At 58.9% G+C, this 55713-nt stretch carries 60 protein-coding genes, 2 tRNA genes, 2 other RNA genes and 1 pseudogene (2 of these 65 cut by a window edge); 24 read left to right on the top strand and 41 right to left on the bottom strand.

Translation table 11 applies throughout. The features are described from left to right. The 7 genes and pseudogenes from ACJ8J5_RS11150 to ACJ8J5_RS11120 all read left to right on the top strand — a co-directional run. Positions 1–95, top strand: the 3' end of a protein-coding gene (locus ACJ8J5_RS11150; protein WP_126178866.1) for a phage tail assembly protein. The gene continues 196 nt to the left of window position 1, outside the view; 95 of the gene's 291 nt are visible here — the last part of the coding sequence; its start codon lies beyond the left edge, outside the window; it ends in the stop codon at positions 93–95. A gap of 14 nt (positions 96–109) precedes the next feature. Then, positions 110–229 (top strand): GpE family phage tail protein, encoded by a 120-nt coding sequence (locus tag ACJ8J5_RS11145; RefSeq protein WP_071844561.1) that lies wholly within the window; start codon positions 110–112, stop codon positions 227–229. Then, positions 222–2075: pseudogene (locus ACJ8J5_RS11140) on the top strand (phage tail tape measure protein); the annotation flags it as partial. The gene ACJ8J5_RS11145 and the pseudogene ACJ8J5_RS11140, both read left to right, overlap by 8 nt. Before the next feature lie 686 nt (positions 2076–2761). Then, a complete protein-coding gene (locus ACJ8J5_RS11135) occupies positions 2762–3226 on the top strand; it encodes a phage tail protein (RefSeq protein ID WP_046373895.1) in 465 nt (154 codons plus the stop codon). Next, positions 3223–4320 carry a phage late control D family protein gene (locus tag ACJ8J5_RS11130; protein ID WP_414104620.1) on the top strand — a complete coding sequence of 366 codons (1098 nt, stop codon included), beginning with the start codon at positions 3223–3225 and terminating at the stop codon, positions 4318–4320. Before ACJ8J5_RS11135 ends, ACJ8J5_RS11130 begins: the two co-directional genes overlap by 4 nt. A gap of 73 nt (positions 4321–4393) precedes the next feature. Continuing rightward, positions 4394–4612 carry an ogr/Delta-like zinc finger family protein gene (locus tag ACJ8J5_RS11125; protein ID WP_071844562.1) on the top strand — a complete coding sequence of 73 codons (219 nt, stop codon included), beginning with the start codon at positions 4394–4396 and terminating at the stop codon, positions 4610–4612. Between the two features lie 119 nt (positions 4613–4731). Beyond that, positions 4732–5811 (top strand): phage integrase, encoded by a 1080-nt coding sequence (locus ACJ8J5_RS11120; RefSeq protein ID WP_414104619.1) that lies wholly within the window; start codon positions 4732–4734, stop codon positions 5809–5811. A 292-nt stretch (positions 5812–6103) separates the two neighbouring features. Here ACJ8J5_RS11120 and ACJ8J5_RS11115 read toward each other — a convergent pair whose 3' ends face one another. The 4 genes from ACJ8J5_RS11115 to ftnA all read right to left on the bottom strand — a co-directional run bounded on the left by ACJ8J5_RS11115 (position 6104) and on the right by ftnA (position 8625). After that, complete coding sequence (locus tag ACJ8J5_RS11115) at positions 6104–6445, bottom strand: YebY family protein (protein WP_025302452.1); 342 nt, start codon at positions 6443–6445, stop codon at positions 6104–6106. A 69-nt stretch (positions 6446–6514) separates the two neighbouring features. After that, positions 6515–7396, bottom strand: a complete 882-nt coding sequence (gene copD / locus ACJ8J5_RS11110; protein WP_141969492.1) for a copper homeostasis membrane protein CopD — start codon at positions 7394–7396, stop codon at positions 6515–6517. A 2-nt stretch (positions 7397–7398) separates the two neighbouring features. Beyond that, on the bottom strand, positions 7399–7782 hold the full coding sequence (gene yobA / locus ACJ8J5_RS11105; protein WP_025302450.1) for a CopC domain-containing protein YobA: 384 nt from the start codon (positions 7780–7782) through the stop codon (positions 7399–7401). A gap of 324 nt (positions 7783–8106) precedes the next feature. Then, on the bottom strand, positions 8107–8625 hold the full coding sequence (ftnA, locus tag ACJ8J5_RS11100) for a non-heme ferritin (protein ID WP_025302449.1): 519 nt from the start codon (positions 8623–8625) through the stop codon (positions 8107–8109). 344 nt (positions 8626–8969) lie between these two features. Between ftnA and ACJ8J5_RS11095 the strand changes: the two genes are divergently transcribed. Next, the gene (locus ACJ8J5_RS11095; RefSeq protein ID WP_043141621.1) at positions 8970–9200 is read left to right on the top strand and encodes a DNA polymerase III subunit theta; all 231 of its coding nucleotides are present in this window, start codon (positions 8970–8972) and stop codon (positions 9198–9200) included. A 30-nt stretch (positions 9201–9230) separates the two neighbouring features. Here the strand turns inward: ACJ8J5_RS11095 and pip are convergent, their stop codons facing one another. After that, positions 9231–10184 (bottom strand): prolyl aminopeptidase, encoded by a 954-nt coding sequence (gene pip / locus ACJ8J5_RS11090; RefSeq protein WP_141997776.1) that lies wholly within the window; start codon positions 10182–10184, stop codon positions 9231–9233. 156 nt (positions 10185–10340) lie between these two features. Continuing rightward, complete coding sequence (locus ACJ8J5_RS11085) at positions 10341–10736, bottom strand: RidA family protein (protein ID WP_025302446.1); 396 nt, start codon at positions 10734–10736, stop codon at positions 10341–10343. 148 nt (positions 10737–10884) lie between these two features. On the opposite strand from ACJ8J5_RS11085, the gene ACJ8J5_RS11080 reads away from it, so the two are divergent. After that, positions 10885–11781, top strand: coding sequence for a LysR family transcriptional regulator (locus tag ACJ8J5_RS11080; protein ID WP_043141627.1), 897 nt, complete (start codon positions 10885–10887; stop codon positions 11779–11781). 4 nt (positions 11782–11785) lie between these two features. Here ACJ8J5_RS11080 and dksA read toward each other — a convergent pair whose 3' ends face one another. Next, positions 11786–12211, bottom strand: a complete 426-nt coding sequence (gene dksA, locus ACJ8J5_RS11075; protein ID WP_414104618.1) for an RNA polymerase-binding protein DksA — start codon at positions 12209–12211, stop codon at positions 11786–11788. A gap of 369 nt (positions 12212–12580) precedes the next feature. On the opposite strand from dksA, the gene ACJ8J5_RS11070 reads away from it, so the two are divergent. Continuing rightward, positions 12581–13327, top strand: coding sequence for a carbon-nitrogen hydrolase family protein (locus ACJ8J5_RS11070; RefSeq protein WP_060432880.1), 747 nt, complete (start codon positions 12581–12583; stop codon positions 13325–13327). 26 nt (positions 13328–13353) lie between these two features. Beyond that, a complete protein-coding gene (exoX, locus tag ACJ8J5_RS11065; protein ID WP_060433866.1) occupies positions 13354–14022 on the top strand; it encodes an exodeoxyribonuclease X in 669 nt (222 codons plus the stop codon). 35 nt (positions 14023–14057) lie between these two features. Here the strand turns inward: exoX and ACJ8J5_RS11060 are convergent, their stop codons facing one another. From ACJ8J5_RS11060 to ACJ8J5_RS11035, 6 genes are all read right to left on the bottom strand, one after another. After that, entirely contained in the window at positions 14058–16091 is a 2034-nt protein-coding gene (locus ACJ8J5_RS11060; RefSeq protein ID WP_060432879.1) for a S9 family peptidase, read from the bottom strand. A 68-nt stretch (positions 16092–16159) separates the two neighbouring features. Continuing rightward, the gene (locus ACJ8J5_RS11055; protein WP_025302440.1) at positions 16160–16813 is read right to left on the bottom strand and encodes a tellurite resistance TerB family protein; all 654 of its coding nucleotides are present in this window, start codon (positions 16811–16813) and stop codon (positions 16160–16162) included. 157 nt (positions 16814–16970) lie between these two features. Continuing rightward, positions 16971–17549 carry a TorD/DmsD family molecular chaperone gene (locus ACJ8J5_RS11050; RefSeq protein WP_060432878.1) on the bottom strand — a complete coding sequence of 193 codons (579 nt, stop codon included), beginning with the start codon at positions 17547–17549 and terminating at the stop codon, positions 16971–16973. Positions 17550–17591: 42 nt separating this feature from the next. After that, the gene (locus ACJ8J5_RS11045) at positions 17592–18329 is read right to left on the bottom strand and encodes a phosphatase (protein ID WP_414104617.1); all 738 of its coding nucleotides are present in this window, start codon (positions 18327–18329) and stop codon (positions 17592–17594) included. 90 nt (positions 18330–18419) lie between these two features. Beyond that, the gene (gene ghrA / locus ACJ8J5_RS11040) at positions 18420–19361 is read right to left on the bottom strand and encodes a glyoxylate/hydroxypyruvate reductase GhrA (protein ID WP_043141640.1); all 942 of its coding nucleotides are present in this window, start codon (positions 19359–19361) and stop codon (positions 18420–18422) included. A gap of 126 nt (positions 19362–19487) precedes the next feature. Continuing rightward, complete coding sequence (locus ACJ8J5_RS11035) at positions 19488–20954, bottom strand: peptide MFS transporter (RefSeq protein WP_414104648.1); 1467 nt, start codon at positions 20952–20954, stop codon at positions 19488–19490. A 447-nt stretch (positions 20955–21401) separates the two neighbouring features. Here ACJ8J5_RS11035 and ACJ8J5_RS11030 point away from each other — a divergent pair. The 5 genes from ACJ8J5_RS11030 (at position 21402) to ACJ8J5_RS11010 (ending at position 23230) form a co-directional block, all read left to right on the top strand. Next, positions 21402–21491 (top strand) — tRNA-Ser (locus ACJ8J5_RS11030). A 473-nt stretch (positions 21492–21964) separates the two neighbouring features. After that, positions 21965–22054 (top strand) — tRNA-Ser (locus ACJ8J5_RS11025). A gap of 47 nt (positions 22055–22101) precedes the next feature. Then, positions 22102–22221, top strand: a non-coding RNA gene (locus ACJ8J5_RS11020) — RtT sRNA. Positions 22222–22267: 46 nt separating this feature from the next. Then, a non-coding RNA gene (locus ACJ8J5_RS11015) (RtT sRNA) lies at positions 22268–22388 on the top strand. 146 nt (positions 22389–22534) lie between these two features. Then, entirely contained in the window at positions 22535–23230 is a 696-nt protein-coding gene (locus tag ACJ8J5_RS11010; RefSeq protein WP_414104616.1) for a hypothetical protein, read from the top strand. Between the two features lie 70 nt (positions 23231–23300). Here the strand turns inward: ACJ8J5_RS11010 and ACJ8J5_RS11005 are convergent, their stop codons facing one another. Beyond that, positions 23301–23657, bottom strand: a complete 357-nt coding sequence (locus ACJ8J5_RS11005; protein ID WP_025302436.1) for a helix-turn-helix domain-containing protein — start codon at positions 23655–23657, stop codon at positions 23301–23303. 299 nt (positions 23658–23956) lie between these two features. Between ACJ8J5_RS11005 and sdeA the strand changes: the two genes are divergently transcribed. Both sdeA and sdeB read left to right on the top strand, forming a co-directional pair. Continuing rightward, positions 23957–25144, top strand: coding sequence for a multidrug efflux RND transporter periplasmic adaptor subunit SdeA (sdeA, locus tag ACJ8J5_RS11000; RefSeq protein ID WP_043141656.1), 1188 nt, complete (start codon positions 23957–23959; stop codon positions 25142–25144). A gap of 24 nt (positions 25145–25168) precedes the next feature. Continuing rightward, complete coding sequence (sdeB, locus tag ACJ8J5_RS10995) at positions 25169–28312, top strand: multidrug efflux RND transporter permease subunit SdeB (protein WP_025302434.1); 3144 nt, start codon at positions 25169–25171, stop codon at positions 28310–28312. A 65-nt stretch (positions 28313–28377) separates the two neighbouring features. On the opposite strand, the gene ACJ8J5_RS10990 is transcribed toward sdeB, so the two are convergent. The 9 genes from ACJ8J5_RS10990 to hinT form a co-directional block, all read right to left on the bottom strand. Beyond that, a complete protein-coding gene (locus tag ACJ8J5_RS10990) occupies positions 28378–28857 on the bottom strand; it encodes an RrF2 family transcriptional regulator (RefSeq protein ID WP_025302433.1) in 480 nt (159 codons plus the stop codon). Between the two features lie 265 nt (positions 28858–29122). Continuing rightward, positions 29123–29659 carry a glycine zipper 2TM domain-containing protein gene (locus tag ACJ8J5_RS10985; RefSeq protein ID WP_185742304.1) on the bottom strand — a complete coding sequence of 179 codons (537 nt, stop codon included), beginning with the start codon at positions 29657–29659 and terminating at the stop codon, positions 29123–29125. A 355-nt stretch (positions 29660–30014) separates the two neighbouring features. Next, a complete protein-coding gene (locus ACJ8J5_RS10980; RefSeq protein ID WP_004928794.1) occupies positions 30015–31319 on the bottom strand; it encodes an NAD(P)/FAD-dependent oxidoreductase in 1305 nt (434 codons plus the stop codon). Between the two features lie 333 nt (positions 31320–31652). Then, positions 31653–32195, bottom strand: a complete 543-nt coding sequence (gene ycfP, locus ACJ8J5_RS10975) for an alpha/beta hydrolase YcfP (RefSeq protein ID WP_015377468.1) — start codon at positions 32193–32195, stop codon at positions 31653–31655. 79 nt (positions 32196–32274) lie between these two features. After that, complete coding sequence (gene nagZ / locus ACJ8J5_RS10970) at positions 32275–33294, bottom strand: beta-N-acetylhexosaminidase (RefSeq protein ID WP_043141667.1); 1020 nt, start codon at positions 33292–33294, stop codon at positions 32275–32277. Positions 33295–33332: 38 nt separating this feature from the next. After that, positions 33333–34199: a thiamine kinase gene (gene thiK / locus ACJ8J5_RS10965; protein ID WP_060432874.1), complete on the bottom strand. Its 867-nt coding sequence runs from the start codon at positions 34197–34199 to the stop codon at positions 33333–33335. Further along, complete coding sequence (gene lpoB / locus ACJ8J5_RS10960) at positions 34180–34770, bottom strand: penicillin-binding protein activator LpoB (RefSeq protein WP_025302429.1); 591 nt, start codon at positions 34768–34770, stop codon at positions 34180–34182. Before lpoB ends, thiK begins: the two co-directional genes overlap by 20 nt. Positions 34771–34796: 26 nt before the next feature. Next, complete coding sequence (locus ACJ8J5_RS10955; protein ID WP_025302428.1) at positions 34797–35186, bottom strand: YcfL family protein; 390 nt, start codon at positions 35184–35186, stop codon at positions 34797–34799. Between the two features lie 11 nt (positions 35187–35197). Beyond that, positions 35198–35548 carry a purine nucleoside phosphoramidase gene (gene hinT, locus ACJ8J5_RS10950; RefSeq protein WP_004928776.1) on the bottom strand — a complete coding sequence of 117 codons (351 nt, stop codon included), beginning with the start codon at positions 35546–35548 and terminating at the stop codon, positions 35198–35200. Between the two features lie 221 nt (positions 35549–35769). Between hinT and ACJ8J5_RS10945 the strand changes: the two genes are divergently transcribed. Further along, the gene (locus ACJ8J5_RS10945; RefSeq protein WP_025302427.1) at positions 35770–36675 is read left to right on the top strand and encodes a transporter substrate-binding domain-containing protein; all 906 of its coding nucleotides are present in this window, start codon (positions 35770–35772) and stop codon (positions 36673–36675) included. Here the strand turns inward: ACJ8J5_RS10945 and ACJ8J5_RS10940 are convergent. After that, entirely contained in the window at positions 36672–37049 is a 378-nt protein-coding gene (locus tag ACJ8J5_RS10940) for a winged helix-turn-helix transcriptional regulator (RefSeq protein WP_072271517.1), read from the bottom strand. The genes ACJ8J5_RS10945 and ACJ8J5_RS10940 overlap by 4 nt on opposite strands. 99 nt (positions 37050–37148) lie before the next feature. Between ACJ8J5_RS10940 and ACJ8J5_RS10935 the strand changes: the two genes are divergently transcribed. After that, complete coding sequence (locus ACJ8J5_RS10935; RefSeq protein ID WP_043141680.1) at positions 37149–37898, top strand: SDR family oxidoreductase; 750 nt, start codon at positions 37149–37151, stop codon at positions 37896–37898. A gap of 51 nt (positions 37899–37949) precedes the next feature. Here the strand turns inward: ACJ8J5_RS10935 and ACJ8J5_RS10930 are convergent, their stop codons facing one another. Continuing rightward, entirely contained in the window at positions 37950–38468 is a 519-nt protein-coding gene (locus ACJ8J5_RS10930) for a YybH family protein (protein WP_060447386.1), read from the bottom strand. A gap of 158 nt (positions 38469–38626) precedes the next feature. On the opposite strand from ACJ8J5_RS10930, the gene ACJ8J5_RS10925 reads away from it, so the two are divergent. Continuing rightward, positions 38627–39532 (top strand): LysR family transcriptional regulator, encoded by a 906-nt coding sequence (locus tag ACJ8J5_RS10925; protein WP_141969527.1) that lies wholly within the window; start codon positions 38627–38629, stop codon positions 39530–39532. Positions 39533–39541: 9 nt separating this feature from the next. On the opposite strand, the gene ACJ8J5_RS10920 is transcribed toward ACJ8J5_RS10925, so the two are convergent. Beyond that, positions 39542–40846, bottom strand: coding sequence for an Nramp family divalent metal transporter (locus ACJ8J5_RS10920; protein WP_060447390.1), 1305 nt, complete (start codon positions 40844–40846; stop codon positions 39542–39544). A 230-nt stretch (positions 40847–41076) separates the two neighbouring features. On the opposite strand from ACJ8J5_RS10920, the gene mntR reads away from it, so the two are divergent. Beyond that, complete coding sequence (mntR, locus tag ACJ8J5_RS10915; protein ID WP_025302421.1) at positions 41077–41547, top strand: manganese-binding transcriptional regulator MntR; 471 nt, start codon at positions 41077–41079, stop codon at positions 41545–41547. Between the two features lie 14 nt (positions 41548–41561). After that, the gene (locus ACJ8J5_RS10910; RefSeq protein ID WP_442520477.1) at positions 41562–41927 is read left to right on the top strand and encodes a DUF4180 domain-containing protein; all 366 of its coding nucleotides are present in this window, start codon (positions 41562–41564) and stop codon (positions 41925–41927) included. Positions 41928–41983: 56 nt separating this feature from the next. Here ACJ8J5_RS10910 and ptsG read toward each other — a convergent pair whose 3' ends face one another. The 14 genes from ptsG to yceD all read right to left on the bottom strand — a co-directional run bounded on the left by ptsG (position 41984) and on the right by yceD (position 54294). Then, positions 41984–43417, bottom strand: coding sequence for a PTS glucose transporter subunit IIBC (ptsG, locus tag ACJ8J5_RS10905; protein WP_049205136.1), 1434 nt, complete (start codon positions 43415–43417; stop codon positions 41984–41986). Between the two features lie 343 nt (positions 43418–43760). Then, on the bottom strand, positions 43761–44537 hold the full coding sequence (locus ACJ8J5_RS10900) for a metal-dependent hydrolase (RefSeq protein WP_148123318.1): 777 nt from the start codon (positions 44535–44537) through the stop codon (positions 43761–43763). Between the two features lie 19 nt (positions 44538–44556). Next, a complete protein-coding gene (holB, locus tag ACJ8J5_RS10895; protein WP_025302416.1) occupies positions 44557–45564 on the bottom strand; it encodes a DNA polymerase III subunit delta' in 1008 nt (335 codons plus the stop codon). Beyond that, positions 45564–46202, bottom strand: coding sequence for a dTMP kinase (tmk, locus tag ACJ8J5_RS10890; protein ID WP_025302415.1), 639 nt, complete (start codon positions 46200–46202; stop codon positions 45564–45566). Before tmk ends, holB begins: the two co-directional genes overlap by 1 nt. After that, positions 46192–47217 carry an endolytic transglycosylase MltG gene (gene mltG, locus ACJ8J5_RS10885; RefSeq protein WP_414104615.1) on the bottom strand — a complete coding sequence of 342 codons (1026 nt, stop codon included), beginning with the start codon at positions 47215–47217 and terminating at the stop codon, positions 46192–46194. Before mltG ends, tmk begins: the two co-directional genes overlap by 11 nt. Positions 47218–47230: 13 nt before the next feature. Next, positions 47231–48028: an aminodeoxychorismate lyase gene (gene pabC, locus ACJ8J5_RS10880; RefSeq protein ID WP_025302413.1), complete on the bottom strand. Its 798-nt coding sequence runs from the start codon at positions 48026–48028 to the stop codon at positions 47231–47233. A 145-nt stretch (positions 48029–48173) separates the two neighbouring features. Then, the gene (gene fabF, locus ACJ8J5_RS10875) at positions 48174–49415 is read right to left on the bottom strand and encodes a beta-ketoacyl-ACP synthase II (protein ID WP_025302412.1); all 1242 of its coding nucleotides are present in this window, start codon (positions 49413–49415) and stop codon (positions 48174–48176) included. A gap of 82 nt (positions 49416–49497) precedes the next feature. Further along, positions 49498–49734 (bottom strand): acyl carrier protein, encoded by a 237-nt coding sequence (gene acpP, locus ACJ8J5_RS10870; protein ID WP_004719003.1) that lies wholly within the window; start codon positions 49732–49734, stop codon positions 49498–49500. Positions 49735–49888: 154 nt separating this feature from the next. Next, positions 49889–50623 (bottom strand): 3-oxoacyl-ACP reductase FabG, encoded by a 735-nt coding sequence (gene fabG / locus ACJ8J5_RS10865; RefSeq protein ID WP_016928193.1) that lies wholly within the window; start codon positions 50621–50623, stop codon positions 49889–49891. 11 nt (positions 50624–50634) lie between these two features. After that, on the bottom strand, positions 50635–51564 hold the full coding sequence (gene fabD / locus ACJ8J5_RS10860; protein WP_015377451.1) for an ACP S-malonyltransferase: 930 nt from the start codon (positions 51562–51564) through the stop codon (positions 50635–50637). Between the two features lie 18 nt (positions 51565–51582). Next, entirely contained in the window at positions 51583–52536 is a 954-nt protein-coding gene (locus ACJ8J5_RS10855; protein ID WP_043141705.1) for a beta-ketoacyl-ACP synthase III, read from the bottom strand. 6 nt (positions 52537–52542) lie between these two features. After that, the gene (gene plsX, locus ACJ8J5_RS10850; protein WP_025302410.1) at positions 52543–53577 is read right to left on the bottom strand and encodes a phosphate acyltransferase PlsX; all 1035 of its coding nucleotides are present in this window, start codon (positions 53575–53577) and stop codon (positions 52543–52545) included. A gap of 11 nt (positions 53578–53588) precedes the next feature. After that, on the bottom strand, positions 53589–53756 hold the full coding sequence (gene rpmF, locus ACJ8J5_RS10845; protein ID WP_004927778.1) for a 50S ribosomal protein L32: 168 nt from the start codon (positions 53754–53756) through the stop codon (positions 53589–53591). A 16-nt stretch (positions 53757–53772) separates the two neighbouring features. Then, complete coding sequence (gene yceD, locus ACJ8J5_RS10840; protein ID WP_004927780.1) at positions 53773–54294, bottom strand: 23S rRNA accumulation protein YceD; 522 nt, start codon at positions 54292–54294, stop codon at positions 53773–53775. 141 nt (positions 54295–54435) lie between these two features. On the opposite strand from yceD, the gene ACJ8J5_RS10835 reads away from it, so the two are divergent. After that, on the top strand, positions 54436–55017 hold the full coding sequence (locus tag ACJ8J5_RS10835; protein WP_062826731.1) for a Maf family protein: 582 nt from the start codon (positions 54436–54438) through the stop codon (positions 55015–55017). Positions 55018–55023: 6 nt separating this feature from the next. On the opposite strand, the gene rluC is transcribed toward ACJ8J5_RS10835, so the two are convergent. After that, on the bottom strand, positions 55024–55713 hold the 3' portion of the coding sequence (gene rluC / locus ACJ8J5_RS10830) for a 23S rRNA pseudouridine(955/2504/2580) synthase RluC (RefSeq protein WP_025302408.1). The gene runs 270 nt beyond the window's last position; 690 of the gene's 960 nt are visible here — the last part of the coding sequence; the start codon falls outside the window, past its right edge; its stop codon occupies positions 55024–55026.

Raw genomic sequence — 55713 nt, 5'->3', positions numbered from 1 at the left:
TAAGCGAAATGGATCCGGCTGACTTTACACAGTTGGCCGGCGGCATCGTCAGTTTTTTGTTGCCGAAATCGGCGCTGGAATCCCGGCCGGTTTAACCGTTGAAGACCTGATGGCGGATATCGCCGCCATCTTCCACTGGCCGCCGTCGGAAATGTACCCGTTCACCTTAACCGAACTTTGGGACTGGCGGCACCGGGCACTGATTCGAAGCGGAGAAAGTGATGAGTGACCGCAATCTAAGACTGCAGGTTATCCTGAACGCGGTGGACAAAATCACCCGCCCCTTTAAGACTATGCAGGCCAGCAATAAAGCGCTGGCCGCTGCCGTCAAAAACTCCCGTGATGAACTGAAGCGACTGAGCGCCGCCGGCGACCAAGTGAACACCTTCAATTCGCTGCAAGCATCCATTAAGAAAACAGCCGACGAACTGGCCGGCGCCAGACTGAAAGCCCAGATGATGACGCGCGAAATGGGCGCGCTTGAAAACCCCACCAAAAAGCAGACCAAAGCCCTGGAGGATCAGTGGCGCGCGGTAGACCGGCTGGAGCAAAGGCAAAAAAGCGAAGTCGCGCAGATGGGCCGAGTGCGATCCGAGCTTTACCGCATGGGGATATCTGCCACCGATGGCGCCGGCGCCACCAACAGAATCACCAACGAAACCGCCCGCTATAACCGGATGCTGCAGGAGCAGGAGCGCCAGCTGAGACGTGCTGGCGAGCAACAGCGCAGAATGAACGCCGCAAAAGCGCAATATGACAAAACCAGAGAGCTGAGAAACAACATCGCGGGAACCGGAGCCGCAACCGTTGCATCAGGTGTAGCCATGGGTGCTCCTGTTTTAGCTGCCGTGAAAAGCTATAGCTCTATTGAAGACGCGATGAAAGGCGTGGCTAAACAGGTTAACCCCCTATTGGATGATAACGGTAAGCGCACAGCCAAATACCACGAAATGCAGCAAGCAATAAAGGCGGCATCAGAGCAACTCCCAATGGAAAACGGTGCTGCAGATTTCGCCGCATTAGTGGAGGGCGGTGCTCGAATGGGGGTATCGAGCGATAAGGATCCATGGCAAAAACAGAAAGCTGATTTACTTTCTTTCGCCGCAACATCTGCCAAGGCTGCAAAGGCGTTCGAATTACCCGCCGATCAACTTGCCGATGATTTGGGGAAAATAGCATTCCTCTATCATGTACCAACTCAAAGGATCGAAGAACTCGGCGACGCCCTGAACTACCTGGACGACAACGCACAATCAAAAGGCGCTGACATTATTAACGTCCTGCAGCGCATGGGCGATGTTGCCGATAAGTTGAATTATAAACAAGCCGCTGCACTGGCTTCGACGTTCCTGTCCTTGGGGACACAACCAGAAGTGGCGGCATCAGCCAGTAAGGCAATGGTGCGTGAGTTGGGCATTGCTTCAATGCAAGGCAAGCGCTTCATTCAGGGAATGAGCCTATTAGGGCTAAATGCCAAGGACTTGGAAAAAGGCATAGCGACGAATGCAATAGGCACAATTAGAGATGTCCTATCACGCATCAAGAAACTGCCGGCCTCGCAGCACTTAAGCGCAATGACAATGCTTTTTGGCAAAGAGTTTGGCGACGACGCTGCCAAGCTGGCAAATAACATCGGCGAATTAGATCGCCAGTTGGCGTTGGTCGAGGGTGGCCAGGCCAAGGGGTCTATGCAGAGGGAATCGAATATCGATAAAGATTCTTTGTCATCCCAATTTCTTCTGCTAAAGACCACCGCAAAAAACATGTTTAGTGATCTGGGCGAGCCTTTGCGTGAACCACTGATGGACGTGAACGACTGGTTTAAACGTGGAATTGGATGGGCTCGGAAATTTATTGAAACCCACCCAAAGCTGGCTGCAGAGTTCGTTAAGACGGCGGCGGTTGTTACGCTGGTTACAGTTGCACTTGGTGGGATGATGATTGGAGTTGCAGCAATCCTTGGGCCATTCGCCCTGCTGCGGTTTTCTCTGACAATGTTGGGGATTAAGGGGCCATCGGTGATGGGTATGTTGGCCAAGTCTATAAAAGGTGTGGGTACTGCCATTATCTGGGTAGGTCGAATGATGTTAGCAAACCCTATCCTTGCTGTGGCTGCAGCCATCGCCGCCGCAGCGCTCTATATCTGGATGAATTGGGGCACCCTAGGGCCGAAAATAAAAAGACTTTGGGACAGCATCAGTGCATATACCAGTGAGAAATGGCAAGCCATCAAGGATTACATTTCGGGCGTTTGGACCAGCATAAGCACCAAAGCCAGCGAGACTTGGGAAGAAATAAAACGGGCGGCCAGCAGCGCAGCTGAAAAAATTGGTATTGGCCTGAAGCGAGGATTGGACGTCATTACCGCCCCACTGCGCGCCGTCATGGATGGCTTTAAATGGCTGCTTGAAAAGCTGGACCTGTTGCCGCAAAAAAACGAGGCATTAGCCCAAACGAATGAGCTGCTAAAAAATAACCCCATCGCCCAGAAATATGGTTCTGTGGGCGAGCCCGCCCCAACGGGCTACACGGCCAATGATATGGCCATTCGTTTTACTGGCTCCAGCATGAAACCCGTTAAGGCACCAAGCGGCGGTAACTTCTACTACCAACCCAAGATCGATCTCAGTGTTGACGCCAGGAATAACCAGAACGGCAAAGCTGTAGCGACAGATGCGGTGAAAGCGCTCCGGGAGCACATGCAAAAAGACGCGGCCAAGGCGCGCAGTAATTTTTCTGATCGAGATCTGGGGTGGGAATTATGATGATGGCACTAGGGTTATACGTCTTTATGCTTGAAACTGTTCCCTATCAGGAGCTGCAGCATCAAATGGCCTGGCGCTACCCGACCAACAACCGCGTTGGGAAACGGCCGTCAGCGCAATATGTGGGCCCAGAAAACGACACCATTACACTAAGTGGTGTGCTGCTGCCGGAGATCACCGGCGGCCGCCTGTCATTGCTAGCCCTACAAACAATCGCCGATCTCGGCAAGGCGTGGTCTTTGCTGGATGGCAGTGGGACCATTTACGGGATGTTTGTCATTGAAGGGCTAGATCTTAACAAGTCCGTCTTCTTCAAGGATGGCGGCGCCAGGCGCATTGAGTTCACGCTTAAGTTAAAGCGCGTAGATGATGACCTGGGCACCATGCTCGGCGACCTGCAGGAGCAACTGAGCATAATGAAAGATCAGGCGGCAACAGCTATTGGAGGGCTTCTTTCATGAACACTCCAGACTGGTTAAGCGGCCGGAATAGCACGCCCGCGTTCAAGATCACTCTTAATGGCAAGGATATAACCACAAGACTGGAAAGCCGGCTGATATCCCTCACGTTGACAGACAACCGCGGATTCGAGGCGGATCAGCTGGATATCGAACTTGACGATGCCGATGGCGCTGTTGATCTGCCTTCGCGCGGTGTCCAATTGGAGCTGCAATTGGGCTGGAAAGGCGAACCAATGATCAATAAAGGCGCCTTCACCATTGACGAGATTGGCCATTCCGGCGCGCCTGACAAGGTGACACTGCGCGGCAGAAGCGCCGACTTCAGGAACACGCTTAATATCAAGCGTGAAAAGTCATATTCAAAAACCACCATCGGCGAGATCGTTAAACAATTTGCAGCCCGCCATAAACTGGAGCAGGCTATCAGTCCGCAAATGGCTGCCATGACTATCGACCACATCGATCAAACGAATGAATCAGATGGCAGCTTCCTGATGCGCCTAGCGCGCCGCGTAGGTGCAATTGCTGCAGTAAAGTATGGGAAGTTGCTGTTCATAAAACAGGGCCAGGGCGTCAACGCCAGCGGAAAGCCATTGCCAGTAATGACGATTGTGCGTGCCGACGGTGATGAACATCAATTCACGTTAGCTGACCGAGAGGCATACACAGGGGTTTCAGCAAGTTGGCTCGACACCAAAGCGGCAAAACCGCAAACGGTAAAGGTAAAAAGGAAGCGCAAGCGCAAGACGGCCGCCGCTAAAGCGCCAGCTCAGGATAAACAGGGGGAATACCTGGTAGGCACCGACGATAACGTTTATGTGCTGAGCCGGACCTACGCAAATGCGTCCAACGCTCGCCGGGCGGCAAAGGCAAACTGGGAACGAATACAGCGCGGTGCGGCACAATTCTCAATTACGCTGGCCAGGGGCCGGGCTGAACTTTACCCGGAAGTACCGGTATCAGTGAGGGGTTTCAAGCGTCAGATCGACGCTGCAGACTGGACGATAACCACGGTAACGCACACAGTGGCAGATGGTGGGTTTACCACGGCGCTGGAGCTTGAAGTGAAGATAACCGATCTCGACATAGAGTGATTTGCAAGTTTAATATTTGCTTTTTCAAGCATCGTGCTATTGTATGTATATCGATACAGTAGAGGCTAATACCATGATGCGATGCCCCTTGTGTGGCCATGCGGCGCACACCCGCAGTAGTAACGAAGTGACAGCAACGACAAAAGAGCGTTACAACCAATGCACAAACGTGAATTGCAGTCATGTCTTTATCACGATGGAAACGTTTGTGCGCTCCATTGTTAAGCCCGGCCAGGTTGACCCTGCGCCCCCTCACCCATCAAAGTCTGGCCAAACCGCCCTGCACTTCTAACCGTAAACCCGCCGCCGGCGGGTTTTTTGATCCATGTTTGAACCAGCCGCACACAAACATTGAATACTGTTATTATATACAGTATTCAATGTCTAATTTGGTTCACTGGATCTACGAATATGACCGTAAGAAAATTGAGCACCGGCAAGTGGCTGTGCGAGTTCTATCACAACGGGAGGGGCGGCAAGCGTACCCGTAAGCAATTCGCCACCAAGGGGGAGGCGCTCGCCTTCGAGAGCTATCAGCTCGACCAGGCAAAGGCCAAACCTTGGCTGGGCGATAAGGAAGACAAGCGAAAACTTAGCGAGTTGATTGATCTGTGGTACAGGCTGCATGGCTGCTCGCTAAATGACAAAAAAGGCCGGCTTGGCAAATTGGTCATTATCTGTAACGGCATGGGTGATCCGGTAGCGTCGGAGATTACCCCACGGGATTGGGCCCATTATCGCGATCAGCGGCTGCGCGGAGAAATCGATAACGGCTATAGCACCAGTCTTGAAACAAGGAAGGTCAGCACGGGAACGGTTAACTGTGAACAAGCTTTTTTGCGGGCTGTATTCAACGAATTAAAAAGATTGGGGGAATGGTCTTTGCCGAACCCCCTGGAAAATATCAGGGAGTTCGATCAGCCAGAAAAGGAAATGGCATGGCTGAACAATGAGAAAATAAAAGCACTGATAAACGCCTGCCATACTCATGGCAACCCAGAGTTAACACTCATCGTAAAGATATGCCTATCAACTGGCGCCAGATGGAATGAGGCCGCAAAACTAAGGCCATCGCAGATATCAAAATATAAAATCACGTATACCAACACCAAAGGGAAGAAAAACAGGACAGTCCCCATCTCGAAAGAATTATATGACGAGCTCACAATACTGGATGAAAAGGAGTTTGATCCTTGCTACAAGCAATTTTATCGAGTTCTGAGACTGGCGAATATCACCTTGCCAGAAGGACAAATGACGCATGTGCTCCGCCATACCTTTGCTAGCCACTTCATGATGGGTGGGGGGAATATCATAGTCTTGCAGCGCATCCTTGGGCACTCAGATATCAGGGTAACGATGCGCTACGCCCATTTCGCGCCAGACCATTTAGAGGAGGCAATAGCGCTCAACCCACTGACACAGACGTCCAAGGAAAGTGGCGGCAAAGTGGCGACAGAGGAAGAAAAAGGGTGCAATACGGTAGAATAGGAGGCGTGATAAGTGGTTGTTTTGCTTGTAAGTTACTGTTTTAAAATGATAAACAAAAAAAGACCGAATACGATTCCTATATTCGGTCTAGGGAAATGGCTCTTGGGAGAGAGCCGTGCGCTAAAAGTTGGCATTTAATGCAGGGCTTGTTCAGCCGTGCACTTTAAGAGTAGCCTACCGCGCCAGTTTTGCCAGCCGCCCGGCGGCCGCGTGATAGTTTCGTGACGAAATAACTATGCGGCAAATGCGCATCAATCCGCGCACGTTGGGCAAGGCGTTGGCAAACAAGCGGTTAGTCAGCGCACAGCTTCTCGGCGCGTTCAATGAACGGCGCCAGGCTCATTTTTTTCCCTGGTTCGGCAGGGTCGTCCAGCAGGAGCACCTCCAGCGGCTGCGCACGCTGATGGCCCTTCTTCACCTGCTGCTCCGCTGCATCGTTGAGCGGGTATTGCATCAAGGTGCTGTTGTTGAGCACGAACAGCGCGCCGCCGCTGCGGCACTGCAGCGTCACCTCTTCCTTGGTGAACGCCCACTGTTTGCCGTACTCCAGTTTAGTGATGTTCACCAGTTTGTCTGCCGCCAGCGCGCCGGTCGCGGTTGCCAGCAGCGTAATGCCGAGTAATACCGATTTCATGTGTTGGCCTTAAGGTTGCTATTCGCGTCGATTTTCCCGCAGCTTGCCGGCCTGCGGCAAGCTGAAATGTCAAACCGGCGCATAGGTTGCAAATAAACTGACCAGCAGCAGCACCGCCATCCCCAGCCCGACTTCGAGCCAGCAGGCTAGCACCACGCCGCGCTGCGCCAGCGCCGGCACGCGGCTCATTGCCGGCACGATGGCGTAGCGATTGGCCAGCGCCACCATCACCATCAGCGCCACCAGCGCGGTTTTGATCAGCAGCAGGCGCTGATAAGGCGAGCCGAGGTTGAGCGGCCAACCGCCGAGAATGATCAGGCTGTTGACGATGCCGGTGACGATCACCGCCGCCACCGCCAGATGCCCCCAGCGCGAGAAACGGATCAGCGTGGTGATGGCGTCGCTGCGCCACTGCGGCGGCTGCAGGTAGCGCAGGCAAACCAGCAGCGGCGCCAGGCTGCCGAACCAGTAGCCGGCGGCCAGCAGGTGCACCGCATGGTTGGCGCGGTGCAGCGCGCCCAGCGTACCTTCGTGCATCGCCGCGTGGCCGATAAACGCCAGGCTCACCAGCAGCAGTGCCGAACACAGCGCCAACGCCTGCGCGCGCGGCCTTTCCGGCAGCAGCAGGCTCAGGATCGCCAGCAGCGACAGGCCCAAATGCCAACGCCACACTTCGCCGAAGGTGGTGCCGAGTACCGCCCACCAGACCTCCAGCCGCCAAGCGTCTTGCCAACCGTCGCCCATTTGCCCGGCCTGAATGGCCAGTAGCGCCACGGCGGAAAGCCCGGCAATCCAGGTGCCGGCAAGCAGCAGCGGTCGCACATCGCGGGAGAGGATCGGGGAGAGGCGCTGCGGTGACAATAAGGCGGTGAACAGACTGATGCCGAACATCAGCATCACCGCCGCAAAGTGCACCAAGCGACACAGAACGAACAGGGTCGCCAGACTCACGATCAGTTTACGGTGAAGCTGTACTGGCCTTTGGTTTTATGCCCGTCGACCGACACCACATGCCAGCTGACGTTGTATTTGCCCGCGCTCAGCTCGCCGTCGATCGGCACGTTGACCTGGGTGTTATTGTTCGGATCGAGCTGCAGCTTGCCGGTTTTCACCACGGCGTTGTCCGGGCCGGTGATTTTCACGCCGCTGAAGTTCGGCTCGATGCCTTCGGAGAAGCTGAGAGTCAGCGCCTTCGGCGCCGGGCTGACGCTGGCGTCGGCCTTCGGCGTTTCCACTTTCAGGTGAGCGTGCGCCAAGGCTTGCTGTGAAGAAAGGCCAACGAACAGGACGAAAACGGTGGAAAGCAGGCGACAGGAGGAACGAATTTTACCGATCACAGTGGTATCCCTTAACAGTAAAAGAGGGTCATAAGGGTTAAGGCCACAGCCAAGGCGATGTATCAGCGGCCCCAACCCACCGCAAGTGATTGCGCCACGGGTAAACAGAAAAACGGGTTATATCGGCTAACCCGCTGTTTTGACTCTACCATCCCTGTAGCGTATCGCGGTAAATCATAACGACCACGCTGCGGCAAGTCGAGCGCATCACTGGCATTTTGCGATCCGGCAGCACGTATCGCCGCATAACCGCGATAAACGCAGGGTAAAAAAAACCGCGCGTCAGGCTCGCCCGCGCGCGGTTTTTCGATGTTCTGGTGCAGATTAAGCCTGGCCGTTGCCGCCCTGGCCCATCGCGCCCATTTTCTTCAGATCTTTGTCGATGAAGAACAAGCCTTTGCCGCTGGTGCCCACCAGCGCCAGCTTATCCAGCACGGATTTGAACAGTTTCTCTTCTTCATGCTGCTCCGCCACGTACCACTGCAGGAAGTTGAAGGTGGAGTAATCGTGTGCGGTCATGGCGGCGTGCGCCAGTTCGTTGATCTGACGGGTGATCAGCTGTTCGTGTTCGTAGGTCTGCTGGAACACGTCCGCCAGCGATTCGAACGCCACCGGCGGCGCGGCGATGCTGCCCAGCAGCGGTAGAGAACCGGTGTCGCTCAGGTAGTCGAACAGGCGTTGCATATGCTGCATCTCTTCCTGAGAGTGCTCTTTAAGAAATGCGGCGGCGCCTTCAAAGCCTTTATCGCTGCACCATGCGCTCATCTGCAGGTACAGGTTGGCGGAGTAGAACTCCAGATTCAGTTGCTCATTCAGCTTTTGAGTCATTTCTTGCGTCAGCATAATGATTCCTTTTATTTTGCAGGTCATGAATTTAATTTCCGCGCATTATGCCCTGCTGCCGTAAAAATAAAAACACCTTATTTACACTCAAATCAAATTAATTATAAAAACCATAAATATCAATAAATTAAAATATCACCAATACATTGAGAATTAACATGATAATTATTTTCATCTTTTATTTTAATCATAAAGCGAATCATTCTTATTTAAAAGAATAAATAGATTGCATTACTGCTGGATAAATATCGCCCGCGACGGCGGCGCAACGGGCTTGCCAAGCGCCGCCGGGTGGATTACCTTCTGCGCAGATTCAATGCGGCAAAGTAAGTAAGGAGCATAGCGTGGGTTACAATCTGGCCGAGTTGTCCAAAGAAGAGATGGACAGGGTGAACGTGGATCTCGCCGCCTCAGGCGTGGCGTACAAAGAGCGCTACAACATGCCGGTGATCCCGGAAGTGGTAGAGCGCGAGCAGCCGGAGCCGCTGCGCGACTATTTTCGCGAGCGCGTGGCGCACTACCGCGCGGAATCCCACCGATTTTCGCGCCTGCCGTACGAGCCGAAGGTCAAATAACAAAACCCGCCATTACGGCGGGTTTTTGCGTCACTTGCCGGCGAACCGGTCGGTGGCTATCATCAGCTGGTGCAAAATACCCGGCTCATCATACGAATGCCCCGCCCCTTCCACGATATGCAGCTCCGCCTCCGGCCAGGCCTTGGCCAGATCCCAGGCGTTCTGCACCTGGCAGGCCATGTCATAGCGGCCGTGGACAATCACCGCCGGAATATGGCGGATCAGCGGCACGTTACGCAGCAGCTGGTCGTCGCTCTCCAGGAAGCCCAGATGCGTGAAGTAGTGGTTTTCAATACGGGCGAACGCCAGCGCGAAATCATCCTCGCCAAACGAAGCAGATTCACGGCTCGGCAACAGCGTGACCGTCTCCCCTTCCCACACGCTCCACAGCTTGGCCGCTTCAAGCTGCACCTGCGGATCGGCCGAGGTCAGCCGCTGCCGGTAGGCGGCGATCACGTCTTTACGTTCTTCATCCGACAGAATGGACAGCACGCGCTCCCATTTGTCCGGGAAGAAGCGCGAAGCGCCGTCCTGGTAATACCAATGCAGCTCCTGCTTGCGCAGGGTGAAGATGCCGCGCAGCACCATTTCACTGACGTGCTCCGGGTGGGTCTGTGCATAGGCGAGCGCCAGCGTAGACCCCCAGGAGCCGCCGAACACCAGCCACTGCTCGACGCCGGCCATTTCGCGCAACCGCTCGATATCGGCCACCAAGTGCCAGGTGGTATTGTTGTCCAGGCTGGCGTGCGGGCGGGAACGGCCGCAACCGCGCTGATCGAACAGCAGCACCTTGTAGCGTTCGGGATCGAACAGTTGACGATGATGCGGGGAGATACCGCCACCCGGTCCACCGTGAATGAAGACCGCCGGTTTACCGTTCGGGTTACCGCTCAGCTCCCAGTAGATCCGGTGGCCATCCCCAGTGTCCAGCCAACCGCTGTCGTATGCCGCTAACGGCGGGTACAAACCTCGTAATTGTTCCATGGCGCTTTCCGTCTCTCTGTGAGTCATGCTTTCATCAAAGCGGAAGCCGCCCGGCAGGTCAACGGTAAAACCCGAAAACTCGAACGCGCGCCGAGAACTCGGCGCGCGTTTGCTCAAAATCACATCGACCTGCCTGCAAAACGCCCACAGGCCCGATCAGTTAAGGTGCGCGATCGCACTGATCTCCACCAATTGCTCGGGCGAAGCCAGCCCGGTGACGCCGATCAGCGAACCGGCGGGCCGGTGATCGCCGACATAGCGCTTGAACAACGCAACGCACGGTTCAAAGTGCGCCAGTACATCGGTCAGGTAGATCTCCACATACGCCAGGTTCGAACGTTCGGCACCGAATCCCGCCAATACCCGATCCAGATTGTCCAACGTCTGTTGGGTTTGCCGTTCGATATCGCCCGCGCCGATAAACTCCCCCTGCATATCATGGGAAAACTGCCCCGAGATGTAGAGGGTATCCTTGACGCGATAGCCTTGGGACACGCCATTCTCCTCTTCCCAAATGACCCCGTGGTGGTAGTGCGTGATGCCATTTTTCATGCTGTTTCTCCAACCGTTTATCGTTTCCATGACGACTATAATCGTTTGATTGGCGAATGGATGTCGTCACTGAAACGACGTTGACGATGCATTTAATATATTGAATATGTTGAATTTATTGTCTTTTCACCGGTTCTCAGAGGGCAGCATGCTACGGGCGAATCTCAATGACATTCAGGTTTTCATGGCCGTCGTCGACGCCGGCAGTTTTGTCGCCGGCGGACAGACGATGGGGCTATCGCGTTCGGCGGCGGGCAAGGCCATCGCGCGTCTGGAGCAGCGGCTGAGCGTGCGGCTGTTGCATCGCACCACGCGTTCGCTTGGCCTGACCGACGAGGGACGAGAGTTTTATCGACGTGGCCTGCAGATCCTCGCTTCGGTCGACGATGCCGAGGCCAGCGTGGCCGGCGACAAGGGCACCGCACGCGGAGTGCTGCGGTTGACCGCCCCTTCCGCCTTCGGCAGACGGATCCTGTTACCGCTGGTGCCGAAATTTCTCGTCGCCTGGCCTGAGGTGCAGGTGGAGATCAGTTTTTCCGATCGCCTGGCGGATGTCGTGGAAGAAGGATTTGATTTGGCAGTACGGATCGGCGTCACGGCGCCGGATACCCGGTTGGTATCCAGAACCCTCGCCAGGTATCGCGCCCTGCTGTGCGCCTCCCCCGCCTACCTCGCCGCCCGTGGCGAACCGCATACCGTCGAGTCGCTCGCCGGGCACGAGGCTCTGCTGTTCAGCAGCCGCAACCAAAAACAGCCCTGGCGGCTGCGTGACGAGCGCGGCGAATGGGTCAAGGCCCCAGTTCGCGGCCGCCTGCGGCTGGACAGCGGAGAAGCGCTGCACGATGCGGCCTTGGCCGGGTTGGGCATCGCGTATCTGCCGGAGTTTATGATTGCGGAGGATTTGGCCGCCGGTCGTCTGCAGCAGGTGCTGCGCGCCGTGGAGGGTGAAGAAGTCAGGATTGTGGCGCTCTATCCGAATAAGCGCCTGCTGGAACCCCGCGTCAGGCGCTTTCTCGATCTCTTGGTGGATACGCTCGGCGGCTGAAACCTTACCCGCCTTTACGCATATGCGGCTCGCGCATCTCCTGCGCGGTTTTCGCCTCGATGCTCAGTTCCGCCGTCGGGCGCAACATCAGGCGTGCCAAGCCGATGGGTTCGCCGGTTTCCCGGCAGTAGCCGTATTCGCCGTTCTGCAACCGCACCAGCGCCGCATCGATTTTCGGCAGCAGGCGGCTTTCGCGATCCAACTGGCGGAACAACAGGCGCAGCTCTTCTTCGCGCGCCGCCTTGTCGGCTTCATCGCCCGTCGCTTCGCCGCTGTCGATCGCCTTCTTCAGCTCATCGATGTGCAGCAGCAGTTTTTGCCGCTCATCCTGCAGCAGCTGGCGGAAAAAAGCCCGTTGAACCGAGTTCATGTAATCAGAATCCGGCATGGCCAGCAGTTGCTGCGCATCCGGTAATGTCATCACTGTCATTGCGTTCTCCGAACCCTAAAAGTGTAATATTATAACATAATAATTATTTTAAGCACCCGGTCATCCAAAAACAAAATTTCACGTGCAAACAGCCAGTTACACACTACTGGCACTTTGTCGCTTGCATCCTGTCGGCTTTAGGCGGTTAATGGCTGAGCAAGCCACCCAATCATAGGTAACGAGAGGCCATCATGAGTAAGGGAATGGATAGCAAAAAGAATGCGAAGAAGAAGCCGTTGAAAACCCCAGCCGAGAAACGTGCGGAGAAACGCGCCAAAAAAGCGCATCCGTCTGGTGAGTAAGCGTCCTTCCATCCGTCATTAAACCCGCCAAGGCGGGTTTTTTATTGCCTCACAGGAGAGATGGCCGATGTCCTGCCTCACCCTTGCCGCCGCCCAATACCCCGCCGCTGCGGCCGATATCACCTGCAACCTTGAACGTCACCTTGAATTTATCGCGCGGGCAGCAGATCAGCAGGTGCAACTGTTGGTGTTTCCCGAACTGTCGCTGAGCGGCTATGAATTAGCCAATGCTGCCGAACTGGCGCTGACGCTGGACGATCCGCGTCTGCAACCGCTCAGTGCGGCGGCGCAATCGCGGCAGATGACGATCATCGTCGGCGCGCCCTTGCGCAGCGGCCAGGCGCTGCATATCGCCGCCTTGATCTTTCACCCCAACGGCGCGGTGGCCGCCTATACCAAGCAACATCTGCACGGCGCGGAACAACAACGGTTCTTGCCCGGTAATGGCGGCACGCTGCTGGAAATACATCGGCAACGCATCGCACTGGCTATCTGCGCCGACACCTCGCAACCCGGCCACGCAAGCGCCGCCGCGCTGGCGGGTGCGCAGATTTATGCCGCCGGCGTGCTGGTATCTGAAGCCGGTTACGCGAAAGACAGCGCCACGCTGGCAGGCTATGCCCGGCGTTATGGCATGGTCACGCTGATGGCCAACCATGCGGCGCCGACCGGTGGCTGGATCCCGGCAGGCCGCAGCGCCATCTGGGATAAAACGGGAGCGCTTCTGGTTGCCGCGCCGGATGACGCCCCTGGTCTTATCATCGCCGACAAGACCCGCGACGGTTGGCACGGCCGCCTGTGCCGGTTAAGCTGAAGCCTGACGGCAACGCGGAGGAAAACATGACGTTACGCGTAATAGATACCGAGACCTGCGGGCTGGACGGCGGCGTGGTGGAAGTGGCCTCCCTCGATCTGCTCGACGGCCAATTGACCAACCCGATGAGCGATCTGGTCAGCCCAGATCGCCCCATCAGCCTCGACGCGATGGCGATTCATCACATCACCGAACAGATGGTGGAAGGCAAACCGCGCATTGCGATGGCGATCGGCCGCTATCAGGGCAGCCCCTACTATGTGGCGCACAACGCCGCCTTTGATCGCGGGGTGTTGCCGGAGATGAACGGCGCCTGGATCTGCACCCTCAAGCTGGCGCGCACGCTGTATCCGGACATCAAGTACGGCAACCAGTATCTGCGCTACGCGCTGAATCTGGACGTGCAGCTGCCGGCAGACGCCACGCTGTACCCGCACCGCGCGCTATATGACTGCTACGTCACCGCCGCGCTGCTGCAACGCATCATCAAGGATTCGGGCTGGACGCCGGAGCAAATGGTGCAGATCACCGAACAGCCGGTGCTGCTGAAGAAGTTCAAGTTCGGCAAGTATCGCGGGCAGGAGATTGATCGCATCGCCCAGGAAGATCCTGGCTATCTGCGCTGGATGCTGAAATCCATCGACGATCTGAGCCCGGACATGAAGCACACGCTGAAATACTATCTGATCGGCTAACACGGCGGGCGGCGCAGGCCGCCCGCCGAATGCCGTTACTCCGCCAGCGCCAGAATGAAGGCGTACTCCAGTGCAATATCCTCATAGGCCTTGAAACGGCCGGATTTTCCGCCGTGGCCGGCATCCATGTCGGTATACAGCAGTAGCTGCCGATCGTCGGTTTTCAGCTCGCGCAGCTTGGCCACCCACTTGGCCGGCTCCCAATACTGCACCTGCGAATCGTGCAGGCCAGTGGTCACCAGCAGATGCGGGTATGCCTGCGCTTTCACCTGATCGTACGGGCTGTACTGTTTGATGTAGTCGTAATAGGCCTGCTCGTTCGGGTTGCCCCACTCGTCGTATTCGCCGGTGGTCAGTGGGATGGACTCATCCAGCATGGTGGTCACCACATCGACGAACGGCACCTGCGCCACCACGCCGTGGAACAACTGCGGCGCCTGGTTGATCACCGCGCCCATCAGCAGACCGCCGGCGCTGCCGCCCATCGCGAACACCCGCTTACCGTCGCCGTACCCCTGTGCGATCAGCGTTTCGGTCACGTCGATAAAATCGTTGAAGGTGTTCTGCTTGTTGAACAGTTTACCGTCTTCATACCACAGCTGCCCCAGCTCACCGCCGCCGCGAATGTGCGCCAGCGCGAACACGACACCGCGATCCAGCAGGCTCAGGCGGCTGGCGCTGAACGCTGGATCCATACTGCTGCCGTAAGATCCGTAGCCATACACCATCAGCGGGTTGGTGCCGCGCTGGAAGCTGTCCTGGCGATACACCAGCGAGACCGGCACTTCGACGCCGTCGCGCGCCTTCACCCACACCCGCTCGCTGCGGTAGTTTTCTGGCGTGAAGTTCTTCACTTCCTGCTGTTTGAGCATCGTCCGCTCGCCGCTGTCCATGTTCAGCTCGTACAGCGTGGTCGGGGTGGTCATCGACGAATAGCCGTAGCGCAGCAGCGCGGTCTCCGGATCCGGGTTATACGCCAGCCAGGTGGTGTAAGTCGGATCGTCGAAGGCGATGCGCTTCTCTTCGCCGCTTTGCCAATGGATCTGGCGTAGCAGCGTCAGGCCGGCATTGCGCTCTTCGACCACCAACCAATCACGGAACAGGCTGAAGCCCTCCAGCATCACGTCGGCGCGCGGGGCGATCAGCGTCTGCCACTGCGCTTCGTCCGCCTGCTCGCTCTGGTACAGGCCAAAGTTCTTGCCGTCCTTGTTGGAGCGGATATAGAAATGCTGGTGATAGTGATCGATGGCGTACTCGTGATCCTTGCGGCGCGGCACGAACAGCTGCGGCTTGGCATCCGCACGATCGGCGTCCAACAGCAGGATCTCCGAGGTGGTGGTGCTGCTCAGGTGGATCAGGATAAAGCGCTCGGAGGTGGTCTTCTCCAGCCCGACGTAAAAGGTATCGTCCCGCTCTTCGTAAATCAGCTCGTCCTGCTGCGGATCGCTGCCCACCACGTGGCGATAGACCTGATACGGCAGCAGCGTCTTGGCGTGCTTGCGCACGTAGTAGACCGTCGAGGAGTCGTTGGCCCACTCGAAGCTGCCGGAGGTGTTTTCCAGCACTTCGTCCGCCCAGCTGCCGTCGGCCAGGCTCTTGAAGCGAATGTCATACTGGCGGCGCGATAGGAAATCCTCCGCTACCCCCAGCCGCTGGTTGTCGGGGCTGACGTCCAGCCCGCCCAGGGTATAAAACTCGTGGTTCTCGGCGCGCTGGTTGCCGTCGATAAGCACCTCCCAGTGCTCGCTTTCGGCCTGCGGCTGGCGCACGGAAATCGCGTATTCGTTGCCCGGCTCGTAGCGCGTCTGATAGCGATAGCCATGGCGCACGTAAGGCACCGAATGTTCCTGCTGCGGAATGCGCGCCACCATCTCTTCGTACAGGGTTTCGCGCAGCGCCTGCTGCGGCTTCAGCATCGCATCGGTGTAGGCGTTCTCCGCCTGCAGGTAGTCCAGCACCTGGCGGTCTGCGCGCTCGTCGTCGCGCAGCCAGTAATAGTCATCCACGCGCGTATCGCCGTGGATAGTGATGGGATAAGGACGTTTTTCCGCTTTCGGTGGGGTCATCATTGCTAAATCATCCGCTTACATAGATTACGGCAAGAGTGACACGATTCCCCCCGGCTTGCCAAGCGGCGCTACGCCAGCTCGCGCTTTTTCTCGTTGACGTCGCTCTCGATGCCCTGCTTGACGTCCGCCGGGATCTTCAGCGCCTGCGCCAACGCATCGAGGTAGCCGCGCTCCATAAAGTGATCGACGTCGATCACCAGACAACTCAGATAGTAAACCTCCAGCGCCTCGTCTTCGTTTTGCACGCTGCGGGCGATCAATTCCGGGTTGAGCGGCTGATCGAGCGCTTCCTGTACCCAACCCTGCGCCTCTTCCCCCACCTGCAACTGCGCCAGGCTGTGATCGATGGCGCGCTGCTCGTCGGCATCGATATGGCCGTCGCTCTTGGCGGCAAACACCAGCGCCTGCACCAGGCGTTTGGCGCGCAGATCCACCGGCGTGGTTTGCAAACCGAACTGCGGTTCGTCCTGATGGGTCTCTTTCACCCGCTGTTTGTACTTGTTCCACAGCACTGCGCCCACCGCCGCACTGCCGCCGATAATCAGCGCATTCTTGCCAAACTTGCCCACCAGCTTGCGCGAGGACTTGTTGGCCAACAGCACGCCGACCAGGCCGCCCAGCGCCGTGGGCGCCAGCAGCTTGCCAATGCCTTCCGCCCCGCCCATAGCGCCGGCCTTCTGCCCGATCAACGTTTGAATCTGCTGCATCCAGTTACTTTTCATCATCTACCCCTTGCGTGAAAAAACGCGGCGCGTAGGCGCGGCCGAACCGACGGTAAACCGCCAGATTAGGGGATCTTTTGTCAATTTACGTCTGGGGGATGCAAACCTGTGTTTAGCGGATCGGCGGGCCGGGCGGCCCGCCGGGATGGCTGCGGCGTTACGCGTCTTCGTCGCCCGCTTCGTCGTCCTGCTCGTACTCCGCCAGCTCGTCGCGCATCGCCTGGATGGCGTCGCGGGTCATCAGCGCCAGCGTGCGGTAGAAACCGGTGGTGGCGTGCGCTTCCACTTTGCCGAGGAAGCGGCCGCACCACGGCAACAGGAACTCGTCGAACAGGGCGATCTGCGCCTGCGCTTCATCTTCCTGCGACTGATCTTCCAGCCAGGACGCCGCCAGCAGCAGCTGGCCGAAATGGTCAGCCGGCGCCTCCGCCAACGGCATGCCGCGCTGCTGCAGGAAAGTGCGCACTTCCGCTTCGTTCGCGCCTTCGACGTAGTCGGAGCGGAACGGCGACACGCTGCACTCGCTGCCGACGAACATCGCGTTGAAGTCGGTCGCCAGTTGGTTGACGTCACAGCCCTGCTGCAAACGCTTCAGCAGGTCATCCTGCTCCAGCGGCCAGTGCTGCTGCAGCTTGCCCTCTTTAATCAGCGCGAACAGCGGCACCAACAGCGGATCCTGCGGCTGGCGGTAGAACAGCGTACCCAGCACGCGGCAGACAATGGAAAACTCATTCATGATAAAGCCTTATTCAATACGGAAAATTTTGCCGGGACGATGTCACAAATCGGCCAATTCCGCAATCGCCAGCTTGCCGCGCCGTTCGAGAAAATCCAGCAGCCGGCGCGGGCTGACGTTGAGAATGCGCTCCTGCGGGAAGCCCACCTCGTCGATGATGCGCTCGCAGTGCTCAAAGTTACCCAGCGAAAAGGCAACGTGCGAATCCGAACCCAGCGCCAACCAACCGCCGGCATCGCGCACGGCGGCGGCGATCGCCCGGCAGTTGGCCTCGCTGCCCTTGCGGGAGTGGGTGAACGACGAGTTATTCAGCTCCAGCGCCACCTCGTATTTGGCCGCCGCCGCCGCGACGGCGGGAATGTCGATCGGATAACGTGGGTTGCCGGGGTGGCTGATGATATGCACGTCCCCCTGCGCCATCGCGGCGATCATCGCTTCAGTATTGGACGCTTTATCCTGCGGCGCAAACACCGGCTCGTGGAAACCGGCGATGATCACGTCGGTGGCGGTCAACATCGGGCCGGTGCAGTCGATGTCGCCCTGTAGGTTTTTGATGTTGGCTTCGATACCGCGCAAGATGCCCACGCCGTTCACCCGGCGCGGCCAGACGTGCATGTTCATAAAGTGCCAGTAGTGCGGCGCATCGGCCATGTCCGGGCCGTGATCGGTGATGGCGAACAGCTTGATGCCCTTCTGCTGGGCTTCGGCGATGTAATCGTGCAGCGTGCTGTAAGCGTGGGTGCTGGCGACGGTGTGCATGTGCAAATCAACGGGGTACATTGTTTCTCCTTCCAGAGGGCCCGCCCGCAAAGGTACGGGCAGGCGCGATGACGATAACAGCTTATCAGTTACCGAACGGCGGCTGAAGGATCAGTAACCCCGCTGCCTGTCGACCACGCCGGCCGGGGTGTGCCCCGCCTCCAGCGCGCGGATGTTGGCGGCGATCTGATCCATCGCCTGCTGCGGCAACGTGATGGCAGCAATATGCGGGGTTATGGTGACACGCGGATGACGCCAGAACGGGTGATCCTGCGGCAGCGGCTCGCGGGTGAACACGTCCAGCGTGGCGGCGGCCAGCTGCCCCTGCTCGAGCGCCGCCAGCAGATCGGCCTCCACCAGGTGTGCGCCGCGCGCGATGTTGATGAGATAGGCGCCCGTGCTCAACTGCGCGAACAGCTCGCGGTTGAGGATGCCGACGGTCTCCGGCGTATTGGGCAGCAGGTTGATCAGCAGTTTGACGCCGTCGAGGAAGGCCGCGCGCTGCGCCTCCCCGGCGAAACTTTGCACGCCGTCGATCTGTTTGGCGCTGCGGCTCCAGCAGCGCACGCGAAAGCCAAACTCGGTCAGCTTGCGCGCCACGCTCTGCCCCAGCACGCCGGCGCCGAGGATGCCGATGGTGAAATCATCCAGCGAGTGAGGATCGAGCGGCTGCCACTCCTGCCGCTGCTGCAGCGCCTGATACTCGTCGAAACGGCGGAAATAGCGCAGCACATAGCTCAGCGCATATTCCTGCATCTGCTGCGCCATGCCGGTATCCTCCAGCCGCAGCAGCGGTACGCCGGCGGGCAGCGTGCCGGGGTGCTTTCGCTCCTGATCGAGGATCGCGTCAACGCCAGCGCCGAGGGCGAACACCGCTTTCAGATCGCGGCGGTTGGCCAGCATCTCGTGCGGCGGGCGCCACACCAGCGCGTAATCGGCCGGCCGCTCGTCGCCACGCTGCCACTCGCGGATCTCGGCCTGCGGCAGGCGTTGTTTGATGCCGGCCAGCCATTCCTGGGCGTTAAACAAGGGGTGGTAATAAATGATGTTCATACTGCGGGCTCCCGTTTGTTTTTATTGGTTTTCCTCCAGCCTTCCGCGATTCGCCGCCGGATGCAAGCGTTAAAGCCCAAAATAAAAACAGCCCCGACCAGTGGGGCTGTTGTGCATGTTAGCGAATCAGGCGGCGGACGGGCCATCGCGCCGGATAAGGCGCCGCAGCAGCGGAATTAAAATCAGCATTGCCACGCCGACGCCCGTCGCCCCCCAGCCCAGCGCGCTGAAGATTTCGCTGTAGCCGGGGGTGGTTTGCAGCGGCGTGCTGCCACTGTTTTCCGGCATCAGGCCGGAGACGTAGCCCGCCAGCACCGAGGCGACGCCGGTCACCATCATCCAGCAGCCCATCATCACGCCCTGATAGCGCGGCGGCGCCAGCTTGCCGATCATGGCGTAACCGATCGGCGAGATCATCAATTCACCGACGCTTTGCAGCACATAGCTGATAACGATCCATTTGAATGCCACCAGCCCGTCGCCGCCCGCCATGCTGATACCCAGTGGCAGCACCAGCATGCCCAAGCCGATGCAGAACAGCGATCCGGAGAACTGCAGCGGAATGTCGATGTTGCAACCGCGAGCGCGCAGGCGATTGAACCACCAGGCCAGCAGCGGGCCGCCCACCACGATCACCAGCGTGTTGATGTTCTGGATCCACTGCGGCGCCACCTGAATGCCGTAAACGTTCAGGTTGATGTTGTGCTCGGAGAACAGCATCAGCCCCATCGGTGCCAGCTGGTACAGCGCCCAAAACACCAGCGAGCCCAGCGCCAGGATCAGATAGGCCGCCATTCTGCGGCGCTCATCGCGCGGATGGTGGCGCAGGGTCACCACGCACAGCATCAGGAAGATCAGCGCGCCGAGCACGATCACGAAGTGGCCGCTGAACTCGGCATGGGTCAGCATCACGCGGATAATCGGCACCAGCGCCACCAGCACCGCCAGCCCGACCAGCATGCGCCAGCGGTATTGGCTGCGGCTGGCGTCGTGCAGCGGGGTATTGAGATCCGCCAGAATGCGCCAGCGGCAGACGGCGACGATGATCGCCGCCGCGTTGCCCAGCGTGGCGAACAGGAACAGCGCGCGGTAGTTTTCCGTCAGTTGGAAATACCCGGCGACGGTAAAGCCGACGAAGAACCCGAGGTTCATACCGGCGTAGTTCCACAGAAACGCCGATTCACGCCGATCATCGTCCGGCTTGAAGCGCTGGGTGAGCATCATATTGATGCAGGTGACGTTGAGACCGCTGCCGGTCAGGAACATCGCCAGCCCCCAGTACAACCCCCACACGCCCGCGACGGCAATCAGCGCGCAGCCGATCACCTGTAGCACCATGCCGAGCACGAACAGATTGCGGTTACTGAGGAATCGGCCGCCGAGGTAACCGCCGAACATGTGTAGGCCATAGTTGAAGGCGCCGAACACGCCCATCATGGCGTTGGCGCTGCTTTCGTTGAAGCCCAGCCGCTTGGTGGCGTACAGCACCAGCGTGGAGTAAAGCACGGCGAAGCCCAGCGTAGCGAAGATCTGGATGAAGAACAGCGCCCCCGCACCAGGGGGAATGGCATGGCGCGCTTGCGGCGCCGGCATGGCATCTGAAGGAGTCAAAACGAACCTCTACTGCATTATTATGTAATGAGTCTGTCCCTGTCTGCGATATCGCCGGCCTGTCACCCGGCAATCTGCGCGGCGTTGTGATGTTCCTTGCCAAAAACGCCGCGCCGACACAATTCCATTTAGCGACACATCTGACTAATAATCCAGTATTAATGCATATAACAGCAGACAACCTAACGTCAGTGGCGATATATTGAGCTACCTGTACAGAAAAAGGTCAAGCAATCGTCTTTTATGGATTCCGACTGCGGTCTACTCTGCCCACGTGTGGCCACGAGTGGGAATATCGTTCGGTAAATCAGCAAATTGCTGCAAGTTTGGCTAAACAGTCATGAGAATGAAATAAGAGGGTTGACGCTGAGATCAGATTCTCCTACATTAGCGCCCGTCGACAGCGCAAAGCGTTATCGACAACAAAACGGTGAGGTGTCTGAGTGGCTGAAGGAGCACGCCTGGAAAGTGTGTATACGCGAAAGTGTATCGAGGGTTCGAACCCCTCTCTCACCGCCAAATTTAAAAAAAAAGCCTGGATTCGCGTCCAGGCTTTTTTTTGCATGGTGCACCGCCGAGAGGGGCGAGAAGCCTCGACAGGGTTCGACAAAACGCCTGCGTTTTGGACCGCCAACGGCGGCCCGCAGGGTGAGCGCAGCGAATCAAGCCCTCTCTCACCGCCAAATTTAAAGAGAAAGCCTGGATTCGCGTCCAGGCTTTTTTTTTGCATGGCGCACCGCCGAGAGGGGTGTGCACAGCGCATCTCCCCACCCTCTGTGACCGTGATTCCCATTTCCGCCGGTTATCCACGAGCCTTACTTCTGATTTTCTCACCCTTTCATGGCTTCTGCCCTACCGTTCGCCGCAGTTTTCAGCAAAGTGCACACGGCTTGAGCGGACGAACAAAAACACAGAAATTATTCTTGACCGGATCGGCCCCACTCCCTATAGTAGCGCCCCGTTGCAGCGATGATTTCGCAACAAAAAAATATGGTGAGGTGTCCGAGTGGCTGAAGGAGCACGCCTGGAAAGTGTGTATACGCGAAAGTGTATCGAGGGTTCGAATCCCTCCCTCACCGCCATATTCTAACGAGAAAGCCTGAGCGAAAGTTCAGGCTTTTTTGTTTGCATAGCGCACCGACCGGGAGGGTGAGAACCCTCGACAGGGTTCGACAAAACGCCCGCGTTTTGGACCGCCAACGGCGGCCCGCAGGGTGAGCGCAGCGAATCAATCCCTCCCTCACCGCCATATTCTACAAAAAAGCCTGAACTCGCGTTCAGGCTTTTTTGTTTGCATAGCGCACCAGCCGGGAGGGTGAGAACCCTCGACAGGGTTCGACAAAACGCCCGCGTTTTGGACCGCCAACGGCGGCCCGCAGGGTGAGCACCAGCGAATCAATCCCTCCCTCACCGCCATATTCTAACGAGAAAGCCTGAGCGAAAGTTCAGGCTTTTTTGTATGCATAGCGCACCGGCCAGAGAGCGCCCCCTCGACAACGGCATAAGCTGTCGACCATAATGCCCTCATAAAGGTAGGCCAATGCGTAATGCAAGGGAGAAACGTGGCGCGTAAGAAGAAAGGCAATGCCCCGCAGCCAAAGACAGGCCCCGTTAAAGAAAAATCGAATAACCGTTTGGCGAAAGTATCGGCATTTTTGGTAGGCTCAGGGATTCTCATGGCAATATTGGGCGCCTCCTATCAGTACTTCGCCGGCAGCGTTTCATTAGCTTTCGTTCAACCTGTCGGAAGAGCCTATGAGTTCCAACTGACGAATGACACGCCTTCGGATCGTACCGTAGCCTCCTTTCGCATCATTCCCCCCGACGTCCAGCAAGTGATCTACAAAGTCACCGAGGATGTCTATGCCACCCGCGACGAAAAAGGGCAGATCACCTTGCCGGGCGGTAACCAGAGTTATGTTCCCGCCGCAGAATTTAAAGAGCTTGATGGCCAGCGCTTATCCGCGAACTCCTCATTCAAGTTTCGCGTGCCGCCGCTTTCCAATCGCACCTGGATGGCGCCGGAGGCAGCCATCGTCGACATTCGCTATGAAATCGACTCGTCAAACCCTGTGCTTGCCGCTATTGAAAGCGTATTAAACGTCCTGGGTCTCCACACCCGCCAGCACACCGTTCGCTACCTGGTCATTGAGAACTACTGGACGCCTTCACGTTCAAACTCTCTCAACGAGGCGATTCGTATATTCTGCCGCGACAGCGACACGGTGGCAAAGTCAGGCAGTTGCGACAACTTTTGAATCCCCCACAGGTAAAGACAAAAAAGCCCGAACGCAAATTCAGGCTTTTTTATCCCCACTGCCCAACCGATCAGTGGTGCGTGCATCTCACCGACGTTGGCTGCGCCAACGCACGGCGCCAGTCGCCCGGCGTTTGGCCAAACTGGCGTTTGAAGCTGCGGTTGAATGACTGCTGTGAGTCGAAGCCGAGTGAGATCGCCACGCTGACGATCGGTTCGCCGCTGTTGGCCAAACGCTCCGCCGACACCTTCAATTTTTGCATACGGATATACTCCCCCAACGCGTAGCCGGTCTGGCGCTTGAACATGCGCTGCAGATGCCATTTGGAGTAGCCCGCGCGGTCCGCTACGGTGTTGATATCCAGTTTTTCTTCCAGATTGTTGTCGATCCACGTCTTCAAATCGGTAATGAAACCCGTCGTGTTCATGCTGATGCTCCCATCATTCGGCAGGGTCCCCCTCTGCCCGATGCACATACGTTGCAACAGTTTCGCTTTAAATGCAATTTTTATTATTGCATTTACCAGAAAGCCGCCTCTATACTCCACCCAATTAATGTAACCGATATTGATACATTAATGTGACACCAATATGTTTCAAAACCTAACGTTGGGCCATAACAAGGCACAACGCCCCTTCAGCCGAACGCAGGCATACATGAAGGGAAAGCCCGGAAAACAGGGCTGGGTATGGGGCCAGACAGCGCTTACTTATCGGAATAAAAATAATGGCAAATCAACCAAACTCATCGTTCAACGCCGGCGGCCGCACGCGCGCCTTCGCTCTGGGCCAGCGGCTCTCCGGGGTGGCGCTGCTGGCCGCCCTGCTCGCCGGGTGTGACAACAGCGTCGCGCACAACGCCCCGCCACCGCCGCCGGTGGTCAGCGCCGCCAGCGTGGTGGTCAAACCGATCAGCCAGTGGGATGCGTTCAATGGCCGGGTCGAAGCAGTGCAAAGCGTACAGCTGCGCCCGCGAGTTTCCGGCTACATCGAGCGGGTCAACTACACCGAAGGCGACGAGGTGAAGAAAGGCCAGGTGCTGTTCACCATTGACGATCGCACCTACCGCGCCGCGCGCGAACAGGCGCAGGCCGAGCTGGTGCGAGCGCGCAATCAGGCAACCCTGGCGCGCAGCGAATCTTCGCGCACCGAGAAGCTGATCGGCACCCAGGCCATCTCGCAAGAGGTGTGGGAACAGCGTCGTTCGTCCGCCGCACAGGCGCAAAGCAACGTGCTGGCGGCGCAGGCTCAGCTCGATATGGCGCAGCTTAATCTCGACTTTACTCGCGTCACCGCGCCGATCGATGGACGCGCCAGCCGCGCGATGATCACCGCCGGCAACCTGGTCACCGCTGGCGACAGCGCCAGCGTGCTGACGACGCTGGTGTCGCTCGATAAGGTTTACGTCTATTTCGACGTGGATGAAGCCACCTTCCTGCGCTATCAGCAGCAGGGCCGGCACGATGCCCGCCTGCCGGTGAAAGTTGGCCTGGTGGGTGAAGACGGCACCCCGCATCAGGGGCTGGTGGATTTCACCGATAACCAACTGAACGCCGGTACCGGCACCATCCGTATGCGCGCCCTGCTCGACAACCGCGATCGTCGCTTCACGCCGGGGCTGTTCGCCCGCGTGCAGATGCCCGGCAGCGCCGAGTTCAACGCCATGCTGATCGACGATAAAGCGGTGATGACCGACCAAAACCGCAAGTTCGTTTACATCGTCGATAAAGACGGTAAGGCACAGCGCCGCGACATCGACGTGGGCCGCATGGCCGAAGGATTGCGCATCGTGCAGAAAGGGTTGGCAAACGGCGATCGGGTGATCGTCGACGGCATGCAGAAAGTGTTTATGCCGGGCATGCCGGTCGACGCGAAAAGCGTCGCGATGACCACCACCGCTTCCGCACTTAACTAAGCTCCCAGCCGAGACTTCTGACCCATGGACTTTTCCCGTTTTTTCATCGACCGACCGATCTTTGCCGCGGTGCTGTCGATACTGATTTTTGTCGCCGGGGCGATCGCCATCCCGCTGCTGCCGATCAGCGAATACCCGGACGTGGTGCCGCCCAGCGTGCAGGTGCGCGCAGAATACCCGGGCGCCAACCCGAAAGAGATCGCTGAAACGGTGGCCACGCCGCTGGAAGAAGCGATCAACGGCGTCGAAAACATGATGTACATGAAATCGGTCGCCGGCTCCGACGGCGTGCTGGTGACCACCGTCACCTTCCGCCCCGGCACCGATCCCGATCAGGCGCAGGTGCAGGTGCAAAACCGCGTGGCGCAGGCCGAAGCGCGCCTGCCGGAAGACGTACGCCGCCAGGGCATCACCACTCAGAAACAGTCTCCGGCGCTGACGCTGGTGGTGCATCTGGTCTCGCCTTCCGGCAAGTACGATTCGCTCTACCTGCGCAACTACGCCACCCTGAAGGTCAAGGACGAGCTGGCCCGTCTGCCGGGCGTCGGCCAGGTGCAGATCTTCGGCGCCGGTGAATACGCGATGCGCATCTGGCTCGATCCGAACAAGGTTGCCGCGCGCGGGCTGACCGCCTCCGACGTGGTGAGCGCCATGCAGGAGCAGAACGTGCAGGTCTCCGCCGGCCAGCTGGGCGCGGAACCGATGCCGACGCGCAGCGACTATCTGCTGTCTATCAACGCCCAGGGCCGCCTGCAAACCGAAGAAGAGTTCGGCAACATCATCCTCAAAAGCGGCGACAACGGCGAGATTGTGCGGCTGCGCGACGTGGCGCGCATCGAAATGGGTTCCGGCAGCTACGCGCTGCGCGCCCAGCTCAATAACAAGGATGCGGTTGGTATCGGCATCTTCCAGTCGCCGGGCGCCAACGCCATCGAGCTGTCGGACGCGGTGCGCGGCAAGATGGCCGAGCTGGCAACCCGCTTCCCGGACGGCATGAGCTGGAAAGCGCCGTACGATCCGACGGTGTTCGTGCGCGATTCGATCCGCGCGGTGGTGGATACCCTGCTGGAAGCGGTGATCCTGGTGGTGCTGGTGGTCATTCTGTTCCTGCAGACCTGGCGCGCGTCGATCATTCCGCTGTTGGCGGTGCCGATCTCCGTGGTCGGCACCTTCGCCGCACTGTATCTGCTCGGCTTCTCGCTCAACACCCTCAGCCTGTTCGGGCTGGTGCTGGCGATCGGTATTGTGGTGGATGACGCCATCGTGGTGGTGGAGAACGTCGAGCGCAATATCGAAGAGGGGCTGTCGCCGCTGGCGGCGGCGCACCAAGCGATGCGCGAGGTCTCCGGCCCGATCATCGCCATCGCCGTGGTGCTGTGCGCGGTGTTCGTACCGATGGCGTTCCTTTCCGGCGTCACCGGCCAGTTCTACAAGCAGTTCGCCGTCACCATCGCCATCTCGACGGTGATCTCCGCCATCAACTCGCTGACCCTGTCGCCGGCGCTGGCGGCGCGCTTGCTGAAACCGCACGGCGCGCCGAAAGATATGCCGTCGCGCCTGATCGACCGGCTGTTCGGCTGGCTGTTCCGGCCGTTCAACCGCTTCTTCGCCAGCGGTTCGCAGCGTTACCAGCACGGGGTGTCCCGCGTGCTGGGCCGACGCGGCGCGGTGTTCGTCGTTTACCTGCTGCTGCTGGCCGCCGCCGGGGTGATGTTTAAGACCGTGCCCGGCGGCTTTATCCCGACGCAGGACAAGCTGTATCTGATTGGCGGCGTGAAGATGCCGGAAGGCGCCTCGCTGGAGCGCACCGATGCGGTGATCCGCAAGATGAGCGCCATCGGTATGAGCGTGGACGGCGTCACCGATGCGGTGGCCTTCCCCGGCCTGAACGCGCTGCAGTTCACCAATACGCCGAATACCGGCACGGTATTCTTCGCGCTGGAGTCATTGAGCACCCGTACTCGCACCGCGGCGCAGATCAACGCCGAGATCAACGCGCGCATTTCGCAGATCCAGGAAGGTTTCGCCTTCTCGATCATGCCGCCGCCGATCCTCGGCATCGGCCAGGGTTCCGGCTATTCGCTGTACGTGCAGGATCGCGGCGGGCTGGGTTACGGCGCGCTGCAGACCGCGATCAACACGATGTCCGGCGCCATTATGCAAACGCCAGGCATGGGGTTCCCGATCTCCTCGTATCAGGCCAACGTGCCGCAGCTGGACGCCAAAATCGATCGCGACAAGGCCAAGGCCCAGGGGGTGCCGCTCAATGCGCTGTTCAGCACGCTGCAGACCTACCTCGGTTCGTCTTACATCAACGACTTTAACCGTTACGGCCGCACCTGGAAGGTGATGGCGCAGGCCGACGGCCAGTTCCGCGACAGCGTGGAAGACATCGCCAACCTGCGTACCCGCAACGACAAAGGCGAAATGGTGCCGATCGGCAGCATGGTCAGCATCGGCACCACCTACGGCCCGGATCCGGTGATCCGTTATAACGGCTTCCCGGCGGCGGACCTGATCGGCGATGCTGACCCGCGCGTGCTCTCCTCTACCCAGGCGATGGGTGCGCTGACGCAGATGGCCGATAAGCTGTTGCCGAACGGCATGAACATTCAGTGGACCGATCTGAGCTATCAGCAATCGACCCAGGGCAACGCCGCGCTGGTGGTGTTCCCGGTAGCGGTGCTGCTGGCGTTCCTCGCGCTGGCGGCGCTGTATGAAAGCTGGACGCTGCCGCTGGCGGTGATCCTGATCGTGCCGATGACCATGCTGTCGGCGCTGTTCGGCGTATGGTTGACCGGCGGCGACAACAACGTGTTCGTGCAGGTCGGGTTGGTCGTTCTGATGGGGCTGGCCTGTAAGAACGCCATTCTTATCGTCGAGTTCGCCCGCGAGCTGGAAATGCAGGGCAAAGGCATCGTCGAAGCGGCGTTGGAAGCCTGCCGCCTGCGGTTGCGCCCGATCGTGATGACCTCCATCGCCTTCATCGCCGGCACCATCCCGCTGATCCTCGGCCACGGCGCCGGCGCCGAAGTGCGCGGCGTCACCGGCATCACGGTGTTCTCCGGCATGCTGGGGGTCACGCTGTTCGGGCTGTTCCTGACGCCGGTGTTCTACGTCACCCTGCGCCGCCTGGTGGCACGCAAGGCACAGCCGCAGAAAGCGTAATCATCGTCTTAACATGCAAAAAGGTCGGGCATTGCCCGACCTTTTTTTATGCATGCGAACCGCGATTATTTATCGGCGGTTTCAGCCTCTTGCGCAGCGGCGTACTCCGCACAGGCGCGCTTGTCGCCCCGCTCCAGTTCGGCCAGCGAATCGGCCACGGTGTGGCGCGCCAGCACCGCAAGCGAAGCCTGTTCGGCCTCGTTCACCACCGATTTGAAATACCAGCAGGCGTTGGCGCTCACCAGGCAACGGGCCGGCACTTCAGGGCGTGAGGCCCAGATGCGCTTGTCGTCGATCACCGCCAGATAGATATCGCGCAGAGTAATCTCTTCCGCCGGGCGGCCAAGGTGGATAGAGCCGTTTCGGCCCAGGGTGGAAACGATGATGCCGTCTTTGGTCAGCGGGACCATCAGTTTGCGGATAAAGCTGGGGTTGGCTTCCAGAGCGGCGGCGAGGGTGGCGCTTGTCGAACGCATGCCCTGCTTCTCAGCTACGGCGACGCTAAGGACCATTTGCAACGCTGTCGGAAAGCGAAAATCTAACATGTCGTTATCTCTGCGAGACGAAATACTCGGGTTTGGCCGGTGTGGCGATTGGCGCCGAACACACCGCTTAATTGCACAATAATATAACAAACGCGGGGGCTTTTTTGAAGTTTTGCCCAGTGATATCGCACGCAGACATTAGAACGATCGCAGAATTCTCCGGCGGACAAAAAACAGAAACCCGCGTCAATGTTAACGCCGCTCGCTTAACCGGGTTAAACGATCAGAACTAACACTGCCCGCGGGCTTAATTCGAATGTGGCGATCAGGCTCTGTTCAGCACCAGTTGGCCGTTTTTATCCAACGGGATTTGCGTACCCGGATCGTGATCCATGCGGATCTTGCCCTGCTGATTGCCGATCTTGTAGGTCACGTCATAACCCAGCATTTTCTGAGACTTGTCATAGACCGTTTTGCAACGCTGCTGAACGCTGGTGCTGACGTCGTTGTTCTGCATCGCCCCTTGCACCTGGTTGCCGGCATAGCCGCCGCCCAGCGCGCCGACTACGGTCGCCACGTCGCGCCCACGACCGCCGCCGAACTGGTGGCCGATCACACCGCCCGCCACTGCGCCCAGCACAGAACCGGCGATACGGTTTTCATCCTGCACCGGTGCACGGTGCGTCACGGTGACGTTGCGGCATTCCTGACGCGGCGTTTTGACGGTTTCTTTAATCGGCGTTGCGGCGAGCACCTGCGCGTACTGCGGACCGGCAGAAAAGACGTCCAGGCTGGCTACCGCGGCAATCCCCAGAGCGGCAGCGATACCAATCCCAACACCGGCTAACATTGACTTGTTCACAGGAAACCTCCTGAAAGTGTTACCACGCATTTTGTCCGGGGTCTGTGACCGGCTGCACCGCGCTTATTATTTTGCGCATGGGCGGCTTGCGGTATCCCGGTTTACGGCGTGCGCGACGCGCCGTCTGTAAACGAGGTAAAGTCTGCACAATGATCTGAGGACCCGCAATAAGACAAGGGGACCAAAAATGCGGGAAAACGGTCGTTTCGCCGCTGTTTAGGAGGAATCTTAAGAATTTTACCCATGCCGACGACAGCTTATGCTGAAGAATCAAACAACCGCCGCCGATCGCCTCGCGCCGCCATAAAAAAACCCGCGCGGGCGAACCGGCGCGGGTTGGTCGACAAAGGCAGGATCAGTGCATTTTCAGGCGCGGGCGGATCACCCGGTTGATACCGCCTACCAGCATCATCAGGCCGGTTTTGATGTAGCCGTGCAGCGCTACCTGGTGCATGCGGTACAGCGAGATGTAAACGAAGCGCGCGATGCGCCCTTCCACCATCATCGAGCCGCGCATCAGGTTGCCCATCAGGCTGCCGACGGTGCTGAAGCGCGACAGCGACACCAGCGAGCCGTGGTCTTTATATACGTATGGCTTCAGCGTCTGGCCGTTCATCAGCGCCAAAATATTGGTGGCGCAGCGCGAGGCCATCTGGTGCGCCGACTGGGCGCGCGGCGGCACGAAACCGCCGCCCTCTTTCGGGCAGGAGGCGCAGTCGCCGATGGCGAAGATGTTCGGATCGCGCGTGGTCTGCAGCGTCGGCTCCACCACCAGCTGGTTGATGCGGTTGGTTTCCAGGCCGCCGATGTCTTTCATAAAGTCCGGCGCTTTGATGCCGGCCGCCCACACCATCAGATCGGCGTCGATGAACTCGCCGCCCTTGGTGTTCAGGCCTTTGGCATCTGCGCTGGTCACCATGGTGTTGGTCAGCACGCGCACGCCCAGTTTGATCAGTTCCTGGTGCGCGGCGGCGGAAATGCGCGGCGGCAGCGCCGGCAGGATGCGCTCGCCGGCTTCCACCAGCGTCACGTTGAGCGCGCTGTTGTCCAGGCCTTCGAAACCGTAGCTGTGCAGCTGCTTCACCGCGTTGTGCAGTTCGGCGGACAGCTCAACGCCGGTGGCGCCGCCGCCGACGATAGCGATGTTGACTCGCTCTTTTTGCCCCGGCTGCGCCGAGAACTTCAGGAACAGGTTGAGCATTTCGTTGTGGAAACGACGTGCCTGATGTGGGTTATCCAGGAAGATGCAGTGCTCTTTCACGCCCGGCGTACCGAAATCGTTCGAGGTGCTGCCCAGCGCCATCACCAGGATGTCGTACGGCAATTCGCGCGCCGGCACCAACTCGCCGCCCTGCTCGTCGCAGATCTGCGCCAGCTGCAGCGTTTGCGTCTCGCGGTTGATGTTGGTCAACGACCCCAGCTGGAAGCTGAAATGGTGATTGCGTGCGTGCGCCAGGTAGCTGAGCGCATCCACGCCGTCATCGAGGGAACCGGTTGCCACTTCGTGCAACAGCGGTTTCCACAAATGGCTGTGGTTGCGATCCACCAGCGTGATCTCCGCTTTGTTCTTGCGGCCAAGTTTATGGCCCAGGCTGGTCGCCAGCTCCAGACCACCGGCGCCGCCGCCAACAATAACGATTTTCTTCTTTGGCGTTGTCAAAATAACCCCCTAAATGTGAACCATTTGTTATCCCAGGGTAAATAAATAATATCCTTAGAATACATAGGGTTCGCGTAAAATAAATCGGCTCTCTGAAGCCAGAATAGCATGTGAGGTTATTTGGTCATACCAAAATTGACGTACATCAATTTTTTTTGGTTAAAGGCTGGACGAGGGGATTTTTTGGGGATTGCGATTCAAATAGTTAGCGCTGAGTCACAGTTTTAAATTTTGCCGATTGCCACGCAAAATCTGGCTTTGACGCACAAAAAAGCCGCACTTTCCGTCGGTGAAAAGCGGGGGAGAGCGGCTCGCGGCAGCGTTATGAAACTGTTAACCCAGCGCCTTGAACGCCTTGAGCCGCTGCAGATGCGGCGAGATGTTTTTGAACTTGTGCGTCTGCTGTTCATCCCAGACGATTTCGTAGTAGTGATGCAGCAATTCGGCACTGCGCCGGTTATCCAGCACCTCGTCGTGGCGCGACAGCACCACCAGGCAGCGATCGCGATTTTTCTCGCGGAAATCCTCCACGCACTTGGTGGCGATATCGCGATACTCTTCCGGCCGGTCTATCTTGCCGTGCATGTGTTCTTCCGGGTACAGATTGGGATTGAACATCGCCTGGCGAATGCCGCACAGGAAGCCGATGCGCTCCGCCCAGAAGCCGCCGAGGCCGACCCCGCAGATCAACGGGTGCGCGTCGCCACCCTGCTGCACCGCCTTGTCCACCTCTTTCAACAGATGCTGCATGTCGTGACGCGGATGCAGCGTGCTGTAGCTGATAAAGCGCACGTCCGGATCGATAAACTGCAGCTGTAACACCTTTTCATGATTGCCGGGGCTGGTGGAATCGAAGCCGTGCAAATAGATAATCATGTGGATCCTCGCAACAAGCCAAGGGCCGCGGGCGCGGCCCTCATCATTTCCGCTCTGCGCCGCGGTGCGGCGCCTGGATTCACCCTTGCGAACGCTGCTTGTGCTCCTCCCAGCGTTCGCTCAGCGCGCTGAGCGCCTTGTGCGCCTGCTGCCAGCGCTCGGAGTCGCGCAGTTCCTGACGGGTGAACTGACCGCGATGATATAACCGCTTCACCTTCTCTGCTTTGACCGGGGACAGGTTATCCAACACGCTGACCGCGCCTTCGCGGTGGTTGCACACCAGGATCATGTCGCAACCGGCATCCAGCGCCGCCTGGCCGCGTTCGGCATAGCTGCCCATGATGGCGGCACCTTCCATCGACAGATCGTCGGAGAAAATCACGCCGTCGAAGCCCAGCTCCTGACGCAGGATCTGTTGCAGCCAGTAAGGCGAGCCGCTGGCCGGACGCGGGTCCGCTTCAGTATAGATGACGTGAGCCGGCATGACGGCGTCCAACAGCTGACGGTTGATCAGCTCGCGGAAGATCGCCATGTCGTGCTCGCGGATCTGCGCCAGCGGCCGCGGATCGCGCGGCGTTTCCTTGTGCGAATCGGCGCTGACGGCGCCGTGCCCCGGGAAGTGTTTACCGGTGGTTTTCATGCCGGCGCTGTGCATGCCGAGGATGAAGCGTTCCGCCATCGCCAACGCCTGCTGCGGATCGCTGTGGAACGAACGTTCGCCGATCGCTGCGCTGCCGTGGCCGATGTCCAGCACCGGCGCAAAGCTGATGTCGATATCCTGCGCGATCATTTCCGCCGCCATCAGCCAGCCGGCCTCCTGCGCCAGACGGCCGCCTTCCTGCGCATTGTGCAACGCGGCAAACGACTGCGCCGCCGGCAGACGGGTGAAGCCCTCGCGGAAGCGCTGCACGCGCCCGCCTTCCTGATCTACCGCCACCACCAGCCGATCGTGCGATTCGGCGCGGATCTGGCGCACCAGCTCACGCAGCTGCTCCGCATCGTGGAAGTTGCGGGTAAACAAGATCAATCCACCAACCAGCGGATGTTTCAAAATCTCGCGTTCTTCTGCATCCAGCTCGTAGCCGGCGACATCTAGCATTACTGGGCCCACGGGCACCTCACTTCATTATTGTTCGTTCAGAATTCGGATGATGATAAACAGAATCGCCGGCGCAGCGCCGCGCCCCAGCGCAAAAATTCGGCGTCGCCGCTCTGCTGCCAGCGCACTTCAAACCACAGCAGCATCAGATAATCCACCCACGGCAGCCAGCGCTGCACCTGCGCCTGCAGCCGGGCGACGTCGTGATAGCCCTGACGCGCGTAGTGCTGCAAAAAGCGCTGCTGCGCCTCCGCCGCCCAGCCGTTGCCGCGAAACAGCGCGGCGATATCCAACGCCACATCGCCGTCGGCGGCATACTCCCAGTCGATCAGCCGCAGCCCCTCGCCGGTCGCGAGCAAATTGCCCGGATGGATGTCCATGTGTAGCGGCGCCAGGCGTAATGGCCGCGGCGGCGCGCAGCGTAAGAAATGACGCTGCCAACTCAGCCAGGCGGGGGTTAAACGCCGCGTATCCAGCTGCTGCCAGTAGCGGCGGAACTGCCGCCGCAGATCCAACCGGTAACCACTGAGCGGCCGCCGGTGCAGCGTCGCCGCCATCGCCGCCAGCTCGCCGCGCTGATTCAGCCTGTCAAACTCAGCTTCTGTGACGACGTCACCTTCGAGCCATTCGAGGACAAGCCACTGATTATTCTGCGCGAAAACCCGTGGCCCCAGCCCCGGCGCGCAGCGACGCAAGACCTGCGCTTCCCGCCGCCTGCTCACGCCCAGCGTGCGTTTCTCCGCGCTGTTTTGCCGCGCCAGCAGCGTGATGCCCGAACCGTCGATACGCCAGCTCTCGCCGGTCAGCCCCTGCACCGGGCTGAAATGACAACCGGCGGTATTCACCGCCGGCAGTCTGGTTTCCATCAATCGTCGCAGCGCGGCCTCAGCGTTTAACGGCGCCATTGCCCGACCAGACGATCTCGCCGGTTTGCACCAGCATCAGCTGCATATCCAACGCCGGCGACTTCACGTCGCCGCTGACGTCGCTGTACAGCACGTACTGCGCACCGACGATGCGCGCCAGGCCAATCGCCTTGCTGCGCGAGCCGAAGCTGTCATCCGCCGACAGGCCCAATGTTTGTCTGGCGCTGGTCAGCTTCGCTTCCGGCACCACGCTGAAGGTGGAGTTCGACGCCAGCGCCTTATACAGCGCCGCGGTGGCTTTGCCCATCTGCAGCGAGCCGTTGGTGTTGTTCTTGACGCTGTCCAGCAGCAGCACGCTGCCGGCCGTGACGCCATCGGCCTTCAACATCTGATTTACCAGCGGCTGAACGCTGCCCAGCCAGTCGAGCTGCTGGATTTTCGGTGGCTGCGGCACCGGCTCGGTAGTTGGCGGCTGCGGCTGTTCGACCGGCGGCGTCGGCTGTTCTGGTTCGACGGTGACCGGCGGCAACGGCTGATCCGGCTCAGGCGGACGCGACAGACAGCCGCTCAGGGTGAATGCGGCCAGCGCCACTAAGACGTACTTTTTCATGCTTTTTCTCCAAACCTGGCAAGCGCTTACAGGTACAGATACAGACGCGCGCTTTTAGCTTCCAGATTACCGTTAATCGAGTAGATTTTGGCGTCCGAGTTAGGCGCCACGACGATCTCACGCGGTTTCTCGAAGGGGCGAATATCCAGCCCCTGCGCGTCGTACCAATAGAAACGATAATGCACGGTGACCGGCGTCGGTTGGCTGTTATTGAGCACCGAAGTCGCCATCACCCGGCCGGAAGCGTTCGAGACAGAGGGCGTATCGGCAAAAATGCCGGCGGTCAGCACCGAAGGATCCATCACCACCGTTTGCCCCCGGTTAACCGCGATGCCGGATGGCGAACTGCACCCCATCAGCAACGCGGCGGGCAGCGCCAACGCCATCAGACAACGCAGAGTTTTTTTACCGCGCATGATTTCCTCGCTTAACGTGACAGCAGCGGCCCCAGCGAGCGGCCACCGACCAGGTGCATATGAATATGATAGACCTCCTGACCGGCGTGGCGGTTACAGTTGACGATCAGGCGGTAGCCGTCCTCGGCGATGCCTTCCTGTTCGGCGATCTTCGCCGCGGCGGTGATCATGCGGCCCAGCGCAGCTTCGTGCTCGACGGTCACGTCGTTGACGGTTGGGATCAGCACGTTGGGAACGATCAGCACATGGGTAGGCGCCTGGGGGGAGATGTCACGGAAAGCGGTGACCAGTTCATCCTGGTAAACCACATCAGCAGGGATTTCGCGGCGGATAATTTTACTGAAAATCGTTTCTTCGGCCATCTGGCGTTCCTTGTTTTACACAATTAGCTGTACGCAGTATGAGTGACAAATTCTACTGCTTTCAACCTGATTGCGCACTTTCCACGTCGAGTGCTGCAGATTCGCGCAGGCCGTCGCCCCGCTTGTGCATCTTTTCACTTTGGTTATTCACTATTGTTGCTTTACTTGCCCCGCGCCGCCGCCAATAGTAACCCCATGATTAACAAAGGATAGAGGGCACTATGCCACTGAAGATTGCGGCGCTGTGCGCGCTGTTGCTGAGCGCTGCCGTGCAGGCGGCCACGACGGGCGGTATCGACCTGCAGGCTAACCGAGAGCCGATACGCACGGAGAAAAACCCGGCGGCTATCGCGCTGATCCCGGCGAACTTTCACTTCGCGGTGCCCGGCAAGCTGACGGTGGCGGTAGCATTCGAGAACTCCCCGCCGCTGGCGCTGTTCGCCGAAGACAATAAAACGCTGATCGGCAGCGATCCGGACATCGCCCGCCTGGTGGCCGACAGCCTCGGGCTGGAGCTGAATCTGGTGCCCACCTCCTGGGAAGATTGGCCCTTGGGCATCAGCGCGGGCAAATACGATGCGGCGATCTTCAACATCGCCGTCACCAAACAGCGTAAAACCAAATTCGACTTCGCCACTTACCGGGTGGACACGCTGGGCTTTTACGTCAAATCCACCAGCCACATCACCTCGATCAACCGCCCGCAGGACGTGGCCGGGCTGCGGATCATCGTCGGATCCGGCACCAATCAGGAAAACATTCTGCTGGGATGGGATAAGCAGAATCGCGCCGCCGGGCTGCCGCCGGTGCAGCCGATCTACGTGACCGACGACGCCGCCACCAACCTCAGCATTCAGTCCGGGCGCGCCGATGCGTTCTTCGGCCCCCACTCCACCGGCGCCTACAAGGCGGCGCTGACCGGCAAAACCAAAATGGTCGGCATCGGCCCCAACGTGGCCTACGTCGCGGTCACCACCAAAAAAGGCAACGGGTTGGTGAACGCCGTCAACGCCGCGATCAATGGCGCGATCGTCAGCGGCGAATATGCGCAGGTGCTGGAACGCTGGGGCGAAGGCGACGAAAAGGTCGAGCGCTCAACCATCAACCCGCCGGGCATCGGCGACTAGCTACCGATCAGCTGCGGGGCATGTCGGCGCATCCACTCGGCCAGCGAGTCCAGCGTCGGCCGCAGCGATTTGCCGAGCGTGGTGACCTGGTACTCCACCCGCGGCGGCACTTCGGGATACACCTGCCGCGTCACAAGACCGCGCTGCTCGAACAGCCGCAGCTGGCGCGTCAGCTCTTTTTGCGCAATGGGCGCCACCGCCCGCTGCAGCTCGCTGAATCGCACCGGGCCATCGATCATAATCAGCCGGTACAGGATGGGTATCGCCCATTTGCCCGACACCAGATTGACGAAGTCCACCATCGGGCAGGATTCGCCCGCCGTCGGCAACGCCGACAAATTATTTTTCGCCGCTAAGGGCGCGCGCGCCGTCATTTCATCCCACCTCGTCCTTTAGTATCCAAAAGGTGCCTACTATGCAAAAGGAACTATAGCGCAAATAATGCCGTAACAGACATTAAAGAGGAATCGGTTATGTCACGACTGCAAGGCAAATACGCATTGATCACCGGCGGCACCAGCGGCATCGGGCTGGAAACCGCCCGCCAATTCATCGCCGAGGGCGCAACGGTGGCGATCACCGGCCGCAGCCAACGTGCCCTGGACGCGGCGGGCCAGGCATTGGCGGGCAACGCGCTGTTGCTGCTGAGCGACGCCGGCGACATCCCACAGCAACGTGCGCTGGCGCAGCAGTTGGAGCAACGGTGGCCGCGGCTGGACGTGCTGTACGTTAACGCCGGCGACGTCACGCACCGCCCGCTGCAGGAGTGGGATGAGCAGAGCTACCAGCGGCTGATGGACATCAACCTGAAGGGGCCGTTCTTTCTGATCCAGGCGCTGCTGCCGCTGCTGGCCACCCCTTCCTCGGTGATCCTGTGCGGTTCGGTCAGCGCCCATATCGGTCTGCCGCAAAGCAGCGCCTACGCCGCCAGCAAAGCCGGTTTGTTATCTCTGGCCAGAACGCTCTCCGGCGAGCTGCACGCGCGCGGCATTCGCGTCAACGGCCTCAGCCCCGGCCCGACCGAAACCCCGGCGCTGGGAAAACTGGGGCTGGCGGAAGCGGATGAACGGGCATTGCGCGACGATATCCGCGCGCTAGTGCCGATCGGCCGCATGGGCAGCGCGCTGGAGCTGGCCAAAGCGGCGGTGTTTCTGGCGGCGGATGAGTCGGCGTTTATGGTCGGCGCGGAGCTGCAGATGGATGGCGGCGTGGGGAACCTGTAACCGCGCGCGACACCCTAAGAAGGCCGCTTGCGCGGCCTTTATCTGTCCCTCTCAGCTCACCCCTTGAATCGGGTTGGTATTAAAGGTGTAGACCACGATCTTCCATTGGCCCTGCTGTTTCTCCAATACAAATACTTCACGGTTTAAATCGATCAGGGTAGCACCGTCGCTTATTCGGGTAACCGTTGCGCCGCGATGATGGTGCGTGCGCACATAGGCCATATTCCCGTTCACGTTGACGCTGTCATAAGCAAACTCGGTTTCAAATTTCTCGTTTTTAAATAAGTCATCATATTGTTGGCGGCGCTTTTCATTGCTGTCCGCCGTCGGTTTTTCGTTCCATTGTGAGTAACTTTCTGGCGCAAAAAGTGACAAAATCGTTTGCGTATCGCCGGCGTTAAGCGCTGTCTGGTAGCGGTTTATCAGCTCATACACCGCCTTCTGTTCGGCCGCGACGCCCGCCTCTGCGGAAACCCTGTAACTTTGCGATGCGGCCTCGCTGCTTGCGGCATAAGTTTGGCCGCACAAGCCCGCGCCCGCCAATAACAATACGGCAGTTAATTTTTTCATATAAATATCCTCTTCGGCATTATTTCATTATGGCAATACAGGATGCGATTTCAGATAAATAAAAACGCTGAAAATAAATTATCCAATGCTGCGTAAAATTGACAGCCGGCATATTTAAAAATACTCTTTTAATAATTTAAATAATGGAAGCCGTTAACATGAATGAACTGCACGCGCTGCGCGTATTCTGCCAGGTGGTGGAAATGGAGGGGTTCAGCCAGGCGGCAACCAAAATGGGGCTCTCCCCGGCCAGCGTCACATACAGCATCAATCAGCTTGAAAAACAGTTCGGGCAATCCCTCTTCAAGCGTTCAACCCGGCGCTTCTCGCTGACCAGCGCCGGGGAGCGTTGCTATCGCACCGCGCAAGAGATACTGCGGCAGTTTGACCAACTGAAAAACGACATGTCGGGTGACTTTGAACAACCGCGCGGACCGCTGCGGGTTGAGATAGCCTCAATGCTGAGCAGCATGCATATCGCCCCGGCGCTGCCGGCTTTTTTGGCGCAATACCCGGAATTGCAGCTCAGCGTGTCGGTTAGCGATCGCCTGGTCAATCCGGCGGAAGATCGCGCCGACGTATTTATTCGCATCGGCGCCGGCGACATCCCCGAGATGGTCAACCGCCAATTGCTGCAACCACGCTATTTGTGCTGTGCGTCTCCCGATTATTTTGCGCGCCATGGCCGGCCGGAACACCCGAAACAGCTGCAACAGCATCAGCGGCTGGGATTTATCCGTTCAGGCGCAGCGGCGGCGGACGACTGGCAGTTCATTCGCGGTGACGAACGCTACTCTCTGGCGCCCAGCCCGCTGCTGAGCTTCAACCATTCCCCATCGCTGTGCGAGGTTGCCAGGAATCACTTCGGCCTGGTTTACTTGCTGGATTGCACGCTGGAAAATTATCTGAAGACAGGGGAATTGGAGCCGATACTGCAGGAATGGGCGCCCACGGGAGCGCCGATCAATATTCTCTATCCGCGCCTGCGGGATCGCAGCCACAAAATTCGGGTCTTCGTCGACTTCATCAGCGAGCTGTTCGCCAACAAATTCGCCAGGCCCTGATCGCGCGGCTCACCCCAGCCCAGGGATCTCGACGCCGAAGGTCTGCAATAGCAGCACCACGTTGAGCAGCACGATCACCACCGTGCCGACCACTGCCGCCAGGCTGGTCCAGCGGCCGTTGGCAAACTCGCCCATGATGTCACGGCGACGGGTGAACATCACCAGCGCGATCATCGGCGCCGGCAGCGCCAGGCTCAGCACCACCTGGCTGTAGACCAGCGCGTCGGTGGCGTTGACGCCCATCGCCACCACGATAAACGCCGGCACCATGGTGACCAGGCGGCGCACCCACACCGGAATGCGGAAACCGACGAAGCCCTGCATGATCATTTGCCCGGCCATGGTGCCCACCACCGAACTGGAAATGCCAGAGGCGATCAGCGACGCCAGGAAGATACCGGCGGCGGCCGCGCCGAACAGCGGCGTCAGCGTATGGTAGGCGGTGCCAATTTCGGCCACGTCGCTGTTACCGGCGTGGAAAGCGCTCGAGGCCATGATCACCATCGCGATATTCACCAGCCCTGCCAGCGCCAGCGCGATCACCACTTCAATATTGGAGAAACGCAGCAGCTTGCGCCGCTCGCCGTTGTCGCTGGCCGGGCTGCGGTGCTGGGTCAGCCCCGAGTGCAGGAAAATGGCGTGCGGCATCACGGTGGCGCCGATAATGCCGACGGCGATGGTCAGCGCCTGGGCATCCGGCAGTTGCGGCGTCACCATGCCGATCCCGGCCGCCTGCCAGTCCACCGGCACAATGAACATCTCCACCAGGTAGCACAGCGCGATGATGCCTACCAGGCCGCCGATCATCAGCTCGACCGGGCGGAAACCTTTCTTTTCCACCATCAACAGCGCATAGGTGATCACCGCCGTCACCCCCATCCCCGCCAGCAGCGGCATGTGGAACAGCAGCGCCAGTGCGATCGCCCCGCCGAGAAACTCCGCCAGATCGGTGGCCATCGCCGCCACTTCGCTAAGCAGCCACATGCCGATCACTACCGGCCGCGAAAACTGATCGCGGCACATCTCCGCCAGATTGCGGTTGGTGACGATGCCGAGCTTGGCCGACAGCGCCTGGAACAGCATGGCGATCAGGTTGGCCATCACCACCACCCACAGCAGGCTGTAGCCGTATTTCGCCCCGGCCTGGATGTTGGTGGCGAAGTTACCGGGGTCCATATAGGCAATAGAGGCAATCACCGCCGGGCCGGCGAACAGCAGCGGCGTAAAAGCGCCGCGCTTGCGCCCGGCAAGGGCGGCACCAATCGCAATGTTGGTCCGTTCGGTTAACGATGAGGGAGTTGCCGCGTCTCGCATGAAGTACCCTTAATCTTTTTCTGGTTATTTTTCCACCGATCATGCTGACAATGTAGCATCGGCTACACTTTATGCAACAGGCGAAATTAATGGGCTTTGTGTAGAGATATTTCTAACTACCACAATGCGTGGCATCGAATTGATAATGTGTGCTATTTGGACTAACTTAGGGCAACCCTCCCCGCATTGCCGGGAGACGCCATTTTTATGCTTACAGGACGCCCCACGCTATGGTTACCCGCGCGCCAGATAACGCCGACCGCCCCGCCCAGACCGACATGCCGGACGAGGCCGAGCACGCCCTGCGTTTTAGCCGCGCCCGCGAAGCGCAGTCCAATGCGCTGATCGAAGATTACGTTGAGCTGATCGCCGATTTGCTGCAAAGCACCCGTGAAGCCAGAACCACCGATATCGCGCGCCGCTTCGGCGTCTCTCACCCGACGGCGATCAAAAATATCGCGCGGTTGAAAAGCGCCGGGCTGGTGGAATCGCGCCCTTATCGCGGGGTGTTTTTAACCGAGGAAGGCGAGCAGCTGGCGCAGAAGGTGCGCCGCCGTCACCGCATTGTGGTCGATCTGCTGATGTGCCTCGGGGTGCCGAGCGAAACTGCCGAGCTGGACAGCGAAGGGATTGAACACCATATCTCGGACGAAACGCTGGCGGTGTTCGAGCATTACTTGCAGCAACACGTCAAACCCTGACTCCCGGGGCGCCGATGAGCTACGCCGTGCAGCACGTTCATGGCCTGCGCCTGGTGGTTTTCGCCGAAGCCGGGCCGCTGTTGAAAGACGAAAACGACGTCAGCCTGTTTATCGCGCCCGCTTTTGAACACGAGGCCGGGATGATTGCCCTCCCCGTCAACCGCCTCGACGCCGCCTTCTTCCAGCTAAGAAGCGGCGTGGCCGGCGCCGTATTTCAGAAATTCATCAACTACCGCCTGCGCGTGACGCTGCTGGGTGATATCACCCCCTGGCTGGCGCAAAGCTGCGCGCTGCAAGATTTTGTGCGTGAAGCCAATCGCGGCGAACAGATCTGGTTCCTTCCTTCTCTCGCTGAACTAAATCAGCGCCTTGGCGCCTGACGACAGGCAATAAAAAAGGGAGGCTTTCGCCTCCCTTGATAACTCCCCTGCCTGAATCAGTGATTACGGATGTATTCGTCCATATCGGTTTTCAGGTTGTCGGACTTGGTGCCGAAGATGGCCTGCACGCCGGAGCCAGCGACGACTACGCCGGCTGCGCCCAGTTTCTTCAGGCCCGCCTGGTCAACTTTGGACACGTCGGCCACGCTGACGCGCAGACGAGTGATGCAAGCATCCAGGTTAGTGATGTTTTCTTTACCGCCGAAGGCCTGAACCAGCGCCGCGGACATTTCGGAACCGCCCTGCGCAGTCTGCTCGGCAGCGCTGTCTTCACGGCCCGGGGTTTTCAGATCCAGTTTGGCGATCAGCACGCGGAAGATGGTGTAGTACACCAGACCGTAGATGATGCCGACGATAGGGAACAGCCAGATTTTGCTGCTGTTGCCGCTCAGTACGATAAAGTCGATCAGGCCATGCGAGAAGCTGGTGCCGTCACGCATGCCCAACAGGATGCAGATTGGGAACGCCAGACCGGCCAGGATAGCGTGGATCACGTACAGGATCGGCGCGACGAACATGAAGGAGAACTCGATCGGCTCGGTGATACCGGTCAGGAACGAGGTCAGCGCGGCGGAGATCATGATGCCGCCGACTTTCGCGCGGTTTTCCGGCTTGGCCGAGTGCCAGATGGCGATGGCCGCAGCAGGCAGACCGTACATTTTGAACAGGAAGCCGCCGGACAGTTTACCCGCGGTTGGGTCACCCGCCATGTAGCGAGGGATATCACCGTGGAATACCTGGCCCGCCGCGTTGGTGAACTCACCAATTTGCATCTGGAACGGTACGTTCCAGATGTGGTGCAGACCGAACGGCACCAGAGCACGCTCAACCACGCCGTAAATGCCGAAGGCCACGACCGGGTTCTGATAAGCCGCCCACTGCGAGAAGGTCTGGATAGCCGTACCGATCGGCGGCCAGATGAAGGACAGCACTACGCCCAGAACGATCGCCGCCAGACCGGAAATGATCGGCACGAAGCGCTTACCGGCAAAGAAGCCCAGGTATTCCGGCAGTTGAATGCGGAAGAAGCGGTTGAACATATAGGCCGCGATGGCGCCGGAGATAATCCCCCCGAGCACACCGGTATCCGCCAGGTGTTTGGCCGCAATCTCTTCAGCCGGCAGGTGCAGCACCAGCGGCGCAACCACCGCCATGGTTTTCACCATGATGCCGTAGGCCACCACCGCCGCCAGCGCGGAAACGCCGTCGTTGTTGGTGAAGCCCAGAGCAACGCCGATGGCGAAAATCAGCGGCATGTTGGCGAAGACCGAACCGCCCGCTTCCGCCATCACGTGGGAGACTACCGCAGGTAGCCAGCTAAAGTTGGCGGAGCCGACGCCCAGCAGGATACCTGCGATAGGCAACACGGACACCGGCAGCATGAGCGATTTACCTACTTTTTGCAGGTTTGCAAATGCGTTCTTGAACATAGTTGAGTGTGCTCCTGAGTAATAATGCTTTGCTACTTCTTGTCGCGATGATTCGCGCTGCAAGGGGGGGAGAAAAACCCCTGCAATTCAGGGTGTCTGAGCACCCCTTGAATTTATTACGCAGAGTAAAATAAATAGCCTGCGCAATGTTTGATGACAATCACGTTTCGATGATCGAGCCGCGGTAACTTTGCATAAACCGGCCATTTTTTGGCAAAACCGGCCAAAAAACACGCACCAATCACCCTGAAACGGGAGGGAACCTTACCCGTTTCAGTGATTAATTACGAGCTTAAAAAAAATTACGCAGACAATGACCTACCGCTATAGCCTAGGTCAAAGATCACAGATCGAGGTGAAATAAGCGTGAAAAGTTGGCGGTGGTGGCTTCGGCCAGTTGTTCCAGGCTGACGCCCTTCAATACTGCCATGTATTCAGCCACATCACGCACATAGGCGGGTTGGTTTTCTTTGCCGCGATGCGGCACCGGCGCCAGATAAGGCGAATCGGTTTCCACCAGGATGCGATCCAGCGGCACGTAGCGTGCCACTTCGCGCAGTTGTTCAGCATTGCGGAAGGTGACGATGCCGGAGAAGGAGATGTAGAAGCCCAGATCCAGCAAAGCTTCGGCAGTGGTCAAATCTTCAGTGAAGCAGTGCAGCACGCCGCCGCACTCCTGTGCGTTCTCTTCACGCAGGATCGCCAGCGTGTCCGCGCGCGCATCGCGGGTGTGGACGATCACCGGCTTGTTCAGATCCCGGCCAATGCGGATATGTTCGCGGAAAGAGTCCTGCTGCAGCTCAAGATTGTCTTTCTGGTAGAAGTAATCGAGCCCGGTCTCTCCCAGCGCTACCACCTGCTCCGCCGCCGCCAGGCGACGCAGCTCGGCGTAATCATACCCCTCTTCCAGATTGAGCGGATGCACCCCGCAGGAGAAAGCCACATCGTTGCGCTCGCCGATCAGCTCGGTCATGGAACGGTAGCCCGGCAGCGTGGTGGCGACCGCCAGCACATAGCCGACGTCGCGCGCTTTGGCTTTGGCCAGCGCATCGTCCACATTCTGATGCAGCGTTTGATAATCCAGACTGTCAAGGTGGCAATGAGAATCGACTAACAACATAATTTTTAACTCTTTTACTTTACAGCGAATGAGGGTGGGAATAGCCGGCGGCGCCAAGCATCTGTTCCCAGCGAAGTAACTGTTCGGTCAGCAGCAGCTCGCGATTGACACCCACCACGCTGAGCAGCTGATGGCGGCAGGTCAGCCACTGCTGCACGATCTGCTGCAGCGAGGCGCTGCTCAGCACGCTGGCCAGCTGATGCACCAGTGGTTGCTGATCCTGATTCAATACATAGTGATGCGCGCCCTGCTGCCACTTCATCGCGTCCACCAACAGCGCGCACAACCAGTGCAGGCGCTCGGCGACATCTTCATGGTTCAGCACCGGCAACAGCGACAGCATATCGCGCTGCGGCAGCGCGGCGCTCAACGCGGTGCACAGGGCGCTGCGCTGTTGCCACTGCTGCGGCTGTAACAGCTGTTCGGCGGCCAGCGGCGCGCCGTCGTGCAGGCGCAGCGCCGTGAGGCGGTCTGTCTGAGAACCGGCCGCCTGCCGGCCCAGCCACTGCAGGCTGAGCTGCTCATCCGGGCTGGCCAAATGCCAATAAAGACAGCGGCTGCGCAGCGTCGCCATCAGCCGCGACGGCTCACGGCAACCCAGCAGAAAATAGGTTTTCTCCGGCGGCTCTTCCAGCGTTTTAAGCAGTGCGTTGGCCGCCGCCTCGGTCAACTGTTCCGCCTGCGGCAGCCAAATCACCTTGGCGCCGCCCTGCTGCGCGTGGGCGTACAGCGTTTCAATCACCTGGCGGATCGGTTCGATACCCAGGTTGCTCTTGCCCTTTTCCGGCGCCAGCACGTGATAATCCGGGTGATTCCCCGCCAGCATCAGCCGGCAGCTGTGGCACTCGCCGCAGCTTTTTTCGCCGTTGCGCTGTTGGCAGATCAACCAACGGCTCAGGCCGTAGGCCAGCGCATCGTCACCATTGCCCGCCGCCGCATGCAGCAGCAGCGCGTGGTGGCCGCGACCGTCGGCGTACTGCCCAATCAGCTGGCGATAAGGGCCATTCAGCCACGGGTACCAGTTCATTATGCGCCTTCCTGCTGCCGCAGCCAGTGGCCGACGCAGTCGCGGATCGCCGCGGTCACCTGTTCCAGCGGCTGGGCGGCGTCAACGGTAACGATCGTTTCATCCTGCGCCGCCAGCTCAAGATAGCGAGCGCGGGTGCGTTCGAAGAACGGCAGCGCCTCCTGTTCGATGCGATCCAGCTGGCCGCGCGCCTGCGCGCGTTGCAAGCCGACCAGCGGAGGCAGATCGAGATAAACCGTCAAATCCGGGCGGAAATCCCCCAGTACGGTGTCGCGCAGCGAACTCATCAGCTGTGGGTCCACACCGCGGCCGCCGCCCTGGTAAGCCTGTGAAGAGAGATCGTGGCGGTCGCCCACCACCCAGGCACCACGCGCGAGGGCGGGTTTGATCACGGTTTCCACCAGCTGCACGCGCGCAGCGTACAGCATCAAGACTTCGGCCTTGATGGTCGGCAATTCGCCGTCGATGCCGCGTTTGAACAGTTCGCGCAGCTTCTCCGCCAGCGGTGTGCCGCCCGGTTCGCGGGTGAAAACGATGTCGTTGATGCCATGTTCGCGCAGCACATTGACTACCGTGTCACGCGCTGTGGTTTTGCCCGCGCCTTCCAGCCCTTCGATTACAACGAATTTACTTTTCATTCTTTTCCTTTAACGCCTGACGGTACACGCGCACCGCCTGGTTATGGCTCGCCAGATTGGTGGTGAAGGTATGCCCACCCTTGCCGTCGGCGACAAAATAAAGATATGGCGTTTTGGCCGGATTGGCGGCCGCTTGGAGCGAGGCCTCGCCCGGCATGGCGATCGGCGTTGGCGGCAGGCCGGCGATCACATAGGTGTTGTAAGGCGTCGGCGTCTCCAGATCCTTGCGCGTGATGTTGCCATTATAGCTTTCGCCCATGCCGTAGATCACCGTCGGATCGGTCTGCAGGCGCATGCCGATGCGCAAACGGTTGACGAACACCGACGCCACCTTGCTACGCTCTTCCGGCACCGCGGTCTCTTTCTCGACGATCGAGGCCATAGTCAGCAGCTCTTCCGGAGTTTTATACGGCAGGCTGGTGTCGCGGCCGTCCCAGGCGGCCTGCAGCGCTTTGTTCATACGAACATGTGCGCGTTTGAGCAGCGCGATATCGCTCATGCCGGCGGTATACTGATAGGTATCCGGGTACAAATGCCCTTCCGGGGTTTCTCCCGCAGGAATGCCGAGCGCTGTAGCGATCTCCACTTCGCTCTTGCCCGCCAGGGTGTGTTTCAGGTATTTGGACTGCTGCAATACCTGCTGCCAGTCACGCAGGCGTGAGCCTTCGATAAAGCGTGCGGTGAACTGCGCCTCTTTGCCGCTGGCCAACAGTTTCAGCATCTGGCGCACCGTCATGCCCGCCGTGAACCGGTAGGTACCGGCTTTAAACTCCGCCAGCTCCGGCTCCAGTTTCAGCAGCCACTGGAACCAGCGGCCGCTGCGCACCAGTTTATCGCGCACCAGTAACCCTTCCAGCGCCACCCGGCCGGTGCCGGCAGGCAGTTTGAAGATGGTTTCTTGCTGGATAGCCAGCGGCGTATCGGCAAAGCGTTCGATCTTCTGGTAGCCCCAAAACAGCAGCGCCAATACCAGAACAACAATAACAGACAGGACCTTCAGCTTTCTTTTCTTCATCAATCAGCCATGGTTAACAGTGTGGACGCAAAAAATCATACAGCTGGCGCGAATGATAACGCCATGATTGAGCAACGTTTACCGGCAGCAGCGGCATCAGCGCGTTGCTCACCAGGACTTCGTCGGCATCGGCCAGCGTCTCCAGCGGTTCGCTGACGCAGTGCAGACGGTATTCCGAGCCCGCCAGCAGCGCGATCACCCGCCGCCGCATCAGGCCCGCGACGCCCGCCTGGCTCAGGTCCGGGGTAAACACCGCTTTTCCCTTACGCCAGAACAAATTAGCCGCACAGCATTCCACCAGCATACCGGCAGTGTCAAGCACCAGTGCCTCGTCGGCGGCCGTCTGGTCAAGATGCGCGCGGATCAGCACCTGCTCCAGGCGGTTCAAATGCTTCAACCCCGCCAGCAGCGGATTGCGCGCCAGCGCCACCGGGCTGAGCGCAAGCGTGATGCCCTGCTCGCGCCACTGCAAATAGTGCGCAGGGTAGCTGCTGCGGGCGACGATGCGCGTTGGATTTTCGCACCCCGTCGGGCTGTAGCCCCGCCCGCCGCTGCCGCGCGTCAGTATCGCTTTGACCACGCCGAGCGGAATTGATTCGGCCGCCTGAGCCATCTCGCGCTCGAAAGCGGCCCAATCGGTAGTGGGCAGCATCAGCCTCTGTGCCGCTTGCTGCAGCCGCTCCAGGTGCCAGGGCAACAGCTCGATTTTACCGTCGATAACCCGGGCGGTAGTAAAGCAGCCATCGCCGAACTGCAGGCCACGATCGCTCGGCGCCAGCGCATCGTGGCGTTGTCCGTTAATCCAGTACATGCTTCCTCCTGTTGCCGGGTGATTTCATTACGCTCGCAGAATAGCAGGCGACGAGGCAATACGCAGCCCTGCTGACGGCCGGACGCCAGGCGTAAAAAAGCCCGGTTAAAAAACCGGGCTTTTCATCAGCGAACAACCGCGCGAGTTACACTCGGCGGAAGATCAGCGAGCCATTGGTGCCGCCGAAGCCGAAGGAGTTGCACAGGGTGAACTCCATATCGCTGACCTGGCGCGCTTCGTGAGGCACGAAGTCCAGATCGCAACCTTCATCCGGGTTATCCAGGTTGATGGTTGGCGGTACCGCCTGATCGCGCAGCGCCAGCACGGTGAAGATAGACTCGATCGCGCCCGCCGCACCCAACAGGTGGCCGGTCATCGATTTGGTCGAGCTCACCAGCACGCGCTGGGCATCAGCGCCGAAGACGGATTTCACCGCCTGCGCTTCCGCCTGGTCGCCCGCCGGCGTAGAGGTGCCGTGCGCGTTGATGTAACCGATTTGTGACGGGGTCACACCGGCATCAAGCAAGGCATTTTCCATCGCCAGCGCAGCGCCTGCGCCGTTTTCCGGTGGTGACGTCATGTGATAAGCATCGCTGCTCATCCCAAAGCCAACCACTTCGGCATAGATTTTCGCGCCGCGTTTTTTCGCGTGTTCGTACTCTTCCAGCACCATCATGCCGGCGCCGTCGCCCAGCACGAAGCCGTCGCGGTCTTTATCCCACGGACGGCTCGCCGCCTGCGGGTTGTCATTACGGGTGGACAGGGCGCGCGCTGCGCCAAAGCCGCCGACGCCCAATGGGGTGCTGGCTTTCTCTGCCCCACCGGCCAGCATCACGTCAGCATCATTGTAAGCAATGATACGCGCTGCATGGCCGATGTTGTGCACACCTGAAGTACAGGCGGTGGCGATGGAAATGCTTGGGCCACGCATGCCGTACATGATTGTCAGGTGGCCTGCAATCATATTCACGATGGTGGAGGGCACGAAGAACGGGCTGATTTTCCGTGGGCCACCGTTAACCAGTGAACTGTGGTTTTCTTCGATCAAACCCAGGCCGCCGATGCCGGAACCAATCGCGGCTCCAATACGGCTGGCGTTAGCCTCGGTGATGTCCAGACCTGCATCCTGCATGGCTTGCATGCCGGCAGCGATACCGTACTGGATAAAGGCATCCATCTTGCGCGCATCTTTGCGGGAGATGAAATCCTCAGAATTAAAATTCTTTACCAGGCCAGCAAACTTGGTCGCATAGGCAGTGGTATCGAAATGGTCGATCAGGCTGATGCCACTCTGACCGGCAAGAAGAGCGTTCCACGTGGACTCTACCGTATTGCCGACAGGAGACAACATGCCCAGTCCGGTCACAACTACTCGACGCTTAGACACGTTTGTCCTCCAGGGAGGGAAAAATATGACACTAGGGATAGAAAAAACTTAGGCGGTCGAACGACCGCCTAGATATGTTCTCTTACTGCTGGCTGGCGTTGATGAAATCAATAGCTGCCTGAACAGTAGTGATCTTCTCAGCTTCTTCGTCTGGAATCTCGGTGTCGAATTCTTCTTCCAGTGCCATTACCAGCTCAACGGTGTCAAGAGAATCAGCGCCCAGATCTTCAACGAAAGAAGCGTTGTTCAAAACTTCTTCCTGTTTAACACCCAGTTGCTCAACAATGATTTTCTTAACGCGTTCTTCGATAGTGCTCATACTCTTAAATTTCCTATCAAAACTCGCTTTCGCGATGGTTTTCGTAGTGTATAAAATGCTGAAAAAGATGCAACTAAATCCCGGCTGGTCAAACCACGATTTTACGCTATTTTGCGGTTTTTGCCTCAAATAACGCAAATGGTTTTCACATTTTTTAAATCATGTACATGCCGCCATTGACATGTAACGTTTCACCGGTGATGTAGCCGGCCTCATCAGAGGCCAAAAATGCAACAGCGCTGGCGATTTCTTTAGCATCGCCCAGCCGGTTGGCTGGAACTGATGACAAAATGCCTGCGCGTTGATCATCTGTCAACGCCCGTGTCATGTCCGTCTCAATAAAGCCAGGTGCCACGACGTTGACCGTAATGCCACGTGAAGCAACTTCACGTGCCAAAGATTTGCTAAAACCAATCAGGCCGGCTTTAGCCGCCGCGTAGTTCGCCTGCCCTGCGTTCCCCATGGTGCCGACGACGGAACCGATGGTGATGATACGGCCAAACCGCTTTTTCATCATAGCGCGCATTACCGCTTTTGACAGGCGGAATACGGAAGTCAGGTTGGTGTCGAGGATATCCTCCCACTCGTCATCCTTCATACGCATCAGCAGGTTATCACGCGTAATGCCGGCATTATTCACTAAAATGTCGATTTCGCCAAATTCGGCGCGAATCGATGCCAGCACGCTGTCGATAGATTGCGCATCAACAACGTTCAACATAAACCCTTTGCCGTTTGCACCCAGGTAGCTGCTGATCGCTTCAGCGCCGCTCTCGCTGGTCGCGGTACCGATCACTTTGGCGCCGCGTGCCACAAACGTTTCTGCAATAGCTCGGCCAATACCGCGGCTTGCGCCGGTGACCAGAACGATTTTACCTTCGAAGCTCATCATTTTCCTCTTTATTGTTCAAGCGCCGCCGACAGGCTGGCGGTGTCGTTCACCGCCGCAGCCGTCAGGGTGTCAACAATACGTTTAGTCAGACCGGTCAGCACTTTGCCCGGCCCCACTTCCAGCAGCGACGTCACGCCCTGTGCTGCGATAAACTCTACGCTTTCGGTCCAACGCACCGGGCTGTACAGCTGACGCACCAGCGCGCTGCGGATCGCTTCCGGATCGTTTTCGGTGCGCACGTCGACGTTGTTCACCACCGGCACCTGCGGCGCGTTGAAGGTGATGTCCTGCAGCGCCACGGCCAGCTTGTCGGCGGCCGGCTTCATCAGCGCACAGTGCGAAGGCACGCTCACCGGCAGCGGCAGCGCACGTTTGGCGCCGGCAGCTTTACAGGCGGCGCCTGCGCGTTCAACCGCTTCTTTGTTGCCGGCGATGACCACCTGGCCCGGCGAGTTGAAGTTGACCGGAGAAACCACCTGCCCCTGCGCAGACTCTTCGCACGCCTTGGCGATCGCGTCGTTATCCAGACCGATGATGGCGTACATCGCGCCGGTACCTTCCGGCACTGCTTCCTGCATCAGCTTGCCGCGCAGCTCGACCAGACGGATCGCCGCCTTGAAGTCCAGCACGCCGGCGCAGACCAGCGCCGAGTATTCGCCCAGGCTGTGACCCGCCATCAGCGCAGGCGCTTTACCGCCCTGCTGCTGCCAAACGCGGAAAATCGCCACCGAGGCAGCCAGCAGAGCCGGTTGGGTCTGCCAGGTCTTGTTCAGTTCTTCCGCCGGGCCTTGCTGCACCAGCTGCCACAGGTCGTAACCCAGGGCGGAGGAAGCCTCGCCGAAGGTTTCTTCGACGATCGGGAACTGTGCGGCCAACTCGGCCAGCATGCCAACGGTCTGCGACCCCTGGCCCGGGAAAACAAAAGCAAATTGCGTCATTTTTTCTTCCTGTCCAAATCAGAAACGAACCAGCGCCGAGCCCCAGGTAAAGCCGCCGCCAAAGGCTTCCAGCAGCACCAGTTGGCCACGCTGAATTCGCCCGTCACGCACCGCTTCGTCCAGTGCGGAAGGCACCGAGGCGGCAGACGTGTTGCCGTGACGATCGAGCGTCACCACCACTTTGTCCATCCCCATGCCCAGCTTTTTCGCCGTTGCGCTGATGATGCGCAGGTTGGCCTGGTGCGGCACCAGCCAATCCAGCTCGCTGCGGTCCATGTTGTTGGCCTGCAGCGTCTCGTCGACGATGCGCGCCAGTTCGGTAACCGCAACCTTGAAGACTTCGTTGCCCGCCATGGTGACATAGGCCGGCTTGTCCTGATTCTGACGATCCTTGTACGGCAGCGTCAGCAGGCTGCCGTAGCTGCCGTCGGCATGCAGATGGGTAGACAGAATGCCCGGCGCTTCAGACGCCCCCAGCACCACCGCACCCGCGCCATCGCCAAACAGAATGATGGTGCCGCGATCTTCAGGATCCAGCGTGCGCGACAAGACGTCCGCGCCGATAACCAGCGCATGTTTGACCGCGCCGTTTTTCACGTACTGATCGGCCACGCTGAGCGCATAAGTAAAGCCGGCGCAGGCCGCAGCCAGATCGAACGCCGCGCAGTCTTTGATGCCCAGCATTTGCTGCACCAGGCACGCCGCGCTCGGGAACGCGTGAGTCGTTGTGGTGGTCGCCACGACGATAAGCCCAATGTCTTCTTTAGCCACACCTGCCATTTCCAGCGCTTTCTCAGCGGCCTGGAAGCTCATCGTCGCGACGGTTTCATCCGCAGCAGCGATGCGACGTTCGCGGATACCGGTACGCGTGACGATCCACTCGTCAGAGGTATCCACCATTTTTTCCAAATCAGCATTGGTGCGCACTTGTACGGGCAAATAACTCCCCGTACCGAGAATCTTTGTATACATGTACGATCAGTCACTCTTAGGTAATACAGCCTCAAGGCGCGCAGCAATCCTTTCCGGGACTTGCCGCTGCACCGCCTGCACAGCCTGTTCGATTGCGACTGCAAACGCGTGAGGGTTCGCAGCGCCGTGGCTCTTGACTACGGTGCTGCGCAATCCTAACAGACATGCGCCATTATACTGGTCGGGGTTCAGGTGGCCGAACCGCTTAACCACCCGTTTTTGCAACCAACGGCCCAACAATTTCAGCCACCACGCTTGCTTGTTTCCGTCGCCGGACGATTTCAGCAGCGATAAGAATACCCTGACCACCCCTTCCATGGTTTTCAGGGTGACGTTGCCCACGAAGCCATCGCAGACCAACACGTCGGTCTTGCCGGTGAGCAGTTCGTTTCCTTCCAGGTAACCAATATAGTTGATTGCCGGAGTATTTTTTAGCACAGCGGCCGCTTCGCGGATATTATCCAGGCCTTTGGTCTCTTCTTCGCCAATATTCAGCAGCGCCACCCGCGGTTGCGCAATGCCGATCACCTCTTCCGCCATCACCGCGCCCATCACGGCAAACTGCACCAGCATGGTACTGTCACACTCGACGTTGGCGCCCAGATCCAGCACCACGGTTTTACTGCGTTGCTGATTCGGGATCGCCGTCATCAGCGCCGGGCGCTCGATGCCGTCCAGCGGCTTGACCAACAGCTTCGCCAATCCCATCAGCGCACCGGTATTACCGGCGCTGACGCAGCCCTGCGCATTGCCGCTGCTGAGCTGTTCGAGCGCAATGCGCATCGACGTGCCGCGGCTGGCGCGTATCGCTTGTGAAGGTTTTGCGTCGCCGGCGATCACAGACTCGGCGGGCACGACTTGCAGACGCTCCAGAAGAACCGGATCGGCATGGGCAAGCAAAGGGGAGATGACGTCGGGATTGCCGACCAGCAGGAGATGAAGCTGTAAATTAGAGGCCAGTGCCTGCAACGAAGCAGGCACTGTGACGCAGGGACCGAAGTCCCCGCCCATTGCATCTAACGCCAGGGTTAGACGAGTCAAGGTATCGCTACTTAGCCGATAACCTTGCGACCGCGGTAGAAACCGTCGGCAGTGATGTGGTGACGACGGTGAGTTTCACCGGATACTTTGTCTACAGACAGAGTAGTCGTGGTCAGAGCATCGTGCGAACGACGCATGCCACGCTTGGAACGGGTTGGTTTATTCTGTTGTACGGCCATGGACCTTACTCCTCAATTACTTACGCTTTAAACTGGCTAATACGGCAAACGGATTCGGTTTCTCCGCCTCGGGAGGCAGTTGGCCAAATACCATGTCCGCTTCGGACACTTCACAGTGTTCAGATTCATGTACCGGAACGACAGGCAGTGAAAGAATAATTTCGTCTTCAATCATTGCCAACAGATCGACTTCGCCAAACTCGTCAACTTCGATCGGTTCGTACGCTTCCGGTAATGCCTCAGCCTGCTCATCATTGACGACCGGGCTAAAACAATATGTTGTGTGAACCTGATGTTCGAACGGGACTCCACAGCGTTGGCACATCAACGTTACCGTGACGTCCGCATGCCCTGTTATCACCGCGAGGCGCTGATTGTCGATATTAAACGACAACGACACCTCAACATCACTGTCCACACTGACCACGGAGTCGGCAACACGAGTAACCTGCTCAGGCGCATAGACACCAGCATAGTCCAGGCGTTTCTGAGCGGTACGTACCGCATCAATGGTCAAGGGTAATTTTACCTTTTGCATAGGGCGCGCATATTAACTTTGTAACGACATAGAGTCAAAGAAAAAGGCCGTAAAACGGCTCCTTTCACCAATATTCGCTTCCACAGCGGCCGACAGTTTAAAATGCCGTACCCATTTACGCTACGGTTTGCGAAAAAAATTATGCAGAGATTGCTTTTAGCCTCCACCTCCCCCTATCGAAAAATGCTGCTGGAGAAGCTGCAACTGCCGTTCGACTGCGCCGCGCCGCAGGTGGATGAAACCCCACTGCCGGGTGAAAGCGCCGAAGCGTTGGTGCTGCGCCTGGCGACAGCGAAGGCTCAGGCGCTGGCCCTCGCCTACCCCGAGCATCTGATCATCGGTTCCGATCAGGTCTGCGTGATCGATGGCAGCATCACCGGCAAGCCCCATACCGAGGTGAACGCCCGGGCGCAGCTGCGCCAGGCCAGCGGCCAGGCCGTGACCTTCTATACCGGCCTGGCGCTGTACAACAGCCGCAGCAAGCAGCTGCAGGCCCTGTGCGAGCCTTTCCACGTGCATTTTCGCGCGCTGAGCGAGGCGGAGATCGCCGCCTATGTGCGTCTAGAGCAACCGCTGAACTGCGCGGGCAGTTTCAAGAGCGAGGGATTGGGGATCGCGTTGTTCGACAGGCTGGAAGGCCGGGATCCGAACGCCCTGATCGGCCTGCCGTTGATCGCGCTGTTGGAGATGTTGCGGGCTGAAGGCATCAACCCGCTGGTCTGACGCGGATTATTTGGCGGCCTGCCGGCGCAGCACCTGCAGGCAGTGACGCAGTTCTTCATCCATCGGCGCTTCGATGCGCATCGTTTCGCCGGTGGACGGATGCTCGAAGCGCAGCGCCGCGGCGTGCAGGAACAGTCGCTTCAGGCCGGTACCCGCCAGTTGGCGATCGAACTCGCGGTCGCCATAGCGATCGTCAAAGGCGATCGGGTGCCCGGCATGCAGAGTGTGCACGCGGATCTGGTGAGTTCGCCCGGTGATCGGGCTGGCCTTCACCAAGGTGGCAAATTCGTAACGCTCTTCCACCTTGAAGCGGGTTTCCGAGGGCTTGCCTTCGCTGTTGACACGCACGATACGTTCGCCGCTTTGCAGAATATTTTTCAACAGCGGCGCCTGTACGGCCTTGCAGTGGGACTGCCATTGGCCGCGCACCAGCGCCAGATAATCTTTCTGCATGCCTTTCAGGCGCAGTTGCTCATGCAGCGAACGCAGCGCGGAACGTTTTTTGGCGACCAACAACACGCCGGAGGTGTCGCGATCCAGACGATGCACCAGTTCCAGGAAGCGGGCTTCCGGGCGCAGCGCGCGCAGCCCTTCAATCACGCCGAAGCTCAGGCCGCTGCCGCCGTGCACCGCGGTGCCGGAAGGTTTGTTAAGGATCAACAGATGATCGTCTTCATACAGGATGCAGTCTGCCAA

This window comes from Serratia sp. CY43202 (genome assembly GCF_052168755.1).
Classification (GTDB): Bacteria; Pseudomonadota; Gammaproteobacteria; order Enterobacterales; family Enterobacteriaceae; genus Serratia; species Serratia bockelmannii.
This window is presented reverse-complemented; position numbering and strand designations above follow the sequence as displayed.

Coding starts and splice junctions, on each gene's coding strand:
- ACJ8J5_RS11145 (WP_071844561.1), top strand. CDS start 110: ATGGCGGATATCGCCGCCATCTTCCACTGGCCGCCGTCGGAAATGTAC.
- ACJ8J5_RS11135 (WP_046373895.1), top strand. CDS start 2,762: ATGATGATGGCACTAGGGTTATACGTCTTTATGCTTGAAACTGTTCCC.
- ACJ8J5_RS11130 (WP_414104620.1), top strand. CDS start 3,223: ATGAACACTCCAGACTGGTTAAGCGGCCGGAATAGCACGCCCGCGTTC.
- ACJ8J5_RS11125 (WP_071844562.1), top strand. CDS start 4,394: ATGATGCGATGCCCCTTGTGTGGCCATGCGGCGCACACCCGCAGTAGT.
- ACJ8J5_RS11120 (WP_414104619.1), top strand. CDS start 4,732: ATGACCGTAAGAAAATTGAGCACCGGCAAGTGGCTGTGCGAGTTCTAT.
- ACJ8J5_RS11115 (WP_025302452.1), bottom strand. CDS start 6,445: ATGAAATCGGTATTACTCGGCATTACGCTGCTGGCAACCGCGACCGGC.
- ftnA (WP_025302449.1), bottom strand. CDS start 8,625: ATGCTGACGCAAGAAATGACTCAAAAGCTGAATGAGCAACTGAATCTG.
- pip (WP_141997776.1), bottom strand. CDS start 10,184: ATGGAACAATTACGAGGTTTGTACCCGCCGTTAGCGGCATACGACAGC.
- ACJ8J5_RS11085 (WP_025302446.1), bottom strand. CDS start 10,736: ATGAAAAATGGCATCACGCACTACCACCACGGGGTCATTTGGGAAGAG.
- ACJ8J5_RS11080 (WP_043141627.1), top strand. CDS start 10,885: ATGCTACGGGCGAATCTCAATGACATTCAGGTTTTCATGGCCGTCGTC.
- dksA (WP_414104618.1), bottom strand. CDS start 12,211: ATGACAGTGATGACATTACCGGATGCGCAGCAACTGCTGGCCATGCCG.
- ACJ8J5_RS11070 (WP_060432880.1), top strand. CDS start 12,581: ATGTCCTGCCTCACCCTTGCCGCCGCCCAATACCCCGCCGCTGCGGCC.
- exoX (WP_060433866.1), top strand. CDS start 13,354: ATGACGTTACGCGTAATAGATACCGAGACCTGCGGGCTGGACGGCGGC.
- ACJ8J5_RS11060 (WP_060432879.1), bottom strand. CDS start 16,091: ATGATGACCCCACCGAAAGCGGAAAAACGTCCTTATCCCATCACTATC.
- ACJ8J5_RS11055 (WP_025302440.1), bottom strand. CDS start 16,813: ATGAAAAGTAACTGGATGCAGCAGATTCAAACGTTGATCGGGCAGAAG.
- ACJ8J5_RS11050 (WP_060432878.1), bottom strand. CDS start 17,549: ATGAATGAGTTTTCCATTGTCTGCCGCGTGCTGGGTACGCTGTTCTAC.
- ACJ8J5_RS11045 (WP_414104617.1), bottom strand. CDS start 18,329: ATGTACCCCGTTGATTTGCACATGCACACCGTCGCCAGCACCCACGCT.
- ghrA (WP_043141640.1), bottom strand. CDS start 19,361: ATGAACATCATTTATTACCACCCCTTGTTTAACGCCCAGGAATGGCTG.
- ACJ8J5_RS11035 (WP_414104648.1), bottom strand. CDS start 20,954: ATGCCGGCGCCGCAAGCGCGCCATGCCATTCCCCCTGGTGCGGGGGCG.
- ACJ8J5_RS11005 (WP_025302436.1), bottom strand. CDS start 23,657: ATGAACACGACGGGTTTCATTACCGATTTGAAGACGTGGATCGACAAC.
- sdeA (WP_043141656.1), top strand. CDS start 23,957: ATGGCAAATCAACCAAACTCATCGTTCAACGCCGGCGGCCGCACGCGC.
- sdeB (WP_025302434.1), top strand. CDS start 25,169: ATGGACTTTTCCCGTTTTTTCATCGACCGACCGATCTTTGCCGCGGTG.
- ACJ8J5_RS10990 (WP_025302433.1), bottom strand. CDS start 28,857: ATGTTAGATTTTCGCTTTCCGACAGCGTTGCAAATGGTCCTTAGCGTC.
- ycfP (WP_015377468.1), bottom strand. CDS start 32,195: ATGATTATCTATTTGCACGGCTTCGATTCCACCAGCCCCGGCAATCAT.
- nagZ (WP_043141667.1), bottom strand. CDS start 33,294: ATGCTAGATGTCGCCGGCTACGAGCTGGATGCAGAAGAACGCGAGATT.
- thiK (WP_060432874.1), bottom strand. CDS start 34,199: ATGGCGCCGTTAAACGCTGAGGCCGCGCTGCGACGATTGATGGAAACC.
- lpoB (WP_025302429.1), bottom strand. CDS start 34,770: ATGAAAAAGTACGTCTTAGTGGCGCTGGCCGCATTCACCCTGAGCGGC.
- ACJ8J5_RS10955 (WP_025302428.1), bottom strand. CDS start 35,186: ATGCGCGGTAAAAAAACTCTGCGTTGTCTGATGGCGTTGGCGCTGCCC.
- hinT (WP_004928776.1), bottom strand. CDS start 35,548: ATGGCCGAAGAAACGATTTTCAGTAAAATTATCCGCCGCGAAATCCCT.
- ACJ8J5_RS10945 (WP_025302427.1), top strand. CDS start 35,770: ATGCCACTGAAGATTGCGGCGCTGTGCGCGCTGTTGCTGAGCGCTGCC.
- ACJ8J5_RS10940 (WP_072271517.1), bottom strand. CDS start 37,049: ATGACGGCGCGCGCGCCCTTAGCGGCGAAAAATAATTTGTCGGCGTTG.
- ACJ8J5_RS10935 (WP_043141680.1), top strand. CDS start 37,149: ATGTCACGACTGCAAGGCAAATACGCATTGATCACCGGCGGCACCAGC.
- ACJ8J5_RS10930 (WP_060447386.1), bottom strand. CDS start 38,468: ATGAAAAAATTAACTGCCGTATTGTTATTGGCGGGCGCGGGCTTGTGC.
- ACJ8J5_RS10925 (WP_141969527.1), top strand. CDS start 38,627: ATGAATGAACTGCACGCGCTGCGCGTATTCTGCCAGGTGGTGGAAATG.
- ACJ8J5_RS10920 (WP_060447390.1), bottom strand. CDS start 40,846: ATGCGAGACGCGGCAACTCCCTCATCGTTAACCGAACGGACCAACATT.
- mntR (WP_025302421.1), top strand. CDS start 41,077: ATGGTTACCCGCGCGCCAGATAACGCCGACCGCCCCGCCCAGACCGAC.
- ACJ8J5_RS10910 (WP_442520477.1), top strand. CDS start 41,562: ATGAGCTACGCCGTGCAGCACGTTCATGGCCTGCGCCTGGTGGTTTTC.
- ptsG (WP_049205136.1), bottom strand. CDS start 43,417: ATGTTCAAGAACGCATTTGCAAACCTGCAAAAAGTAGGTAAATCGCTC.
- ACJ8J5_RS10900 (WP_148123318.1), bottom strand. CDS start 44,537: ATGTTGTTAGTCGATTCTCATTGCCACCTTGACAGTCTGGATTATCAA.
- holB (WP_025302416.1), bottom strand. CDS start 45,564: ATGAACTGGTACCCGTGGCTGAATGGCCCTTATCGCCAGCTGATTGGG.
- tmk (WP_025302415.1), bottom strand. CDS start 46,202: ATGAAAAGTAAATTCGTTGTAATCGAAGGGCTGGAAGGCGCGGGCAAA.
- mltG (WP_414104615.1), bottom strand. CDS start 47,217: ATGAAGAAAAGAAAGCTGAAGGTCCTGTCTGTTATTGTTGTTCTGGTA.
- pabC (WP_025302413.1), bottom strand. CDS start 48,028: ATGTACTGGATTAACGGACAACGCCACGATGCGCTGGCGCCGAGCGAT.
- acpP (WP_004719003.1), bottom strand. CDS start 49,734: ATGAGCACTATCGAAGAACGCGTTAAGAAAATCATTGTTGAGCAACTG.
- fabG (WP_016928193.1), bottom strand. CDS start 50,623: ATGAGCTTCGAAGGTAAAATCGTTCTGGTCACCGGCGCAAGCCGCGGT.
- fabD (WP_015377451.1), bottom strand. CDS start 51,564: ATGACGCAATTTGCTTTTGTTTTCCCGGGCCAGGGGTCGCAGACCGTT.
- ACJ8J5_RS10855 (WP_043141705.1), bottom strand. CDS start 52,536: ATGTATACAAAGATTCTCGGTACGGGGAGTTATTTGCCCGTACAAGTG.
- rpmF (WP_004927778.1), bottom strand. CDS start 53,756: ATGGCCGTACAACAGAATAAACCAACCCGTTCCAAGCGTGGCATGCGT.
- yceD (WP_004927780.1), bottom strand. CDS start 54,294: ATGCAAAAGGTAAAATTACCCTTGACCATTGATGCGGTACGTACCGCT.
- ACJ8J5_RS10835 (WP_062826731.1), top strand. CDS start 54,436: ATGCAGAGATTGCTTTTAGCCTCCACCTCCCCCTATCGAAAAATGCTG.